Below are 57,671 nucleotides of genomic sequence, written 5' to 3'. Positions count from 1 at the left end.
ACAAGTGTTCATAGCCGAAATTGGCGTGCTGGAAATATGCTTGGAAAAGGACACTCTTTAGAAGAAGTGTTAGAAAGCATGGGTATGGTTGTGGAAGGTGTAAGAACAACGAAAGCTGCTCATGAATTGGCAGAGAAAATGGAAGTTGAAATGCCGATTACAGCTGCTTTATATGACGTGCTGTTCAATGGGAATAACGTAAAAGATGCAGTAGGCTCATTGATGGGACGTGTTCGAAAACATGAAGTGGAAGCTATACCTGATTTACTGTAAAGAAAAGCGACAGAAGTACATTTGTACTTCTGTCGCTTTTTTATTTTTTGGGTATTTTCACCATTTTTTCATTTTTGCATAGGATGAAGAGTAACTTGAGGAGAGGGTGAAAAGAATGGATAATAATATTTTTAATAATATTGAGAAGGAAGCGAAAGTAAATAAAGAGGATATTTTTAAATTAGCATCATCCGTGCAAAATGCGAATTTACGTGATGAAACTGTACTTCGTCAATTAATTCATCAAGTGGCTCTTATGGCGGGACGTGAAGTGCCGAAAGAGCAAGAGGATCAAATTGTAAAAGCGATTATTAATAATAATATGCCAACAGATTTTGGCTCGTTAAGCAAAATGTTTAAAAAATAAATTATGAGAAACAAAGAGTTTGGAGATTGCATATGATAGCCATGAAAGAATGGGAATAGAGCTGTTTTTGGGCATATTTGGTCAACCGAAGCGAGAGATACAATCGCTTCGGTTTTATTTTTGCCTAGATTGGTGAGAAATGCTGGAAAACCTATTGATTAAAGTTACATACTCGCGATTTGTAGTAAAATGTTCTTTTTGTATTTGTTTAAAGATTTTAATTTGTTAAAATAGTATAAAAATAGATTAATAAAAAGGGGTGTGTATATGTCAGAAGGGCTTATGAAAATGTGGTTGGCTTTAGGGGCAATTGGATTTATGTTTTTTGCAGTAAGTTTTATTTTATTAAGTAGACATAGAATAAAGAATAAATTTTTGAAAGGGATTACAGCGTTAGTAGCGTACACCCTCATGATTGTGTCAGGAATTGTTATTTTTCTTGTTGTATTTAGTGGACCTGTACAGCAGTAAATGGAATGGTCTCGAAAATACTACATACGGAGCAAATTAGATTAGTATGAAAAGGTGATGGTAGTGAAAAAATTCCATATTATTTTAATATTTTGTTGTATGAGCCTTTTAACGGGGTGTCTGTATCCGAAAGAAAATATGAAGCAAAATGCGGTTCCTTATGAAGATCAGCTACAGGTTGTTCAAAAAGCTGTTGTGACATTTAAGGAGCAAAATGATGGGATATTGCCAATTAAGACGAGGGATATGAGTACACCTATTTATCAAAAGTATCCAATCGATTTTCAACAGATTGCCCCGCGTTACATACAAGAAGCGCCAGGGAATGCGTATGAAAGTGGAGGAGTATATCAATACGTATTAATAGACGTTGAAACAAATCCGACAGTAAAGTTAATTGATGTTAGGATGGCTGAACAAATTCAGGAACTATCTTTAAAGCTTAGGATGTATCGTGATGAACATCAATATCCACCTTTTAAAAAAGTAATTTCAGATGGTGTATATGAATTGGATTTCAAAAAACTAGGATATAAAGACGTGCCACAAGTGACAAGTCCATATTCTGGTAAAGGGCTTCCTTTTGTAATTAATGAAAAAGGAGAAGTTTTTGTTGATTATAGAATCGACTTATATGACGCTTTGAAAAAAAATGAAGGGCAGTTTACAGAGGGAGAAGATATTCGAAATATACTTTCGAAAGGTTCCCCGTTTGTACCAGCTTATTCTTTACCATACACAGTAAAGGACGGAGAACCAATTTTTTTAAAATGATAAGTCATGAACCTTTCTTTTAGTGAATAAGTTCTAGAAGAAAGGTTTTTTATGTTATACAACTTACGATGCAAACAAAAGATATTTTTTAATAGTCATATGAAATTGGACAAAATTATATGATATATTGTCCGAACTTCTAGAATACCATTATATTATATCAGATATTATAGGCAACGTTAGAGAAGGTATTAGTTGACTATAAACGCGGAATTATTCCCAAAAATTTTGAGGGAGGGAATCACTTGGAAAAGGTAGATATTTTTAAAGATATTGCAGAACGAACAGGCGGTGATATTTATTTTGGAGTTGTAGGAGCTGTTCGAACAGGGAAATCAACATTCATTAAAAAATTTATGGAACTTGTAGTTATTCCAAATATTGAGAATGAGTCTGACCGTCAAAGAGCGCAGGATGAATTGCCTCAAAGTGCTGCTGGTCGTACAATTATGACGACGGAACCGAAGTTTGTTCCAAACCAAGCGGTTTCTATCGAAGTAGATGAAGGACTTGAAGTGAATATTCGATTAGTAGATTGTGTTGGATATACGGTTCCTGGAGCGAAGGGCTATGAAGATGAGAATGGCCCGCGTATGATTAATACCCCTTGGTATGAAGAACCTATTCCATTCCATGAAGCTGCAGAAATCGGCACGCGTAAAGTAATTCAAGAACATTCAACAATTGGTGTTGTAATTACAACAGATGGAACAATTGGTGAAATTCCAAGAAGAGATTATATAGAGGCAGAAGAACGCGTTGTAAATGAGTTGAAAGAAGTAGGAAAACCTTTCATTATGATAATTAATACGGTACAGCCGTATCATCCAGATACAGAGCAATTACGCCAAAGTTTATCAGAAGAATATGATATCCCGGTTATTGCAATGAGTGTGGAGAGTTTAAGAGAAACAGATGTATATAATGTACTTCGTGAAGCGCTATTTGAATTCCCTGTATTAGAAGTGAATGTGAACCTTCCGAGTTGGGTAATGGTGCTAAATGAAGGGCATTGGTTGCGTCAAAGTTATCAAGAAGCAGTTCAAGAAACTGTGAAGGATATAAAACGTCTTCGTGATGTGGATCGCGTTGTTTGGCAGTTTAGTCAATATGAATTTATTGATCGAGCGAGCCTAGCTGGCATTGATATGGGGCAAGGTGTGGCGGAGATTGATTTATATGCGCCAGATGAATTATATGATCAGATTTTAAAAGAAGTAGTAGGAGTAGAAATTCGAGGGAAAGATCATTTATTAAAGCTTATGCTCGATTTATCTCATGCAAAAATAGAGTACGATCAAGTGGCGGATGCACTGCGTATGGTTAAGCAAACAGGATATGGTGTAGCAGCACCTGCATTAGCGGATATGAGCTTAGATGAGCCAGAAATTATTCGTCACGGTTCAAGGTTTGGTGTGAAGTTAAAAGCGGTAGCGCCATCTATTCATATGATTAAAGTAGATGTAGAGTCAACGTTTGAGCCGATTATTGGTACTGAAAAGCAAAGTGAAGAATTGGTTCGTTATTTAATGCAAGATTTTGAAGATGACCCGTTATCAATTTGGAATTCTGATATATTTGGACGTTCACTTAGCTCGATTGTTCGAGAAGGAATTCAGGCGAAATTATCTTTAATGCCAGAAAATGCTAGATATAAATTAAAAGAAACGCTAGAAAGAATTATTAATGAAGGATCTGGCGGATTAATTGCGATTATACTATAAGAAAAAATCCCTCTCATTGTAGAGGGATTTTTTGTTTTTTTTGATTATAAAATAGAAAAATAAACAGTCATTATCTAATACATTGTTGTAAATTGTCAAGTTTCATCAGATTTTCACATTTTAAGAGTAACAATTTCCTTAAAAATATTGAATTATAAAGGAGAATCGTATAATATAGGCGTTGATAATGATTTATCTACATCTTTGTAGTATAGAATTTGCAAAAATTGCCTACAAATGAAAGTAAGACTCATTTTATGATCATTATACAGTCTTATCTTTGGGAGGAGGTGAATGGCATGAACAAGACAGATTTAATCAATGCTGTTGCAGAAGCAAGTTCCCTTTCTAAAAAGGACGCAACAAAAGCAGTAGACGCTGTTTTTGATTCTATCTTAGAAGCTTTAAAACAAGGTGATAAAGTACAACTGATCGGATTCGGTAACTTCGAAGTTCGTGAGCGTGCGGCTCGTAAAGGTCGTAACCCACAAACAGGTGAGGAGATTGAAATCGCTGCAAGTAAAGTACCTGCATTCAAACCTGGTAAAGCGTTAAAAGATGCGGTTAAATAATCCTTACATATTAACAGGGAAGAAGAGTTTCCTTTTTGGGAACTCTTCTTTTTGCTTTTAAAAACATAAATATGCTAGAATGTGTTCGTATCACTTTTAGGTTTTCGGGAGGGCTAGCGGATGGCAAAAGTTAATTTAGAACAAATTGAACATGCAGTACGCCTTATTTTAGAGGCGATTGGGGATGACCCAAATCGTGAGGGAGTACTTGATACACCAAAGCGTGTTGCAAAAATGTACGCAGAAGTGTTCTCAGGTATGCATGAAGATCCGAAAGAGCATTTGCATAAAGTATTCGGAGAAGATCACGAAGAGCTTGTACTAGTAAAAGATATACCATTTTATTCGATGTGTGAGCATCATTTAGTACCATTCTATGGAGTTGCTCACGTTGCATATATTCCGCAAGGTGGAAAGGTAACAGGGTTAAGTAAATTAGCTCGTACCGTAGATACAATTGCACGTCGCCCACAACTGCAAGAACGTATTACATCAACAGTAGCGAACTCTATTATGGAAGTACTAGAGCCTCATGGTGTAATGGTAGTAGTAGAAGCAGAACATATGTGTATGACGATGCGTGGTGTGAAAAAACCAGGTGCGAAAACAGTAACGACAGCAGTGCGTGGTGTGCTTGAAAATGATGCTGCAGCGCGCAGTGAAATTTTATCGTTTATTAAAACGAAGTAAAGAAAAGCGGGAAACTGCTTTTCTTTTTTTTTTTAGTAAATAAATGATATAGTTTTAACTAGACAGAGTGAGATTAGAAAGATTGCTTACATGAATGGTAGGTGTAGCCAAGTTTTGGTTATAGAAAATAGAGTGTATGTGTTATAATAAGTTTTATGAATTAGAAAACAAGGGTGATTTTTTGTGTGTGACATCTACGGAGGGTATGCGGGTATAAAAGAAAAATTGATGGAGAAATTACGCCATCCTTATTTTATAAACTATATTGAAGAACCATTTATTGATGAAGAAAAGATAGCATTGTTATATGGTGCTTTAAAGAGTGCAAACTTACATATAGAACAAATTGAGCATTACGTAGTAACAATTATGCTTGTACAAATTGCGCTTGATACGCATGAAAGGGTATCAAATAAAGCAGGCGAGGAAGAGATTGAATTCCATAAATGTCGTCAATTAACAGTACTTGCAGGCGATTACTATAGTGGACTATATTATTATTTATTGTCTATGAATCGTGATATTGTTTTAATTCGTGCACTTGCTGAAGGAATTAAAGAGATAAATGAACACAAAATTATGTTATACCAAAAAGCGCATGAAACGACGGATGACATAATGAAAAGCATAGTAACGATTGAGTCTGCGCTCCTTCAAAAAACATGTGATCATTTTCAGTTATCACATTGGAAGCCATTTATCACATACGTATTAGGTGGAAATCGCCTTCAAAAAGAAATTCAATTGTATGCTGATAAGCAACATGCACCTGTTTTTCAAGCTATGCAAGATGCTTTAGGGGATAAAGCAGAAGTAGTGATTAATGGTTGGATGAAGGAATTGAGAAAGAAAGAAAAACAATTTTTAGAAAATCACACAGACATAAATGAAATAAATTCTGTGTTAAGGAATAAATAGAAGACATAAGCAATTTTACATTGGAAGAAGGTACGAGCATGCAACAATCAAAAGAAGAAAGAGTACATGACGTATTTGAAAAGATTTCTGATAAATACGATGTGATGAATTCTGTAATTAGTTTTCAAAGACATAAAGCGTGGCGGAAAGAAACGATGCGAATTATGGATGTACAACCAGGCAGTCAAGCGCTTGATGTATGCTGTGGAACCGCAGATTGGACAATTGCGCTAGCTGGAGCCGTAGGTGAGCAAGGAAAGGTTGTTGGCTTAGACTTCAGTGAAAATATGTTATCTGTCGGTAAGCAAAAGGTAGAGGCGTTACAATTAAAACAAGTAGAACTTCTACATGGGAATGCAATGGAACTTCCGTTTGAAGATAATACGTTTGATTATGTGACGATTGGGTTTGGTTTACGTAACGTACCGGATTATATGCACGTATTAAAAGAAATGACGCGTGTAGTAAAACCAGGTGGAAAAGTAATCTGTTTAGAAACATCTCAACCAACAATGATTGGTTTTCGACAAGGGTATATTTTATACTTTAAATATATCATGCCGTTATTTGGAAAGATGTTTGCGAAAAGTTATAAAGAATATTCATGGCTTCAAGAATCTGCTAGTACGTTCCCAGGGATGAAAGAATTGGCTCAAATGTTTGAGCAAGCTGGACTTGAACGTGTGCAAGTGAAACCATTTACTTTTGGGGTAGCAGCAATGCATTTAGGAATTAAACCAGAATCAAAATAGAAAAAAGAAGTTTTAGGTTAAGGTGAACAATATGAAGTTACAACTTATGTACTCTTTTTTACGATCGGATATTAATGTGATAGAAAAAGAATTAAAAAAGACAGTCGCTTCTGAACAGCCATTAGTAGAAGAGGCAGCATTACAGCTTATTGAAGCTGGTGGGAAACGAATTCGTCCTGTATTTGTGTTGCTTGCAGGGAAATTTGGAGATTATAAGTTAGATGCGATTAAGCATGTTGCTGTTGCGTTAGAACTTATTCATATGGCTTCTCTTGTTCACGATGATGTTATTGATGCTGCATTTTTACGACGCGGCAGTGCGACTGTGAATGCGAAATGGGGAGATCGTATTGCGATGTATACAGGGGACTATCTGTTCGCTAAGTCTCTTGAATGTATAACCAATATCGAAATTCCAGAGGCACATCAAGCGTTATCACATACTATTTTAGAAGTCTGTAAAGGTGAAATTGAACAAATTAAAGATAAATACAATTATGACCAAAATTTAAGAACGTATTTAAGAAGAATAAAGCGAAAAACAGCATTATTAATTGCCGCGAGTTGTCAATTGGGAGCGATTGCTGCTGGTGCTAATCGTGATACGGTAAATCGTCTATTTTGGTATGGGTATTTTGTAGGAATGTCTTATCAAATTATTGATGACATTTTAGACTTCGTTTCTACAGAAGAGAAACTTGGAAAACCTGCTGGTGGAGATTTACTACAAGGGAATATTACACTTCCTGCTTTATATGCGATGGAAGATCCCGTACTTCGTCAGAAAATCACATCTGTACATGAAAATTCAACAGCAAGTGAAATGCAAGAAATTATTGATGCTGTAAAAAATAGTACAGCAATTGATCAAGCATTTGCGTTTAGTGAACGTTATTTACATAAAGCTTTAGAAATAATAAAACCACTCCCACGTGGAAAAGCAAAGTACGCATTACAAAATGTTGCAAAGTATATTGGAAAACGAAAATTTTAAGGTTTATTCTAAAAAATAAAATAATCTCTCTATTTCAAAACTATTGCACAATTGTGATAAGGGTGATAATATGTGTGTGGGGATATACAATTACATACATAATTCAGAAGTGGAGAGATTTTTTATGGAAAAAACATTTCTAATGGTAAAACCAGACGGTGTACAACGTGCCTTCATTGGGGAAATTGTAGCTCGTTTTGAGAAAAAAGGCTTTCAATTAGTTGGTGCAAAATTAATGCAAGTCACTCCAGAAATTGCTGGACAACACTACGCTGAGCATAAGGAAAAACCTTTCTTTGGTGAGTTAGTAGACTTTATTACATCTGGACCTGTATTCGCAATGGTATGGCAAGGTGAAGGTGTAGTAGATACAGCTCGTAACATGATGGGGAAAACAAGACCACATGAAGCAGCTCCTGGAACAATTCGTGGAGATTTCGGTGTAACTGTTGCGAAAAACATTATCCATGGTTCTGATTCTTTAGAAAGCGCAGAGCGCGAGATTGCTATTTTCTTTAAAGAAGAAGAATTAGTTGACTACTCAAAATTAATGAATGAATGGATTTACTAATTATTTTGAAATAATTTGTAAACGCTTTAATCACTGTGATAATAGTAAAAAGTGCAAGGAGAATAGGGGTATTCTTCTTGCACTTTTTTTATTTTCAGTTAGTTACGAAGTTTGAACTGTTATGATATGTTGATATTTAAATTAGGACTATCGGAAATATAGAATAAGAAAATGGTCGATTTATGATATAATTTCTTTAATATTTTTAGAATGATAAAAGTTAATATAGTGAGATAAATACATATACGAAAAGAGGAATAACGTATGCGATATATTACAGCTGGTGAATCTCATGGTCCACAACTTACAACGATTATAGAAGGTGTTCCGGCAGGATTGTCTTTAGTAGCAGATGATATAAACGAAGAGTTAGCTAGAAGGCAAAAGGGATATGGGCGTGGTAGACGCATGCAAATCGAAACGGATCAAGTGCAAATTTTAAGTGGTGTTAGACATGGAGAAACATTAGGTTCCCCTATTGCACTTGTTGTTGAAAATCGTGATTTTGCACACTGGACAAAAATTATGGGGGCGGAGCCTTTAACTGAGCAAGAAGAAAAAGAGATGAAAAGGAAAGTGACAAAACCAAGGCCTGGGCATGCTGATTTAAATGGTGCGATTAAATATGGTCATAGAGATATGAGGAATGTACTGGAACGTTCGTCAGCGCGCGAAACGACGGTGCGTGTTGCTGCTGGTGCGGTTGCTAAAAAGGTGTTAGCAGAACTTGGTATTAAAGTAGCGGGCCATGTAATTGAAATTGGCGGTGTACAAGCTAAGGAGATTACGTATAGTTCAATTGAAGAATTAAAGAGTATTACCGAAGCATCTCCTGTACGTTGCTTAGATGACGAAGCTGGTAACCAAATGATGAAAGCGATTGATGATGCGAAAGCAAATGGTGATTCAATTGGTGGAATCGTTGAAGTAATTGTGGAAGGGATGCCAATTGGAGTAGGTAGCTACGTGCATTATGATCGAAAACTGGATGCGAAATTAGCAGCTGCAATTATGAGTATTAATGCTTTTAAAGGTGTCGAGATTGGAATTGGTTTTGAAGCAGCGCATAGACCAGGAAGTGAAGTTCATGATGAAATTCTGTGGAATGAGGAGCATGGATATACACGAAGAACAAATAATGCAGGGGGATTAGAAGGCGGTATGACGACTGGAATGCCAATTGTTGTGCGTGGTGTGATGAAACCGATACCTACACTTTATAAACCTCTTCAAAGTGTAGATATTGATACGAAAGAGCCTTTTACAGCGAGCATTGAACGTTCAGATAGTTGTGCAGTGCCAGCAGCTAGTGTCGTTGCAGAAGCGGTTGTGGCTTGGGAATTAGCGACAGCTTTAATAGAACAATTCGGATTAGACCGTATGGAACTAATTCGTGAAAATATTGAGAAACATAATGAATATGCGAGGGGATTTTAATGGGAAACATACATATTCAAACGAAATCAAAAGAATATGATGTACATGTTGGTAAAGAAGTGTTGTCAAACTTAACAACGATCGTTCAAAATATGCAGCCAGCGGTATCTAACGTAATGATCATTTCAGATGAAGCTGTTGCATCACTACATTTACAGACAGTTATCGATGCATTACAAGTAGAGCAGCACGTGTTTTCGTTTGTTGTACCAAGTGGCGAAAAAGAGAAGTCTTTCGAAAATTTCTATGCGGCTCATACGTCAGCTCTTGAAAATAAATTAGATAGAAATTCTTTAATTCTTGCACTTGGAGGCGGAATGATTGGAGATTTAGCTGGTTTTGTTGCTGCATCGTTTATGCGTGGTATTCGCTTTGTGCAGGTTCCGACAACTTTATTAGCGCACGATAGCGCAGTGGGTGGGAAAGTAGCGATTAACCATCCGTTAGGTAAAAATATGATTGGTGCATTCCATCAGCCAGAAGCAGTTGTATATCATACACCGTTTTTACAGTCTCTCCCTGAAAAAGAGTGGCGTTCAGGTTATGCAGAGGTGATAAAGCATGCTCTTATCGGTGATGTGGAGCTATACCATTGGTTAAAAGAAGAAGTGCAAACATTAGCGGATCTTCACGATGAGAAGTTAATCCATATATTAACGAAGGCGATTCCTGTAAAGGCAAATGTTGTGTCACAAGATGAAACAGAGAAGGGTGTACGTGCTCATTTGAATTTTGGACATACGTTAGGACATGCTCTTGAAAAAGAGCTAGGGTATGGAAATATTACTCACGGTGACGGTGTAGCGGTTGGAATGTTATTCGCCATATTTTTAAGTGAGCAAGTGTACAAGGTTGATCTTGCTTATGAAGATATGAAGCAGTGGTTCTTGAAATACGGCTATCCAAAAATGCCAAGAGATTTGAATGTAGAGCGCCTCGTTCAATTGATGAAACAAGATAAGAAAGCAAATGCAGGAGCAATTCATATGGTGCTTATGCAGGAATATGGGGTAGTGAATGTCGTATCTATTTCAGATGAGACTGTTCATATTGCGTTAGAGGCATTTCAAAAAGATATGGTTTAAAATGATAGCGAAGTGCTGTGAAGTGCTCATTTAGAGGTATTCTCGTAATAGTGACGGTTATGACAAAAGATTACAGTAAGGGGCTATAACCGTATTGTAATCAAATGAATGAAATGACTGGGGGAAGAAAAATGAGAGTGAAAGAGCAATTGTTAACTTTGAGAGCGTATGTGCCTGGGAAAAACATTGAAGAAGTAAAAAGAGAATATGGTTTATCAAAAATTGTGAAATTAGCATCCAACGAAAATCCATTCGGTTGCTCAGCACGTGTGACAGAAGCATTAACTTCTTTAGCGAGCCAATATGCCCTTTATCCAGATGGATATGCCTTTGAACTTCGGACAAAAGTAGCGGAACATTTAGGTGTAAAAGCAGAACAACTACTATTTGGTAGTGGATTAGATGAAGTCATTCAAATGATTAGCCGAGCGTTACTACATGAAGGAACAAACGTTGTAATGGCGAATCCTACGTTTTCACAATATCATCACCATGCTGTTATTGAAGGAGCAGAAGTTCGTGAAGTATCACTTAAAGATGGTATTCACGATTTAGATGCAATGCTAGAGCAAGTAGATGAGAAAACGAAAATTGTATGGATTTGTAATCCGAATAATCCAACAGGTACATATGTTGAGAAACAAAAATTACTTTCATTTTTAGAATCAGTTCCTAAGTCGGCTCTCGTTATTATGGACGAAGCATATTATGAATACGCGGAAGCAGAAGACTATCCGCAAATATTACCACTTCTTGAAAAGTATGAAAATCTTATGGTTTTACGCACGTTTTCAAAAGCATATGGTTTAGCTGCTTTTCGTATCGGATATGCGATTGGGGATGCGAAGTTAATCGGACAGCTAGAAGTAGCTAGGTTACCATTCAATACATCAACTGTAGCCCAATCTGTAGCACTCGCTGCATTAGAAGATCAAGCCTTTTTACAAGATTGTGTGCAAAAGAATGCTGAAGGTTTAAATCAGTATTATGCATTTTGTAAAGAATATAACGTATTCTATTATCCATCTCAAACAAATTTCATTTTCTTAAAACTCGGTATACCAGGTAATGAAGCTTTCGAACGATTAATGAAAAAAGGATATATCGTTCGTTCTGGTGCTGCATTTGGTATCGATGATGGTATTCGTATTACTGTCGGTTTGAAGGAAGAAAATGATGAAATTATAGAGTTACTGAAAGAGCTTGTAAATGAGCAAGTACAGAAAGAAGAAACATATTCTTAAGAGATTGTGAAGGCTCCTATTATAGGAGCCTTTTTTATCGCATTCAAAATAAAGGTTGAAGACTGCTAATTAAGTTATTCTGTAAACCATGGTTTGTATGGCTTGATAATTAGTGAGAGAAGTTATTTGCACGGTCATAAAAGAAAGCGGTACAATAGAAGATGATGATAAGGTATCGGTGTCATATCCGAACCTTTTGAACAGTTAAATACTCTGTAAGAAGAAGTATAAGAAGAAGCATGCTCATTCTAAAGGTTGCGTTCTAACAGTGAGTTGCTTATGATAAATGAACAGAAGAGAATATTTTTTAGAATTAAAGGAGACGTTTATGCAAAAGTTTGAACAAGCTGTTTCATATATTGAAAATGGTGAAGCGGAAAAAGGATTACAATTATTAAAAGAACAATTAAAAATTGCGAATGATGAAGAGAAGTATGATATCGCTCGTTACTATCATACACTTGGATTTACAGATGAGGCATTAGCAATTACTGAAGACTTACGTTTACTGTATCCAGAAGAAAGTGAATTCACTGTATTTTTAGCAGAATTATATATTGATCTAGATAAAGAAGATGAAGCAATTGAAGTGCTTCATGATATTCCAGAAAATGACGATTTATATGTTCAATCGTTATTACTTGTTGCAGATTTATTCCAAATGCAAGGTTTTGATGATGTAGCAGAGCAAAAACTATTAAAGGCGAAAGAAATGATGCCTGATGAACCTGTTATTACGTTTGGGTTAGCAGAATTATATAGTAGTAAAGGTGAAGAACAAAAGGCAATTACTTATTATGAATCGCTATTAGCGGAACATAAAGTAATGGGGGGTGTTGTGATCGCACTTCGCCTCGCAGAAACGTTAAGCGCGATCGGAAACTGGGAAGAAGCGATTTCTTATTATGAAGCAGGCCTAGAGGAACAAAAAGATATTCACTCATTATTTGGATATGCCTTCACATTATACCAAGGTGAAGAATATCAGAGAGCAATTGGTGCTTGGCAAGAACTAAAAGAATTAGACCCTGAGTACGCATCACTGTACATGTATTTAGCGAAAAGCTATGAAAAAGAAGGAATGCTTCAAGAAAGCTATGAAACGCTTCATGAAGGAATTAAAGTAGATGAGCTTTCAGTTCCATTTTATGTAGAGTTAGCGAACATTGCGGCGAAATTAGGAAAAATAGTAGAAGCAGAGGAAGTTCTTCAAAAAGCGCTTGAGTTAGATCCAGGGCATTTAGGTGCAACATTAAAATATGCATATATCTTAAAAGAACAAGAAAAGTATGAAGAGTTAATTGCAATTGTAGAGCGTGCTATTGATAGTGGAGAACCAGATACACAACTACTTTGGGATCTTGCGTATGCAAAAAAACAATTAGAAATGTATTCGGATGCATTAAAACACTATGAAAGTGCATATACTTCTTTTAAGAATCATCCAGACTTCTTAGAAGAGTACGGTTATTTCTTATTGGAAGAAGGAAAACGAAAAGAGGCGAAAGAAGTATTTACCCAGTTATTACAACTAGACCCGACACAAATTCATATTGAAGAGTTGTTATATAATTTAGAGGATTTTTCATAAGTTGGAAGGAAACTGAATGCCGCTTCTTGAATCTAAAAAGAAAAGAGAAAGACAGAGGAGGGACTTAATTGCTATGAATACCCCTGTTTCTGTAAACGAGAAGAAGGATTTTGTAAAATGGTTTTTGAATAATTACCAACTGAAACAGCGTGAATGTGTATGGATTCTGAATTATTTAATGAGTCACGACCAATTGATGCATAAAGTCCACTTCGTAGAGCATGCAAAATATTGTCCGCGTGGCTTAGTGATGTCAGCGAATTGTGTGAAAGACACACCGTTTCACTTTTTTAAACAAAATGTTATGACAACAGATGCTGAAAAATCGTTTCATGATATTCGTTTAAATCGAGATGAGGATATTTATATTCAACTCAACTTTAAATCATCGTTTCAAAATGCGAATTATGTAGCTGTATTAGAAGAAAACCCATATCTACCAAAGCATATTGAAGTAAATGAAAAAGATCGTTTACTTGCAGAAAGGTTTTTAGAAGAAAGTGTATTTTCGTTTAGGAGAGAACGCCTTTTGAAACAAATTGATGAAGCGTTAGATAAGCAAGATAAGGAAGCGTTTCATAGATTAACGGCAGAGTTAAAAACTTTATAGAATTTATTTGGATTAATAAATTTTTACAAATTTCAGACTTTCATCAAGAAAAACTACCTATATTGGGTAGTTTTTCTTTTTTTACCTCTTTTAGTATGGTTTAATATATATAAAGTGAAAGTTCTGTCATTTGTAAGTGAAGGAGGGAAGGAATTTGAAGTGGATTGTAAAAGATGTGGAACAGTTTGAGCAAGCAAGAGAGTATGTTGATACAGGAGTAATACCGCTGTTATCAATTTCGGCAGCAAAAGAAATGAAAATGGTTGTAGAACAAGGTGAATTTATCGAATTGTTGAGCACGGAATTGGAAAGAGAGTATAAAGGAAGAGTGCTTTTACTGCCTGCATTTACGTATTTGGTAGAAAGTCAAAAGAATGAAAAAGGTCGTTTGCAAGAATGGACAAATCATTTACGAAGTGAAGGTTTTAAGCATATTGCTTATGTTACAAGTGATTTTTCATGGAAAGAGGATATGCAAGAGTTACAGGGAGATTTGTTTTGGTTTCCTTCATTAGCATTAGAACAATTTAGTGATCAAGCAAAAAGAGAAGTTATTCATGCACATATAAAAAATATAATGGTGATGCTGGAAGAGAAATGGGGAAACTCATAATAAACAGAAAGTTCCTATTATTATGAGTAGTATGATATTGACCTGTGCATGAGCGTATTATATCATGATAGTGTCCTAGTTTTTATTTTTTATATAATTTATCACGAGGGGACAATTTCTGATAGAGGGGGGAAATTTTCGTGAGCGAGAAAGAACATCGCGTGTCAAGAAGACAATTTTTAAATTACACACTCACAGGGGTAGGAGGCTTTATGGCTGCCGGTATTTTAATGCCGATGACGCGATTTGCGCTTGATCCGGTGTTAAGAAAAGAAGCGGGAACAGATATGGTTGCTGTTGCGCAAGTAAAGGATATTACAACAGAGCCGAAGCGTTTCGATTTTAAAGTGAAGCAGGTTGATGGTTGGTACAAGTCTGAAGAACCAAAATCAGCTTGGGTTCATAAAGATGAAAGCGGAGACATTGTTGCGTTCTCTCCAGTATGTAAACATTTAGGATGTACAGTTAACTGGAATTCGGACAAAGCACATCCGAATCAATTCTTTTGCCCATGTCACGGGGGTCGTTATACAAAAGATGGGATTAACATTAAAGGTACGCCACCCCTTGCTCCGCTTGATGTGTACGAGTCTAAAGTGAAAGATGGAACGCTGTATCTAGGAAAAGCGAAGCCAAGAGGGGGTGCAAAGTAGATGTTAAATAAAATTTATGATTGGGTGGATGAAAGATTAGATATTACACCAATATGGCGTGATATCGCTGATCATGAAGTACCTGAACATGTAAACCCGGCACATCACTTTTCTGCATTCGTCTATTGCTTTGGAGGACTTACCTTTTTCGTTACTGTAATTCAAATTTTATCTGGAATGTTTTTGACGATGTATTATGTGCCTGATATTAAAAATGCTTGGGAATCAGTTTACTATTTACAAAATGAAGTTGCTTATGGGCAAATTGTTCGTGGTATGCACCACTGGGGTGCTAGTCTCGTAATTGTAATGATGTTTTTACATACACTCAGAGTTTTCTTCCAAGGTGCGTATAAAAAGCCCCGTGAGTTAAACTGGATTGTTGGTGTTCTTATTTTCTTTGTTATGTTAGGTCTTGGTTTTACCGGATATTTATTACCGTGGGATATGAAAGCTTTATTTGCTACAAAAGTAGGGATTCAAATTGCAGAGCAAACACCGCTCATTGGTCCTTATATTAAAACATTACTCGCTGGTCATTCCGAAATTGTTGGCGCTCAAACATTAACTCGCTTCTTTGCTATTCACGTCTTCTTCTTACCAGCAGCACTTCTAGGTTTAATGGCCTTCCACTTCATCATGATTCGCAAACAAGGTATTTCCGGTCCACTATAAGAGATTGCTAAATTAAAGGGGAAAGAACTAAAGGAGGGAGATTATGCATCGCGGCAAAGGGATGAAGTTTGTAGGAGATTCTCGGGTACCAGTAGCTCGGAAACCAAATATTCCAAAAGACTATTCTGAATACCCAGGGAAAACAGAAGCATTTTGGCCGAACTTCTTGTTAAAAGAATGGATGGTTGGTGCAGTTTTTTTAATCGGTTATTTATGTTTAACAGTGGCGCATCCGTCGCCGCTTGAGAGAATGGCGGACCCAACAGATGCTGGATATATACCACTTCCAGATTGGTATTTCTTATTCTTGTATCAGTTATTAAAGTATTCGTATGCTTCCGGTTCATTTACTGTAATTGGAGCATTTATTATGCCAGGGATTGCGTTTGGAGCATTACTGTTAGCTCCATTTCTTGATCGAGGTCCAGAAAGACGTCCATTGAAGCGTCCTGTGGCAACTGGATTTATGCTTTTAGCAATTGCATCGATTATCTTTTTAACTTGGGAATCTGTAGCACACCACGACTGGGAAGCTGCAAAAAAACAAGGAGCAATTGTAAAAACAGCGCCAGTTGATAAAAATGATGATGGCTATAAATTAATGCAAAAAAATACTTGTTTAACATGTCATGGTGACAATTTACAAGGCGGGGCAGCAGCACCGGCACTGCAAAACTTAACTTTAAAGCCAGAAGAAATTGCTAAAATTGCGAAAGAGGGAAAAGGTTCAATGCCTAAAGGTGTATTTAAAGGTACGGATGAGGAACTGAAGAAGCTTTCGGAATTCGTTGCAAAGTATAATAAAAAATAATAGAAAAGCTGACTACAAAATTTGTAGTCAGCTTTTCTATTTAGTTGGATGAAGTTTGTTATAATAGAGTAGGATTTAGTGAATGAATTACTTTGCTTGAAAGGTGTTGGACATACGGATTGGTGTACTTGTATGCAATGTTAAGACAACGCTCGGTATTATTATTTTTATTAATTGTTAACTTATTAGGTACAATTTATGGATTTATATGGTACGGAAATCAATTGAAAGAAACGTCACCTATATTTTGGCCGTTTGTACCAGATAGTCCTATGGCGACTCTCTTTTTTGTCTTTGTTTTAATTGCTTTTTTGGCAAAGAGAAACTGGGGATTAATAGAAGCGTTAGCGATTGTAACTTTAATAAAATATGGTATTTGGGCTGTTGTTGTAAACGCGATTATGATTTACGTAAAAGGGCCCATAGGCCTTATGGGCTACATGTTAATGCTTTCGCACTTCGCGATGGCAATACAAGGATTTTTATATGCTCCATTCTATCGTATAAAAAAATGGCATTTTATAGTAGCAGCTGTGTGGACGTTGCATAACGATGCAATTGATTATTTATTTTGGCAAATGCCGCGATATGGAATTATGCATTTGTTTGTAGAGGAAATTGGTTATTTTACGTTTTGGTTAAGTATTGCTGTACTATGTATTACATATTATTGTTGCTTACGTGAGCAAAGAAAACAATTTTCTTTATGATGGTTAGAACATTTAGGGGGAGAACATGGAGAAAAATAAGAGTGGTACAAAAATATTGGATCGATTGATTACTTTAGTTGTTTCATATAGCATAGCATTTTCTATTTTTGCACTCGCAACAACGGCAGTTGTGTATGGAAAATGGTTGTATTATTTTGAAATTGATTTTTTAAATATTCCTGATTTAGCGGATATGACGAAGGATGAAATTAAAAGAAATTACGATGTGCTTATTACATATTTATCCCCGTTTTATGACGGAGCATTACATTTGCCCACATTAGATATGTCCACAAATGGCCGTATTCATTTTGTAGATGTTAAAAATATTTTAGTAAAGATTCAATATGTGATGTATGCGACAATTATGATTGCAGTGATAGGCGGAATTTATTTATTAAAAAAGAAAAATGAAAAGTTTTTACTGCACGGATCGATTTTAACAATCATTTTTCCGATAGCGCTTATGTTACCAATTGCTATTAATTTTGAAAAGAGTTTTGTATTATTCCATAAACTTTTATTTAGTAATGATTATTGGGTTTTTGATCCTGAAAAGGATCCAATTATATTAATGTTACCAGAAGAGTTCTTTATGCATGCTGCGTGTGCTATTTTATTATTCATTTTAGGTGGGAGTATACTTTGTTACAGCTTATATAGATATTTCGTAAAAAAGAAAAGGATGTCACAGAAAAAATTCTCTGCTTAAAGAGAATTTTTTCTTTGTAAAACGATAATATATTTTTCGGTCTAGTTCTGTTCTATTCTTGTCCAAATTAACATATTTTGTACTAGTAGTTATAGGGGGGACCGGGATGAAGAGAACATTAATTGGATTGATAGCATTTCTAATTATAATGTTTCCGTTACGTATATATGCTGAAGAGTGGAATGAGCTAACAGGGTTGTTAGACGACTCGTTACAGTTAGTGAAGCGTAATGAAGATGAAAAAGCGGTACAAGTATTACAACATTTCTCGGAGCAGTTTTTAATAAAGGGGAATGAAAAGAAGCAGGAAGTAACACCAGATCAAGTTAGAGTTATTTCTTTAGCTTACGATAAGGCGCAACAATCGCTCTCTGAAGAAGGTTTAGGTAAGCAAGCTAAAATTGATAATGTGCTGGCATTACAACTTGCTGTTGATGCACAAGTATCGAAATATCAACCACTTTGGATGGAAAGAGAAAGAAAAGTAATGGATGCCTTTTCTCAAATGGAAAAAGCGATGGAAAAAGAAGATGCTGGGCAGTTTCAACAAACGTTAAATACGTTTTTAAATGAATTCAATATTATTTATCCAAGCTTAATGATTGCTTTGCCAGAAAACGAGGTCCAGCGTGTAAATGTTCATTTATCTTATTTAGATGAATTTCGTAACGTTATGTTAAAAACGAAAGGCGGCCAAATGCAATTAGGGATTATTAAAGGGGATTTGCAAAAGATATTTCACACAGTAAAAAAAGATGAAATTGCACCCTCTCTCATTTGGTTTATGACAATTACTGGGGGACTTATTTTATTCACATTAACTTATGTTGGATGGAGAAAGTATAAAGGAGAGAGAGAAAAAAGAAAAAGTAATGTACATTCTAAAAATAGATAATGCAATAAATAAAGATATGGATTGTAAGGTTTATTCATTGACAATAGTGGCAGAAGAAAATAGAATGAGAAGTACTATAATTAAAACTTCAATGGAGGTTCATGATGTTTTATTTAATTTACTTCGCGATCATAATGATCATACCGTTGTATGCACAGTCAAGAGTACGTAGTGCCTATAGCAAGTATTCACAAGTTTATTCAACATCAGGTATGACAGGAGCGGAAGTGGCTCGAAAAATTTTAGATGAAAATGGATTATACAACGTAGCTGTAGAAGAAACACCAGGTCATTTATCAGACCATTATGATCCAACCGCTAAGACGGTTCGATTATCAACAGATAACTATTATGGACATTCAGTTGCTGGTACAGCAGTTGCAGCACACGAAGTAGGACACGCAATTCAAGATGCACAAGATTATAACTTTATGCGTATTCGTCATTCGTTAGTTCCTGTGGCTAATTTTGGATCGAATATATCATGGGTATTTATTATGATTGGTATATTTGCGACAATGTCAAAACTATTGTTATTAGGTATCATTTTAATGGCAGCAGGTGTTGTGTTCCAGCTCGTTACATTGCCAGTTGAGTTTGATGCGTCAAAGCGCGCAATGCAACAAATTGAAGCGTTAGGTATTGTATCAACAGATGAATATGGGCAAGCTCGTAAAGTATTAAATGCGGCAGCATTAACATATGTAGCAGCTGCAGCTGTAGCGGTATTTGAATTATTACGTCTCGTATTAATGTATACTGGTATGCAGCGTAGCGACGACTAAAGACTATCAATTTTGATAGTCTTTTTTTGTTGTATGGATTGAATTATATAATGTATTGCAAATAGAAATAATAGAAGTAATGCGGAAAGGCGGTGGGGGGAAATGAAATATCCAGACCATTTAGTAAAACAAGTGCAAGAGCGCAGTGCTCCTTATCAACTAGAAGGTTTTTTAAGTGGACAAGGTCCTGAAAATCCCAAATTTATGTTGTTAGGAGAAGCGCCTGGTGAAACAGAAATTCATAATGGGATTCCGTTTAGCGGGAGAGCGGGAAAACAATTAATGGATTTTTTAGAGCGTATTGATGTTACAAGGGAAGAAGTATATATTACGAGCGCTGTTCGAAGTAGACCTTATAAATGGCGAGAGAAAAAAGAACGAAATGGTGAAATCATACAAAAAAAGTATAATAGAACGCCAAATCAGGGAGAAATAGTTGCCCATGCGCCTTTGTTAGATTATGAATTAGAGAAAATACATCCGAAGCTTATCGTCACGCTTGGAAATATCGGTCTTCAACGTTTAACAGGAAAAAATAAAAAAATCACAGATGTACACGGGCAATTATTAAAACAGCCCATTCAAAAATTAAAGGATATGCAAAGTGCAGAGTTTACATGGTCAGAGAAAGAATATCATGTTTTTCCGACTTTTCATCCAGCTTCCATTTTTTATAATCGGAGTTTATTGGAGCTTATTCATGAGGATTTTGAGAAGCTTAAAAGACTTGTAATAAAAAACTAGAAAAGCTAAGGCGCTTTTCTAGTTACATTTAATTATGTAAAGGGTTTTTATTTTCATCTAACGTAAATCCTTCACCAACTACATCATGTACATCACTTACAGCGACAAAAGCATGAGGATCTACAGAAGTAATGATATTCTTTAATTTCACGATTTCATTTTTAGCAACAACGCAATACAATACGTTACGTTCCACTTTTGTATACGATCCAACAGCTTTTAAAAAGGTTGCTCCGCGCTCCATTTCAGATAAAATTTTGGCAGCAATTTCATCGTTTTTCTCTGAGATAATAGTCGCTCCTTTGGCAGCATAAGCTCCTTCTTGCATAAAATCAATGACTTTAGCACCGATAAAAACAGCAACTAGCGTATACATGCCCTCGCGGTATGATAAATAGGTAAGAATAGAAACTACGATAACGACAGCATCAAACATAAACATTGTTTTCCCCATACTCCAGCCAACATATTTGTGAGCTAGTCGTGCGATAATATCTACACCGCCAGTAGTCCCGCCATATTTGAATATTATTCCAAGGCCGATACCGATAAATGCCCCGGCGAATAAAGCTGCGAGTGTCATATCATTTTGCAAGTTTAAATGTAAGTTGAGTACTTCGTAACGCTGGAAAATCCATAGAAATAAAGATACGCTAAAGGTGCCAATTAATGTATATAAAAATGTCGTTCTGCCAAGTAACCTCCAACCAATAAAAAATATAGGGATATTTAAAATTAAGTTTGAGTAGGAAGGATCAAACTTAAATAAAAAATACAATAATAGTGTAATACCAGTAAACCCACCCTCTGCAAGGTGGTTTTCAATATTGATATTGACAATACCGAAAGAAAATATAGCGGAACCGATTAAAATAAAAATAATATTTCGCATCTTCAATTTTGATGTCATATAGAAATCCCCCTAATTATGTAATGATTGCATTGCTCCGCTGAAACAGTAAAACATAATAATAAGTAATTTCTAGTTGCTAGTGAAAATAGTAAGAACCTGATTGATGCGGGCTGATTTTTTGTGAAAATCGCAAAAGAAAGTTTCACTTTATTATAGTCTATCCAAAAATGGGTCGCAAATAGGTGTTTGGCGGGGAATAATATTTGTCAAATCGCGATGAATTGGCTAACATGAAAGAGGAAGGATTAGAGGTGAATAGTATGGAAGCAAAAACGATGAAAGATATGCAGAAAGAAGTAGATGCATATATTGGTCAGTTTAAAGAAGGTTATTTCAGTCCGCTTGCAATGATGGCTCGTTTAACGGAAGAAATGGGAGAGCTTGCAAGAGAGGTAAATCATTATTATGGTGAGAAACCGAAGAAAACAACTGAAAAAGAAAGAAGTATTGAAGAAGAGCTTGGAGATGTATTATTTGTTATGATTTGTATGGCAAATAGTTTAAATATTGATTTAGAGACAGCACATAACATTGTAATGAATAAATTTAATACACGTGATAAAGATCGCTGGACACGTATTGATGAGGGAGAGAAAGAATAATGAAAGAAATTAAAGTAATTATCGCCGGACCAAGAGGACGTATGGGACATGAAGCAGTCCTTCTTATGGAAAGAACGGAACATTTTAATTTAGTAGCAGCAGTGGATTATAAGCATGGTGGTGAGAAGATTTCTGATTTACCTGGCATGCCAGCATTACATGCGCCGATTTACGCTGATTTACATACTTGTTTAGATGAAGTAGAAGCAGATGTGTTGTTAGATTTAACAACACCAGAAGTGGGGAAACAACACGTTACACTTGCAGTTGAGCGTGGACTTCGTTCGGTTATTGGTACAACTGGATTTACAGAAGAAGAATTGACACGTTTAACAGAGAATGCAAAAGAAAAAGCAGTAGGAACAATTATTGCTCCAAACTTTGCAATTGGTGCAGTTCTTATGATGAAATTCTCACAAATGGCAGCGAAATATTTCCAAGATGTTGAGGTAATTGAATTACATCATGATCAAAAATTAGACGCACCATCTGGTACAGCTGTAAAAACGGTAGAGTTAATTCGTCAAAATCGTGAATCAAAGCAGCAAGGTCATCCAAATGAAGTAGAGCAACTAGCAGGTGCACGAGGTGCAAATGTAGACGGTATTCACATTCATAGTGTACGTTTGCCAGGGCTTATTGCACACCAAGAAGTAATGTTTGGTGGAGATGGACAAATGTTAACAGTTCGTCATGATTCATTCAATCGTGCATCATTTATGTCAGGTGTAAAACTATCAATTGAGACAGTAATGAACCTTGATCATCTTGTGTACGGTTTAGAAAATATTATCGACTAAAGGGGAGACAACGGATGAAAATTGCCTTAATCTCACATGACAAAAAGAAAAATGATATGGTTTCGTTTGCATACGCATATAAACCAATTTTTGAACAACATGAATTATTTGCAACAGGAACGACAGGGCTTCGTATTATGGAAGCGACTGGATTAGTTGTAACAAGATATCAATCTGGCCCTCTTGGTGGAGATCAAGAAATTGGTGCAATGATTGCAAAGAACGATTTAGATATGGTGATTTTCTTCCGCGATCCATTAACAGCACAGCCGCATGAACCGGATGTGAATGCATTACTTCGTTTATGTGATGTATATGCGATTCCACTTGCAACGAATATGGCAAGTGCTGAAATGTTAATGCACGCATTAGAGCGAGGAGATTTAGATTATCGTAAGTTAAGAAAATGAGGGGAACAATTATGAGTGGATTACATATATTAGCGTTTGGTGCTCATGCCGATGATGTTGAAATCGGCATGGCTGGTACCATCGCTAAATATACAAAGCAAGGGTATGAAGTAGGTATTTGTGATTTAACAGAAGCTGATCTTTCTTCAAATGGAACGATAGAGTTGAGAAAAGAAGAAGCGAAGGTCGCAGCTCGTATAATGGGAGTAAAAACGAGGCTGAATTTAGCGATGCCAGACCGTGGTTTGTATATGAAAGAAGAGTATATACGTGAAATTGTCAAGGTGATCCGTACATATAAACCAAAACTAGTTTTTGCGCCGTACTATGAAGATCGCCATCCAGATCATGCAAATTGTGCAAAGCTTGTGGAAGAGGCTATTTTTTCAGCAGGAATCCGTAAATATATGCCGGAACTTTCACCACATCGTGTGGAGTCTTTTTATAATTATATGATTAATGGTTTTCATAAACCGAATTTTTGTATAGATATAAGTGAGTACCTCTCTATAAAGGTGGAAGCATTAGAAGCGTATGAAAGTCAGTTTTCAACAGGGAGTGATGGTGTTAAGACACCGTTAACAGAAGGTTACGTTGAAACTGTGATCGCTCGTGAGAAGATGTTTGGAAAAGAAGTTGGAGTCTTGTATGCCGAGGGATTTATGAGTAAGAAACCGGTTTTATTACATGCTGATTTATTAGGGGGATGTAAATGAAATTAAAAATAGGTATTACATGTTATCCTTCTGTAGGTGGTTCTGGAGTTGTTGGAACAGAATTAGGAAAGCAATTGGCGGAACGTGGGCATGAAATTCACTTTATTACATCGGGTTTACCATTCCGGTTAAATAAAGTATATCCAAACATTTATTTTCATGAAGTGACGGTAAATCAATACTCTGTATTTCAATATCCACCATATGATTTAGCGTTAGCAAGTAAAATGGCCGAGGTTGCACAAAGAGAAAACTTAGACATTTTACATGTGCATTACGCAATACCACATGCAATTTGTGCATATTTAGCAAAACAAATGATCGGAGAGCGTATTAAAATTGTTACAACCTTACATGGAACAGATATTACTGTGTTAGGTTCCGACCCTTCGTTAAATAATTTAATTCGTTTTGGTATTGAGCAATCGGATGTTGTTACTGCTGTCTCGCATTCATTAATTAACGAAACACATGAGCTTGTAAAACCAAGTAAAGAAATTCAAACGGTATATAACTTTATAGACGAACGTGTATATTTCAAGCGTAATATGTCTCAATTAAAGAAAGAATATGGTATAAGTGAGAGTGAAAAAGTACTTATTCATATTTCGAATTTCCGTAAAGTGAAACGTGTGCAGGATGTTGTTCAGGCATTTGCTAAAATTGTTAAAGAAGTAGATGCGAAGTTGCTTCTTGTTGGAGACGGACCAGAATTCTGTACGATTTTACAGATAGTGAAGAATTTACATATTGAAGATCGCGTTTTATTCCTAGGGAAGCAAGATAATGTTGCAGAACTACTTGCGATGAGTGATTTAATGTTGCTTCTATCAGAGAAGGAAAGTTTTGGTCTTGTTTTATTAGAAGCAATGGCGTGTGGTGTACCTTGTATCGGAACGCGGGTTGGAGGTATTCCAGAGGTTATTCAACACGGGGAAACAGGATATTTATGTGAAGTTGGCGATACAACAGGAGTGGCAAATCAAGCTATTCAGCTATTAAAGGACGAGGAACTTCACCGTAATATGGGAGAACGAGCAAGAGAAAGTGTTTATGAGCAATTTCGCTCAGAAAAGATTGTTTCACAATATGAAACGATTTACTATGACGTACTAAGGGATGACAAAAATGGAAAGATTTAAAAAAGCTAGTTCTATTATTGAGACATTAAAGCAACAAGGACATGAGGCTTACTTTGTTGGTGGGAGCGTACGAGATCTTATTATCGATAGGCCGATTGGAGATATTGATATTGCGACATCTGCTCTACCAGAAGAAGTGATGGCTATATTCCCAAGAAATGTTCCTGTTGGTCTTGAGCATGGAACTGTAATTGTTGTAGAAAATGGTGAGCCCTATGAGGTAACTACTTTTCGAACAGAAAGCGAATATGAAGATTTTCGAAGACCTAGTAGTGTTCAATTTGTTCGTTCATTAGAAGAGGATTTAAAACGTCGTGATTTCACGATGAATGCAATTGCTATGACAGAAGAAGGCAAAATGGTCGATTTATTTGCTGGACAGGAAGCCATTCAACAGAGAGAAATTGTGACAGTTGGAAATGCTGCGGATCGTTTTCAAGAAGATGCCCTGCGAATGATGCGTGGTATTCGGTTTGTAAGCACGTTAGGTTTTTCATTAGAAATGAAAACGAAGCAAGCGATTGAAACGTATGGGCATTTGCTAGAACATATAGCAATTGAGCGTATTACAGTAGAGTTTGAGAAACTGTTAACTGGTACATATTGTGTGAAAGGTCTCAAAGAATTAGTAGAGACGAAGCTATTTTCTCATTTGCCATATTTACAAATGTCAGAAGAGAGACTGTTAAAAGCTACGCAGTATAAATGGGATTCTTTCGAAACGGATATTGAGGCGTGGGCATTTTTCTTATATTGTATCGGAGAAGAACATCCATCTGTCTTTTTACGTCAATGGAAGTTTTCGAATAAAAAAATAAAAGATATTGTTGCAGTTTTATTGACAATCCGTACTAGAAAGGAGAAGGATTGGGATACAGTCCTTCTTTATAAAACGGGAATTCATATCGCTGAAATGGCAGAGAGAGTATATGAAGCGATGATTGAACGCTATGACCCTACATCTGTTGAACGAGTACAATCAATGTTTCATGCATTGCCAATCCAGGAGCGTCAAGAAATGAATGTGACTGGTAATGATTTATTAAACTGGGCAAACAAAAAGCCTGGTCCGTGGGTTGCTGAGATGCTTCAGAAAATCGAAGAAGCAATCGTACAAGGAAACGTAGTTAATGAGAAAGAGCGTATAAGGGAGTGGCTACAAGGATGCAATCTACTATAAGAAAGCAGTTATTGCAAGTTTTTTCTGAAGCGGATGGCGAGTTTGTATCCGGCCAAACAATTAGTGATAAACTTGGTTGTTCAAGAACTGCCGTGTGGAAACATATGGAGGATCTGCGGAGTGAGGGATATGAACTTGAAGCTGTGCGTCGATTAGGTTACCGAATTGCAAGTAAGCCAGACAAAGTGACCGCTAATGAAATTCAGTTAGGGCTACAAACGAAGCGGATTGGTAGAACAGTGTATTTTGAAGAAACTGTTGAATCAACGCAGCACATTGCAGCAAAACTTGCTTATGAAGGTGCAGAAGAAGGAACTGTCGTTGTAGCAGAAGAACAAACAGCGGGAAGAGGTCGTTTAAGCAGAAAATGGCATTCACCAAAAGGAACAGGGATTTGGATGAGTATTATTTTACGCCCATCAATCCCAGTTCATCATGCACCGCAACTTACTTTGTTAGCGGCTGTTAGTGTTGCACAGGCAATTGAAAAATGTACAGGTGTAAACGTAGGAATAAAATGGCCAAATGATATTTTAATTCAAGGTAAAAAGGCTGTAGGTATATTAACAGAAATGCAAGCGGATCCTGATAAAATTAATGCTGTCATTATGGGCATCGGTATTAATGCGAATCAAAAGCAAGAACATTTTGATGAAGAAATTCAGCACATCGCTACTTCATTAGCGATTGAATCAGGTAAGCCGATTGTTCGTGCAGAACTTATGCAACAAATCTATTTACAACTAGAAAAATTATATGAAGAATATTTACAAAATGGTTTCTCTGTCATTAAAATTCTTTGGGAAAGTTACGCTGTGAGCATCGGGAAAGAAATTACCGCTCGAACGATGAGAGAGACAATTACGGGGTTAGCAAAAGGAATCACAGAGGATGGTGTATTACTTCTGGAGGATCATGAGGGGAAAGTACATCATATTCATTCTGCAGATATTGAAATTAAGTAAAAGAAGTTCCTCTTTTGGAACTTCTTTTTATTTCAATAGTTTTGATTTGAATTTGTAACATGATAATAAATTTTTTTCATATTTAAAGTTCATTTCAAAATATCTTCCGTCGAGTTGACAGGGCATGTTATTTGACGATTACTTTGCCTGCCATTCCTTTAAGAAGATGGTATCGACATATTAATTCATATGTACCAGTATTTTTAGGTTTCACGGTAATATTCTTTTCTTTTCCTGACTCGATTACGACGTCAATGCCGAGTTTTTTCACTGTAAAGGTGTGCTCGTTTTTACCTTTATTTTTCAATAGTAATGTTGTTGATCCTTCAAGCGGAATCGTGATAACATTTGGATTAAAGTAATCATCATTTAGTTCAACCTCAATCACTTTCGTTAAATCGGTGGGGGGTGTTACGACAGTAACTGTGGCAAATACATGGGAGGATCCTAAAGACATCCACCATACAATCATTACAAGCAAACTGCTGAATCGAAATAACCACCTGTTCATAGACATCTGCAATTCTCCTTTGTTAAGTACTTTCCTCAATTAACCTGCATCATTAGTTTAAGAGTTATACTATACAGTTAAATGGATTACAGAAAAAATTAACTTGGACTTTTTTAGCATGCGTTGAAAAAACATGTATCTTTTCAGGATTGAATTCTCCATAAAAACTGTATAGCATATATACTCTCGTGTTAAATTTCATATACCGTAATAAGAATAAAAAATTATTTTTTCAAAAAAATGTAGTAATTCCTTTTTGTAGTTTGCTATAATTAGTTCGAATGTGGGCAGTATCAGAGCGAACTGCACCATGATTCGAAGTCATACGAAAAATAATAACTTGGATTCTGCCTTGATCCAATAACGGACTGGGACAGAGGGATGAATAATGCCGACTAACACACAACCCTTCTGCCCTTTTATGGCCAGAGGGGTTTTTTATATGATTTCGGCCATCTCCTCTCTCCTGCATAAAGGAGGAGTAGTTTTTGAAAACAAAAACAGATTTTTTGAAGATGAAAGAGCAAGGTGAGCCGATTACAATGCTAACGGCGTATGATTATCCATCTGCTAAATTAGCAGAAGAAGCTGAAGTTGATATGATTCTAGTTGGAGATTCTCTTGGAATGGTTGTACTCGGATACGATTCAACAGTACCTGTAACAGTAGAGGATATGATTCATCATACGAAAGCTGTACGCCGTGGAGCGAAAGAGACGTTTATTGTAACTGATATGCCATTTATGTCGTATCACGTATCATTACAAGAAACGATGGTGAATGCACGTCGCATCGTTCAAGAGAGCGGGGCACACGCACTGAAGGTAGAAGGTGCTGGAGAAGTTATATCGACGATTCAATATTTGACGAACGCAGGAATTCCTGTTGTAGCGCATTTAGGTTTAACCCCTCAATCTGTAGGAGTGTTGGGTGGATATAAAGTGCAAGGAAAAGATGCGGAGAGTGCAAAAAAATTAATAGAAGATGCAAAGAAATGTGAAGAAGCTGGTGCAATAGCGCTTGTGTTAGAATGTGTACCAATGCAGTTAGCAGAACTTATTTCAGAGCAACTAACAATACCAACAATTGGGATTGGTGCAGGACAAAAAGTAGATGGGCAAGTACTTGTTTATCATGATCTTATCTCATACGGCGTAAATCGTGTTCCGAAATTTGTGAAGCAATATACGTCTGTTCAAGAGGAGATTGTGCGTGGGATTTCACAATATGTTACTGAAGTAAAGACAAGGCAATTTCCTGAAGAAAAACATTCGTTCACAATGAAAGAGGAAGAATGCTTAGCGTTATACGGAGGAAAACAATAATGAAAATCGTAACTACAGTGCAAGAGATGCAGCAAATTACAAGCGAACTTCGTGCAAGTGGAAAGAGTATTGGTTTTGTTCCAACAATGGGTTATTTACATGAAGGCCATGCTACTTTATTACGTAAGGCAAGAGAAGAAAATGAAATTGTAGTTTTAAGTGTATTTGTAAACCCACTACAATTCGGCCCAAATGAAGATTTAGATCGATATCCTCGTGATATTGATAGAGATGAAAATGTAGCAAAAGAAAACGGTGTAGATTATTTATTTTATCCGAGTGTAGAAGAAATGTATCCAGCAGAACAAACAACAACAGTAGAAGTTGTGAAGCGCACGGACGTATTATGCGGTCAACAAAGACCTGGTCATTTCGCTGGTGTTGCAACTGTACTGATGAAACTATTTAATATTACGGTGCCAACGCGTGCTTATTTCGGTATGAAAGATGCTCAACAAGTTGCAGTAATTGAAGGGTTTGTAACTGATTTCAATATTCCAGTTACAATCGTACCAGTTGATATTGTAAGGGAAGAAGATGGTTTAGCGAAAAGTTCTCGTAACGTGTACCTATCACAAGATGAACGTGAAGAAGCTCTTCATTTATACCGCAGCCTATGTATAGCGAAAGAAAGAATTGAGGCAGGTGAACGTAATCCGGAAATCATTAAAAATCTTGTGAAAGATTATATTGAGACGCATACGAAAGGCACTGTAGATTATGCGGATTTATATGCATATCCGTCATTAACAATGGTAGAGAAAGTCGAAGGAAGAATCATTTTAGCTATTGCAGTTAAGTTTGAAAATGTAAGATTAATTGACAATATAACATTAACGGTTAAATAAGGGGGAGCATCTATGTTTCGCACAATGATGAGAGCAAAGTTACATCGTGCAACTGTAACGGAGGCAAATTTAAATTATGTAGGTAGTATTACAATTGATGAAGACTTAATGGATGCAGTAAATATTGTAGAAAACGAAAAAGTCCAAATTGTAAATAATAATAATGGTGCTCGCTTAGAGACATACGTTATTAAAGGGGAACGCGGTAGTGGTGTTGTTTGTTTAAACGGTGCTGCGGCAAGACTTGTACAACCAGGGGACAAAGTAATTATTATTTGTTATGGGCTAGTTACGGAAGAAGAGATTCATACACAAGAACCAAAAATTGCAGTACTAGACGATAATAATCAAATTATTGAAATGTTAGGTGCTGAAAAAGCGGGTACGATATTATAAGTAGAAAAGCTATCTCCATTGCGGAGATAGCTTTTTTGTGCATCTTTTCATTAAGATGAGATAAAACGTGGTATAGTAACATTATATAAATTATTGTTGTTTGAAAGGTAAGAAATTGAGGTGTTACATATATGAGTAAGCGTTATGTCGTTGTTGATTTAGAGACGACAGGGAACTCCTGGAAAGATGGGAAGGATAAAATTACCCAAATTGCAGCTGTTGTAGTAGAAGATGGAGAGATATTGGAGATTTTTTCGTCTTTTGTTAACCCAAAGAGAGAGATCCCACCATTTATTACAGAATTAACAGGGATTGATGAAAGTCTTGTAAAACAAGCCCCGTTATTTCAAGATGTAGCCCCGATGATTGTTGAGCTATTACAAGGTGCGGCTTTCGTTGCGCATAATGTTCACTTTGATTGGAATTTTTTAAATGAAGAATTAAGGCAAGCTGGATATACAGAAATACATTGTCCGAAAATCGACACGGTTGAATTGGCTCAAATTCTTTTGCCGACAGCCGATAGTTATAAATTACGTGATTTAGCTAAGAAGCATGAACTAGAGCACGATCAACCACATCGTGCGGATAGTGATGCTCTTGCAACAGCGGAATTATTTTTACAATTTTTAAATGAAATTGAAAAGTTACCACTTGTCACGTTGCAATCGCTTTATGAATTAAGTGATGTGTTCCAAAGCGATATAGCTGATGTGCTTTCTGAAAATATTTTAAAGAAAGTAATGCACGGTAAAGAAGATATAGCGCAGTATGAAATACATCGAAATATTGCGCTGAAAAAGCGGAACTATTCCTTAAACCTTGGAGAAACGTGTTCATCAAAGTTTGATGCTTTCTTGAATAAAACGATGGATAAATTGGAATCACATATGCCAAAGTTTGAAAGAAGAGAAAGTCAACAACTGATGATGAAAGAGATATATACGGCGTTAAGAGATTCTCGTTTTTCACTAATTGAAGCCGGTACAGGAACAGGAAAGACTCTCGCTTATTTGCTTCCTAGTCTTTATTTTGCAAAGAGAAAAGAAGAACCTGTCATTATAAGTACACAAACGGTACAACTCCAACAACAAATATTAGAAAAAGAAATTCCGTTATTACAAAAAATAATGCCATTTTCATTTGAGGCAGCTCTTCTAAAAGGAAGAAAGCATTATTTATGCTTACATAAATTTGAGTATGCTTTGCAAGAGGAAGAAAAAAATTATGATATGGCACTTACAAAGGCGAAGATTTTAGTTTGGCTATTGCAAACTGAAACAGGTGATCGAGACGAATTAAATATTCCTGAGGGCGGAAAGTTACTTTGGAATCGTATTTGTAGCGATGCGTATAGTCCAGGCGGTATGCAAAGTAATTGGTTTAGTCGTTGTTTTTACCAGCGAGCGAAGAATAAAGCTTTATTTGCAGATATCGTTATTACAAATCATGCGTTATTATTTCAAGATTTTTCAAGTGAAGAACCGTTGTTCGCTTCATGCGAACATATTATTTTTGATGAAGCTCACCATATTGAAGAAGCCGCGAGTAGAACATTGGGTGAACAGTTCTCTTGTATGTATTTTCAATTGGTTATATCTCGTCTTGGGACACTAGAAACAGAAGATGTACTCTCCAAAGTATATAAAATGATGAAAAAATCAGAGCAAGCATCTCGTTCAACTTTCCGTATGATAAGTTATAGTTTGAAGGAACTTAAGTTTGATGCGGATGAACTCTTCCAAATGTTACGTACTTTTATATTTAAACAAACAAAGCAAGAGCAAGGAACGAATAATATGCCGCTCATCTATAGGTATAACGCAGAACTAGAAAAAGGTAAGTTGTGGGATAGTATCGTCGAATTAACAAATCGTTTTATATATGAATTAAGAAGGGTAGTAACTGCTCTTGAGAAGCAAGTGGATATATTGCAAAGTAAGTTAGAATGGGAGATGCATGTTGTAACAGGTGAATTTATGCATTTAATTGAGTTGCTGAGAAAGATGGCAGAATCATTACAGTTACTCGTATTAGAAAAGAATTCGTATGTAACTTGGATGGAGACTGAAACGAAAGGGACGATTCATTCAACAGTTCTATACGCACAGCCTGTCCATATTGGTGAAAGATTTGCTGATGAATTTTTAACAGAAAAAAAGAGTGTTATTTTTACATCCGCAACACTAACAGTTAACGATACGTTTGATTATATAAAAGAGGAACTTGGTTTACATGATTTCGCTCCAAATACTTTAAAGGTTCCGTCACCATTTCGTTATGATGAACAGATGAAATTAATGGTTTCAACGGATGTACCTTTTATTAAGCAAGTAAGTAATGAGCGATATATTGAATCTGTATCGGAACATATTGCAAAGATAGCAAAAGCCACAAAAGGCAGAATGCTCGTTTTATTCACTTCGTATGAAATGTTAAAAGAAGCGTATGCGAATTTAAAAAATAATGATGAATTAGAGGGTTATTTATTACTCACCCAAAGTGTGAATAATAGAAGTCGAAGCCGCTTAATTCGAAAGTTTCAAGAGTTCGACAAATCAATTTTATTAGGGACGAGCAGTTTCTGGGAAGGGATAGATATTCCTGGAGATGCCTTAAGTTGTCTAGTTATAGTCCGTCTACCATTTACACCTCCTCATCAGCCGATGATGGAAGCGAAAGGTGAGTGGCTAAAAAATCAAGGTGAAGATGTATTCGCTAAATTAGCGCTCCCACAAGCAATATTACGTTTCAAACAAGGATTCGGCCGTTTAATTCGAACGAATACAGATACAGGTACGGTAGTAGTGTTAGATCGTCGTTTGACGAGTTCTTCCTATGGAAAACGATTTCTACAATCGATTCCTAACGTACCTCTTTATGAAGGGCCATTAAAAGAATTGTTAGTACAATTAGAAGAACCATCAAATGAATAAAAATGGAAGAAAAATACGCCTGAAGTACTTATAAACTTCAGGCGTAAAAAATGTGGGTAGGAGGAATTTTATTTTTCTTACTTCTTGTATACAAAATGTGTTGGTTTTCGACTTGAAACCTTTTTTTGCTGTACATGTCCTGCTATAATAGATGGGTGATGAAGCAGGGGTTGTAAAGAATGTACTCTTATTGTAACCGCATTGCGTTCTTCTATAATTAGAAATTTTTGTGTAACGGAGGAGTTTTTTCATGGATAAGAAAATCGAAGTACTATCAACGACGCGTATTAAATATTCGTCGGATTTGTATAAAATTGTTGATAGTTTAAATCGTACGTTAAAAGAGCAGGACCTCATGTTCGGACTAGCATTAGACGAAAAAGATAAAGAAACAGCTGTATTTACGATTTACAGAACGTAGTGATACAATGAAAAAGTGGATCTTTGCAATCATTATTGTTATCGTTGCTAGCGGAATATATGGGGCGTATGTTTATAATAAAGCGATGGGAAAGAAAATTCCAAAAGAGTCGAAATTTGTAGAAATTGCTAAAGAAAAAGCAAAGCTTACAAAGGTGAAATCTGTTGATTATTACAACGGAAAATCTGCATATATAGTCGTGCAAGGTACAGATGAAAAGGGAGAACAACTTATCGTTTGGGTGCCTGAGAAAAAAGGGGATACTGTAGTAAGGAAAAAGAGCGAAGGTATTTCTGAAAAAGAGGCTATACAAAGAACAATAGAGCAAGTCGGCAATGAAAGTAAGGAATCAAAAAGTAAGCCGAAAGAGATTATGAAAGTGAAATTAGGCTTTGAAAATGATGTACCACTATGGGAAGTTACATATATTGATGATGACAATCGTTATAGTTATTACTATCTTGAATTTAAAGATGGAAAATTTTTAAGACGATATAGCATTGAAAAATAGATGTAGGGGGAACTACAAATGAAATTAGCAAAGCGAGTAGCTGCTTTAACACCGTCTTCAACTTTAGAAATTACAGCAAAGGCACAAGCATTAAAAGCAGAGGGTCATGATGTAATTGGATTAGGGGCAGGGGAACCTGACTTTAATACACCAGAGCATATTATGGATGCTGCACATAAAGCGATGTTAGAAGGGCATACGAAGTATACACCAACAGGTGGATTACAATCGTTAAAACAAGAAATTGTGAAGAAATTTACTCGTGATCAAGGTATTGCGTATGATCCATCTGAAATTATTGTATGTAATGGTGCAAAGCATGCATTATATACATTATTCCAAGTATTACTTGATGAGGGAGATGAAGTTATCATCCCAACTCCTTACTGGGTAAGCTATCCAGAGCAAGTAAAGCTTGCTGGCGGTAAGCCGGTTTATGTAGAAGGTTTAGAAGACAATGAGTACAAAATTACAGCAAAGCAGCTGCGTGAGGCAATTACAGAGAAAACGAAAGCAGTTATTATTAATTCACCGAGCAATCCAACAGGAATGATTTATAGCAAAGAAGAATTACAACAGCTTGGAGAAGTATGTTTAGAACATGATATTTTAATCGTTTCTGATGAGATTTATGAAAAATTAATTTATGGTGGCGTAGAATATACTTCAATTGCCCAGCTTTCTAATGCATTAAAAGAACAAACACTTATTATTAATGGTGTATCTAAATCTCATTCTATGACAGGATGGCGTATTGGATATGCTGCAGGAAATAAGCAGCTTATTAAAGCGATGACGAACTTAGCCAGTCATAGTACGTCAAACCCTACTTCAATCGCTCAATACGGCGCAATTGCGGCATATGCAGGCTCACAAGAACCTGTGGAAACAATGCGTCAAGCCTTTGAAGAGAGATTAAACATCATTTATGATAAATTAATTCAAATCCCTGGCTTTACTTGCATTAAACCGCAAGGTGCATTTTACTTATTCCCTAACGTAAAAGAAGCTGTAGCTTTATCAGGATATGCAACAGTTGATGATTGGGCAAAAGCTCTATTAGAAGAGGAAAAAGTGGCTCTTGTACCAGGTACAGGATTTGGTGCTCCAAATAATGTTCGCTTATCATATGCGACATCTCTTGAACAAGTAGAGAAAGCATTAGAGCGTATCCATACATTTATGAAAAGTAAAGTGCAAGCTTAATTTTATATTTCATTCATGTAATATAAAAAACCTCCCCATTAATAGGGAGGTTTTTTTGACGAATTGTGGCAAAAAGAAATAGCTAAAGGTGTGTTATACTAGAGAGCGAGGTGTTTGGTGATGAAAAAGAAAATGATGTTACAGTGGTTTGAGCAGGGAAGCATTGCAATTCCAAAATTACTTATGATGCATTATAAAAAATTAGGATTAAATGAGACGGAATTTATGGTCGTACTTCATGTACACACATTTTTAGAATCAGGTAATTCGTTTCCGACTCCATCAGAGATTTCTGAACGGATGACGATAACGGAAATGAAATGTATGGAAGTAATTCAAGCATTGATTCAAAAAGGTTTTTTATCACTAGAAGGTGGACAAAGATCAGAAGCGATGATGTGCGAAAGTTATTCTTTACAACCGTTATGGGAGAAAATATTACATTTCTTAATGGATGAATCAATAGAGGAAGAGCAAAAAGAAAAAAAACAGCTGCAAGTAAATTTATATACAGTATTTGAAAAAGAATTTGGAAGACCACTTTCGCCGTTCGAATGTGAAACGTTAGGAATGTGGGAGGACCAAGATCAACATCATCCAAATTTAATTCAAGCGGCTCTTAGAGAAGCTGTAATGAGTGGAAAACTAAATTTCCGATATATTGATCGTATTTTATTTGAGTGGAAAAAGAATGGAATTAAAACGGTAGATCAGGCTCAAAATCAAGGTCAAAAATTTAGAGCGAATCAACAAAGAGCACAACAAATGACAAAACAAGAGACGAAATTTACTGGAAAAGTGCCTTTTTATAATTGGTTGGAGCAGTAATATAGGAGGAAGTATATGTTAAATAAAACGCAAATTCGCTATTGTTTAGACACAATGGCGGATATGTATCCAGAAGCACATTGTGAATTAATTCATGAGAATCCTTTTGAATTAGTAATCGCGGTGGCACTATCTGCACAATGTACAGATGCACTTGTAAATAAAGTGACGAAAAATTTATTTCAAAAATATAAAACACCAGAAGATTATTTAAGTGTATCTTTGGAAGAGTTACAACAAGATATACGTTCTATTGGGTTGTATAGAAATAAAGCAAAAAACATTCAAAAATTGTGTCAGATGTTGCTGGATGATTATAATGGAAAAGTTCCAGAAGACCGTGACGAGTTGACGAAATTACCAGGAGTAGGGAGAAAAACAGCAAATGTAGTTGTTTCGGTAGCGTATGGCATCCCGGCAATTGCTGTTGATACGCATGTAGAAAGAGTGAGCAAACGGTTAGCGATTTGTAGATGGAAAGATTCGGTGTTAGAAGTAGAAAAAACATTAATGAAGAAAGTACCGATGGATGAGTGGGGAGTTACACATCATCGTATGATTTTCTTTGGACGTTATCACTGTAAAGCACAACGACCACAATGTGAGGAGTGCAGACTGTTAGAAGTATGTCGTGAAGGAAAGAAGCGAATGAAGGTGAAATAAAGGATGGAGCGAGTTATAGAAATACCGAAAGAATTTCACTGTTTACCATTTTTTAAAGAAAGTGTAAATTTAGTTAAGTATCATACAGACAATTCTTTTGAAGAGATAATACAAAATACTTACTTTATATTTGATATTGAAAGACAGTATGAGCCATGGAAGGAAATTGAAAACAGCATTCCAGCGATGTTGAATGTATGGAAAAATAAGCATGAAGACATTGCTATACTGTTTCGAAATAGAAATAAGCAAGAGGCTGAGGGACCAATGATTCTTTTTGCAGCTCACTTGTTATCGGTTGTCTATTGGCTAAATGAACAACCTGTTCATAGTTTGAATGAAATGCAAATAAATACGAATAAATTAAAAGTGCAACCTGTTAATTTTATGGAAAGATATTCATTCATTATAAAGAAACCGAGTAATTATCATTCTTATATTCAATTAGCGCAGTTGTATATCGAAATAGAAAAGCTGTATGTAAAGAAAATGATAACAAAAAAGAAGTCCGCTTCTCGTTAAGAGAAACGGACTTCTTTTTTGTATATTAGGACTCTGTTGTAACAACAGCACCGTCTGCGTGAGGTGTATCTCCTCCGGTATTTTGGTGTTGCTGTTCTTGTTGTTTCTTAGCCTCTTCTTCAGCTTTTTTCTTGGCCTCTTCTTCAGCTTTCTTCTTAGCTTCTTCTTCAGCTTTTTTCTTAGCTTCTTCATCAGCTTTTCTTCTAGCTTCCTCATCAGCTTTCTTTTGAGCTTCTTCTTGCTGTTTACGTTGTTGTTCTTGCTGTTGTTCTTGTTGTTTCTTAGCCTCTTCTTCAGCCTTTTTCTTAGCTTCGTCTTGTTTTACTTTATCTTCATTAGCCTTTTTCTGGGCTTCTTCATCAGCTTTTTTCTTAGCTTCTTCATCGGCCTTTTTCTTAGCCTCTTCTTCAGCTTTTTTCGCATCTGGAGTTCCGCCAGGCGCAGTGAAGGATGCACCAACTGCTGGGCTTGTTCCAGTGCCTTTTTTCGCTACTACAGAGAAGCTGTAAGTAACACCTGGTTTAATACCACCAAGAGTAGCTGTCGTACCACTTATTGATAGGCTACCACTTGAACCATCAGTTGCTTTATAGCTGGCTGCATATGCATCGACTTCTGCTGGTCCAGACCAGTTTAGTGTAACTGTGCTAGCGCCATCAAAAGTGACATTCAGACCACTAGGGGCATCTACTTTAATTTGTTTAATTGCATCTTTTTTCGCGCCTTTTACGTATAATTCTCCGTTTATTTCTTGTACAGAAGAAGGACGTTCAAAGCGTGATTTATCTGTAGCGAATTTGCTCATCATTACTTGGAACATTTGCTGTGCAATTTTAGTATAACGATCACTAATGTAGTTTTCTGGACCATTCTTTACGTAACCCGTCCATACAGCCATCGTATATTGTGGTGTATATCCAGCGAACCAGCTATCCCTGTTTGCATCAGCTGGAATGCCGTATTTCTTTAAATCTTTTGCATCAAAGTTTTGCGTTCCAGTTTTACCCGCTACGTCAACACCTGAAACATATGCTGTTGGTCCTGTACCACCAGAACCAGGTTTTACTACGTCACGAAGAACGTCAGTTACCATGTAAGCTGTATAGTCTTGCATAGCGCGTTGTTCTTTCGGTTTAAAGCTTTTCTTTTTCCCGTCCGGGAAGGTTACTTCTTTTACGAAATGTGGTTTATTATAGTTACCACCATTACCAAAGGTTGCATATGCACCTGCTACTGCTAATGGAGAACTATCGTTACTACCAATTGCAGTAGATTCATGTACTCCATTTTCAAATGTCATACCTAAACCTTCAGCAAACTCTTTTGATTTATTAAGTCCAACTGTTTGAGCTGTCTTTAAAGCCGGGATGTTTAATGACTTCTTCAATGCTTCACGAAGTGAAACGTCACCTTTAAAACTCCCTGTAGCATTTTTAATCTTTGTGCCATCCGAATAAGTATATTCAGAGTCATTTAATTGATGGTAAGTAGACCATTGAAGATTCTCAATCGCTGGACCGTAGTCGAAAATTGGTTTCATTGTTGAACCAACTTGGCGTTTTAAATCAGTTGCCATATTATGACCTTTGAAAGTGGACTTATTTTCTTTACGTCCAGCACCAATTGCTCGAACTTCTCCAGATTGTGTATCCATAAATACGAATGATCCTTGGAATTGATCGTTTGGATACTTAATAAGATTACCATCCATAATTTTTTCAGCGTAATCTTGAGCATCTTGATCAAGTGTTGTATGAATTGTTAAACCATCTGAACCGATATTTACATCAGGATATTCTTTTTCAACTTCTTTTACAACCGCATCTAAAAATGCTTGATACTTCATCTCAGTTACTTCTGAAGACGGTTGAAGGCCCTCAGTTACTGGGATCTTAACGGCGTTATTCATTTCTTCTTTTGTTATATAACCATGTCGATTCATTAATGATAATACGACATTACGACGATTTGTTGCTCGTTCAACATTTTCCTTTTTTGTTGGATCATAAATGTTTGGACCTTGGGGTAAACCAGCGAGCATAGCAGCTTCATGTAATTGCAAGTCTTTTAAATCTTTACCATAATATTTTTGCGCTGCTGTCGCAATACCGTATGAACGGTTACCTAAATTAATCTTATTTAAGTACATTTCTAAAATCTCATGTTTAGAGTATTGTTGCTCTAATTTGTAAGATAAGTACCATTCTTGTACTTTTCTTTTAGCAGTTTTGTCCATCGTTAGAAAGTAGTTTTTAACGACTTGCTGTGTAATCGTACTACCACCTTGGGAACCGAAACCACCAGTGACATTTTCCATAACTGCTTTTGTAGTTCGTTTAAAATCAATTCCATTATGATCATAGAAACGCGAATCCTCAGTTGCAAGGAATGCATTTTCAACTACTTTTGGAATTTGATCATAAGTAACGTGTGTTCGTTTTTCAGCACCGTATTCATAGAAAAAATTCCCGTTTTTATCAAGAAACTTTGTTGATAAAGGATTAACAAGTTTGGCTTTGTCTAATTTTGGAGCATCCTTTACCATAACAAAGAAAGCGGAAACGCCGGCTACAAGACCAACGATACCAAGAAGTAGACAACCTATAAGAAATTTCTTGAAAAAGGAGCCTTTTTTCTTTGGTTTTTCTTCTTTATGTGTTTTTTTCTCTTGATTTTTCACATGATTTCGTTCTGTACGAGAACGATAATTATCTGACATTATACTTTCTCCTACCTTTCATTCTCTCCCCCAAAAGTCGAAAAAAGAGCCTTAGTGATGACTCTATCACGAAAAATAAACCATGTCTAGTACACGGATATAGTCAATCCGAGGGTGATAACCGCATGATAATAAGGATCCATGCTCTTCTATTTCTTCTTTCGTAATCGACTTGCGTCCACCAGTATTTTGACGATTCCAAAATGCAATAATATGTTTTGCATCTAGTAAATAAAATTCATCAAAAAGTGTAAATTTAATAATAACAAATGCAATTCCATTATGAGCAACTACTTGCTTCATATGTTCAATTTGATGAAGGTGGAAGTTTTGAAGTGGGAAACTAGTTTTATTTTTTGTTTCCTTTGCTTCAAAATCGATGTATTTCCCTTTGTATACACCGTTGTAATCTGTTGTAGAAGGTTGTTTAAAATACGCTTCTTTTACCACTGCAGCACTTCGAGCGGGGTAATCTACTTTTACAATTTGAAGAGGTGTAGGCTTTTTATGTACACATGCAATATTATGGGTTAAGTAATATTGATTTGTTTCATTCAATTCCTCTTCAAGGGACATACCTCTATTACTATAAGTATGTGTTTTTATAGGTGTTTTTTGAGGTTGTGAAGCTTGATTATACCTTTTTCCATTTGGGTAACGAATGGTCATAGTGTGTCCACCCCCAACTTGCTAAGAATTACTTACAAAGGTGATTATATCAAAAAATGAAAAAAGATGTGACCTTTTTGATGAAAGGTATGATGACTTATTTATGTTTACATGGAATGATTATATGAAAATGAAACAAAATCGAGAAAAAAATTTTTGTACAGAGGAAGAAAAAGCAATCATTCACAATATTAAAAAGAAAACAGAAATAGCTAATGTGGACAATATTTCTCGGACACAATCTTATCAAGAATATTATTTAAGAAATAGTGAAATCAGGTGGGCCTTTTTAGCGAGTATGGTTTCGAGAAATGCGGGCTGGAATATGACTGATTTAGAAGGGAGATATTATGCTACTGTTTTACCTAGAACGGTAAAAAAACATTTATTTATTCTGTACGAACAGGCTAATTGGATTATTTTTTTAGATGCATTTCCTCAGCTATTATTGTATGAGGAAAGTAAGAAGAGACGTGCACCTCTCTTTCATTTGTTGCAATATTTCAACGTATCAATTTTTATGGAAAAAGAATGGTTACTTTTCTGGGAAAGAAGAGATATGAATAGGCTTATGACAGCGCTTATTATAAATGAACAAAATAAAATTCAAAAACCAGTCATTGAGAACACATATTTTAAAAAACATGTATTCCATACTGCACTTTTTAAAGTACAAGAAAGACTTCATATTAGTGCAGTTATCTTCCCAACAATTGAAGGGAGAATGTATGGATTTTCGGTTTATCAATTTGAAACGTTACAACAGCGTATAGAACTAGGAAAAAAATTAGCATGGTTATTGTTTCATCCAATTTATAATGGTTCGTTTTATAAGTTTGCATTGCAAACTACACATACTGGGTCTAGAGAAGATTATGAAGTTTACGCAAAGGAAACTCGAAAGTCTTATACGCCAAAACTTAGAGATATTTATCCTGTTATTTTACATGAAGAAATAAAAATGAGAGATTGGTTTTGTGCAAATATGAAAATGAATGTGCTATTTGTACCTGAAGAACCTAAAGGGGAAGTTAATATAACAGAATGGTATAGAAGAAAGAGAGAACAAATCTATAGGCTATCTATCGCAAATCGTTTTGCTAAAAGGATGGATGAGTTCATGATATAATAACAAAGAAGTCCCGTCTTCCATTTTGAAGACGGGACTTCTTAATTTGAAACAATCCTGCTATGTGTGCTACAACTTTAATCTCAAAACGTAATGCTAGTAGGAGATTAAGGGTGACTTGAAATTTAACTGTTCGTAATAAAGTCTCGCTTTATGTAGCAGGGAAGTTTGGACCATCTAGCTTTGGATTGCCAGTCTCGGGTTTATTTTGTTGTTTGTTTTGGTTTTTCTTTTTTTCATTTTTGTTCTTTGCCATTGTAATACACCTCCTTTTTGTATTGTTACCATTTCTATAAATGACATACGAAATGATTTCTTTGACGAATAACAACTAGTTTTGTCATGTGGGCAGGAGTGGTGAATCATTCGGCGAAATTACATGACAAAGGAAAAGCAAAGAAGGAGGCGTTTTGTATATGGCGATGGTTCAGAAGGAAGATGTAATGAAAAAAATGGATCAAATGTTAAGTTCTCTCGATTTGCTGGAAATGAATATAGGGATTAGAATGAATCATGCATTAAAGGATGCGAGTGAAAAAATATGCAATAAGATAGAAATAACAGAAATGCATATTGAACATATGGAAAATAAATTAGTGCATCACGAAGAGAAAGGGAATTGGGTAAAGACATTTCAAAACGTCGTAGTGAGTGCATAATAAGGTGGGAAAGAAATGAAGAATGAAGCATTAATACAGTCTTCAGAAAAACTCATGCAGTATAATAATGAAGCGAATGTAAAAAAGAGAGAACTAACCGAATACGACTTTTATAAGGATATGAAACCGTTTGTAGATATGGTAGATGAGGAATTAAAGAAGTGGAAAGAATTAGCTTATAAGTGGATTAAAGAAGAAAAGCCAAAATATATACATGTACAGCAAATTGATCAAGTATATGATAATTTACAAACGAATGTGTTGCAATGCTTTGTAAATAAAGGTAAAGGTAAACGATTCTTTGAAACACACCAAGCCATTTCGTATACTTTGCAAAATATAGTTGAGCAATGTAAATAACAAGAGGGAGGGCCCTCTTGTTATTTTTATGCTTCTGTCATTGTTGTAGGTTTTGTTGCGCCGTTTATTTCTAATTCTTTTATTAATGTTCGATAATCTGATATGCATATTTTTCCTTCGAGATACCAATGTCTCGCAAAGTCTAATAATTCATTTGCATTCTCTGTGCAATACCCCTTTTTTTGAGAAAACGCTTGTTTTAAATCCCCTAATACCATGTTGATTCCTCCCCCATGAGAATCTTCTTCTTCATTATCATAGCATGGAAGGGTTTTCTTTTTTAATTTTTTAAAAATTTAAACTTCCGACAAAAATAGACAGATACTCCATCACACATATTATTTTATAGGTACATATTATATATGTAGAAACTTATGTGAAGGAGGAGAGAATGCATGTTTCAACAACCTAACTTATATCAGCAAACGAATCCATATGCACAGCAAAATATGTACCAATATAATACGGATACATATTTACGGTATAATATGTATCCTTTCGAGCCTTATTATGGAAATCAAAATTATTATCAACCGTTTGAAGTGTCCTTTATGAATCAAGCTCAACAACCACAACAGCAGCAACCTTATGTGAATCAAGCTCAACAACCACAACAGCAGCAACCTTATGTGAATCAAGCTCAACAACCACAACAGCAGCAACCTTATGTGAATCAAGCTCAACAATCACAAGCTCAGCAACCATACATGAATCAACCACAGCAGCAGCCTTATATGAATTCGCAATATTATATGCCACCACCATCGCCGTATGCTAATCAACAAGCGATGTTTTATCCACCAAAACAACCGTACCCGACGCAGGGTAAGCAAAAGCAACAACAGCCAAGTCAGTTTTCTAGTTTTGTTTCTCAATTTAAAACATCAGATGGTAACTATGATGTAAATAAAATGATGAATACAGCTGGACAAATGATGAATGCGATGAATCAAGTGACAGGTATTGTAAAGCAAGTTGGAGGCTTTTTTGGTAAGTGATGTTGAAGGATTGTCTATAAAAACAATGTAAATGAAATAAAGGACTAGACAAATTTCCTTGTAATAAATGGGTATATATAACAAACGGCTTTCTCTCTTTTCTCATACTGTAAAGTGTAATCAGATTTTTTTAACGAGAGAGGAGAGAAAAAACTATGCATCATTGTCATCCTTGCTTTGGAGGGCATAAGCCTACAGGACCTATTTGTACGACTGCTCCTGTCATTCATCCGACGAAACAATGCGTAACACACTCTTTTTCAACAACGGTGGTGCCACACATTTTCCCAACACATACAACACATGTACATCATCAACAAATTAAAAATCAAAACTTCTTCCCGCAAACAAATTCAAATGTAAATGTTGTGGACCCAATCGACCCAGGATTCGGTGGCGGATGTGGACCGTGTGGCCATGGTCATCATCATCATCACCACGGTCATCAAATATCTCCATTTGGGCCAGGACCGAATGTATCACCGTTTGGACCAGGACCAAATGTATCACCGTTTTTACCAAACAATGTATCACCAGTAGGTCCAAATATCGGACCAAACGTTGGTGGAATATTTAAAAAGTAAATGATATGTTAGAACTAGCGAAATGCTAGTTCTTTTTTTGTAATTGGAGTGTTGATATGAAAGTTATTGCAGTAACAGGATATAAGCCATTTGAACTTGGAATATTTAAAAATGATCATCCAGGAGTGGAGTGTATAAAGAAAGCATTACACCGTAAATTACTCACTTTTGTAGAAGATGGTTTAGAATGGGTTATAATAAGCGGCCAATTAGGTGTAGAATTATGGGCTGCTGAAGTTGTTTTTGAAATGCAAGTAGAATATCCTGATTTAAAATTAGCGGTATTCACTCCGTTTTTAGAACAAGAAGAAAATTGGAAAGAAGATAATCGTGAATATTACGAATTTATTCTTTCTCAAGCAGACCATGTTGATAGTATCACGAAACGGAAGTATGAAAGCCCAGAGCAATTTAAATTAAAAAATCAATTTTTTATTGAAAAAAGTGATGCGCTTTTAGCGGTATACGATGAAGAAAAACCAGGAAGTCCCAAATATATTGTAGAATTAGCAAAGAAAAAAGGGGAAATAGAAAATTATCACAGTTATTTCATTCTTTTTTCTGATTTACAAGATATAATAGAAGAGGAACAGTGGAATAATGCAGAGTAATATGTAATATAGTACTCGTATATATGATTGACAAAAAGCATTGTTTCTGAAAAAATTTAGTTAATGAAAGTTTTGGTAAAAATTTGAGGTGAAGAAAATGATTTCGGATAAAATTAAATTAACAGCGAAAGATATTTTAGAAAAAGAATTTAAAACAGGTATGAGAGGTTATCAGCAAGAAGAAGTAGACAAGTTTCTTGATATGATCATTAAAGACTATGAAGCTTTCCACAAAGAGTTTGAGCAATTAAAGCAACAAAATGCTCGTTTAAAGCGTGAATTAGAGGAACAAAAACTAGCAGTAACGCAAGTTCCACAACAACCTGTACAAACACCAGTTGCACAACCGGTTTATAACAACACGAATACGGATATTTTAAAACGCTTATCTAACTTAGAAAAAGCTGTATTTGGAAGTAAGTTATACGAATGATGTAAGGTGGGAAAAGGTTTAAGCATTTTACATAGAAAAAAACGTTGCAAAATCTTTTTGTTTCCACTATACTAATGGATGTCATAACGTTTGGGTAATCGCTGCAACGCCAACGTTGTAGAGGAAAGTCCATGCTCGCACGGCCTGAGATGGCTGTAGTGTTCGTGCCTAGCCAATTCATAAGCTAGGGTATTCTGGCTGTAAGGCTGGTTTAACGGCAGGGAAAAAACCTAAGTCCTTTCGGATATGGTTTGACTACCTTTAAAGTGCCACAGTGACGAAGTCCTTGAAGAAATGATAGGAGTGGAACGAGGTAAACCCCACGAGCGAGAAACCCAAATAATGGTAGGGGAATCTTTTCCAAGGAAATGAACGACGGGAAAGGACAGGTTTTATAACCTGTAGATAGATGATTGCCACCGGAGTACGAGGCGTGGGCCGTTTGTAGTACAAAGGAACAGAACATGGCTTACAGAACGTTATGAACCAACTATGAAATAACTCAGCTCTCCTTTGTTAGAGGAGGGCTTTTTATTTGTATGAAGTTATAAAGTATGAGTTAAAATGGTTAATGAGAAAATTTTTCGTAAAATGTAATAATTAATAGGACCAATTGCTATTAATTATTGTTTGAATATACATAAGAGGTGAATGCAAATGGGAAAAGTTACTTTAATTGCAACAGCGGCAATGGGTATTGAAGCGTTAGTTGCCCGAGAAGTTCGCGATCTTGGTTATGAATGTCAAGTAGAAAACAGCAAAGTAACATTTGAAGCAGATGAAAAGGCGATTTGTCGTACGAACTTATGGTTACGTACTGCGGACCGTGTAAAAATTAAAGTTGGCGAATTTAAAGCAACGACATTTGATGAGCTATTTGAAAAAACAAAAGCATTAAACTGGGGAGATTATATTCCAGAGAATGGTGAATTCCCTGTTATCGGTAAATCTTTGAAATCTGAATTATTCAGTGTTTCGGATTGCCAACGTATCGTTAAAAAAGCTATCGTTGAAAAATTAAAAACAACATATAAACGTACAACTTGGTTTGAAGAAGATGGTCCGTTATTCCGTATCGAGATTGCAATGCTCAAGGATATTGCAACATTAACAATTGATGCGAGTGGTGTTGGACTTCATAAACGTGGATACCGTATGGATCAAGGGGAAGCTCCGTTAAAAGAAACATTAGCTGCATCTTTAATTAAATTAACAAACTGGAAGCCAGATCGTCCATTTGTTGATCCATTCTGTGGATCAGGTACAATTCCAATTGAAGCAGCATTAATTGGACAAAACATTGCACCAGGATTTAACCGTGGTTTCGCATCTGACGAGTGGGGCTGGGTAGGTAAACAAAACTGGCGTGAAGCTCGTCAAGAAGCTGAAGATTTAGCGAACTATGATCAACGATTACAAATCATTGGATCAGATATTGATCATCGTATGATTCGAGTTGCTCAAGATAACGCAGAAGAAGTGGGCTTAGGCGATTTAATTACATTTAAACAAATGCAAGTAAAAGATTTCACAACAAAAGAGGATTATGGCTACGTTGTAACGAATCCTCCATACGGAGAACGTTTAAGTGAAAAAGCACTTGTTGAACAACTGTATAAAGAAATGGGACAAGTATTCCGCCCATTAGATACATGGTCAGCGTATGTATTAACAAGCTACGAAGCATTTGAGAAGTGTTATGGAAAAGATGCGTCGAAGAAGCGTAAACTGTTTAACGGATTTATCCGTACAGATTACTACCAATACTTCGGAAAACGTCCACCGCGTAATTCATAGTATAAAACTCCTCCAGCGCGCATATACTGGCTATTATGTAATGCGTAAAGGAGGAAGTCATATGGATAATTTTCAATTATCGATGATTCAAAAAGCTATTCACCGTACGTATGATGAGCTCGGAAAAGAAGTGGATAGTCAAGGTGCGATTGTAGATGAAATACAAAAAGCACAAGAAGAATATTTGTCAGCTCTTTCACATGAAACAGCGATTGATAAACGGTATTTAAAGTCATTAATATAGAAGAAAATTTTCCTTTTTCGAAAGGAAAATTTTTTTTCGTGAATTTCTATGTATTGCAACAGGGGAAAGCAAATGCATACATATGCGTAGCAGTTGCTATTATCTTTTTATAGAAAAACTTTTTGGTTGGAGGCTAAGGATGTTTACTGAGAAGAGATTACCATTTGAAGTAGGAAAACAAGATAATTTTTATGATAAGTTGAATGAGTGGATTGGAGATGTGTTTTACGACATCCTTCCGGAAAAAGGCTTTGAAGAGCGTGATGAACAAATTTTTATGGCGTTTCAGTTAGAACGCGCTTTCCAAGAAAAGAAAGTTATGTTCGCAGAAGCTGGTGTAGGAACAGGGAAAACAATTGTATATCTTCTATATGCAATTTGTTACGCGCGTTATACTGGGAAACCAGCTATTATTGCTTGTGCAGATGAAACGTTAATTGAGCAGCTTGTGAAAGAAGAAGGGGACATCGCTAAGTTATCTGAAGCATTAGGGCTATCTGTTGATGTAAGGCTTGCAAAATCAATGGATAATTATTTATGCTTACGTAAACTTGAAGATGTTATGAGTGGACGAGCTCCAGAAGTAATTGAAGACGTATATTATGAGTTACCACAGTTTGTATTCGATCATGGTACGATGCAAAACTTTACTCACTATGGTGACAGAAAAGAATTTCCACTTTTAAATGACGAAGAATGGTCAAAAGTAAATTGGGATTACTTCCAAGATTGCTTTACTTGTGATTCTCGTCATCGTTGTGGACAAACTCTTTCTCGTGAACATTATCGTAAGGCAGCAGATTTAATTATTTGTTCTCAAGATTTCTATATGGATCATATTTGGACGTACGATGCTCGTAAGCGTGAAGGGCAAATTCCGTTATTACCAGAAAGTAGCTGCGTTGTATTCGATGAAGGACATCTTGTAGAATATGCAGCTCAAAAAGCTTTAACATACCGTTTAAAGCAAACGATGATGGAGCAACTTTTAACGAGATTGCTACAAAACGATATTCGTGAGGAGTTTGCACATTTAGTAGAAGAAACAATTTGGCAAACAGAGCGATTCTTTGATGTGTTACAAGAAAACAAAAAAGAAATTGCCGGTTCTGATCGTTTAGAAATTACTGTGACAGAAAAAGTAACAGCTGAAGCGAAACGACTTTATGCAAAAATCGGTGAAGTTGGAGATGCATTAGTATTCGAAAGTGAAATGCATACAGTAAACACGTATGATTTAAATATTGTTGATGAGCATTTAGATGTATTAGAACATTCACTTCGTCTGTTCATGCACGAGAAAAATGTAATTACTTGGGGTGAAGAAGGTGATGGTGCCTTCACATTAGTGATTATGCCGCGTGCAGTTGAAGAAGTATTACAAGAGAAAGTGTTCTCGAAGAAAATACCGTATATTTTCTCTTCTGCGACATTATCGAACAATGATTCATTCGCGTTTACAGCTAATAGCCTCGGGGTAAAAGATTACTTATCATTCTCAGTTGCTTCACCGTTTGATTACGAAGAGCAAATGGCAGTAAACTTACTATCGCATACGAAAGAAAATGAATGGGAAAGAAAGTGTCAATATACACTTGAAAATATACAAAAAACAAATGGACGTACGCTTGTATTATTCCGTACAACGCAAGAGCTTGCAGCGTTCAAAGAGTATGTAAGTAAGGAGCAAATGTCGGTTCCGTTCTTATATGAAGGAGATCAGGAAATTAGCCAGCTCGTTTCTCGTTTCCAAAATGAAGAAGAGACTGTACTTTGTGCGGTTCATTTATGGGAAGGTTTAGATATTCCTGGTTCATCATTATCGCACGTTATTATTTGGTCTTTACCATTCCCTCCAAACGATCCTGTGTTTGAAGCGAAACGTAAGCACGTAAATGATCCATTCTGGGATGTAGATGTACCATATATGATTTTACGACTTCGTCAAGGAATTGGGCGTTTAATTCGTACAAGTGAAGATAAAGGTGCTATATCAATCTTCTTATCTGATACAGAAGATGAGAAAGTGATAGAAGCGGTGAAAAACGTACTACCAGTAGAAGGTAAAGAATTATAAGGAGAAAGCTTGGCGCTTGCCAAGCTTTTTTTCTATTATAAAAGGAAATTAGATTTTCATGTCGAATTAAGTTTGAGGTAGAAAAAGGAGGTTTTTATACAATGACAGTAGCTACATATGAAGTAGAAAAACAATTTTTAACATACGTGAAGAAGATACAAAATTACGGAGAAGCATTAAGCTTAATGTTTTGGGACTTGAGAACAGGGGCGCCTAAAAAAGGTGTAGACCAGCGTTCAGAAGTAATTGGCATGCTTTCATCAGAAGTATTTGCCATGTCGACTTCAGATGAGATGGGGAACTATTTAACAGAGCTTGAAGCTTTAATACGTGAAGATAAACTTTCTGAAACGACGAAGAAAATGGTTGAAGAGTGTCGGAAAGAATATGATAGAAATAAGAAAATTCCACAAGCGGAATACGAAGCGTATGTGAAATTAGAAGCGAAAGCAGAGAGTGTGTGGGAAGAAGCTCGCGAAAAATCTGATTTCGAAATGTTCCGCCCGTACTTAGAAAAAATTGTTGAATTTAAAAAGAAATTTATTACATATTGGGGTTACGAAACATATAAATACAATACATTATTAGACATGTATGAGCCAGGTATTACAGTAGAAGTTTTAGATCACGTATTTGGTCAACTTCGTGAGCGCATCGTGCCGCTTGTAAAAGAAATCTCTGAGTCTAAAAAAGGATTAAAAACAAGTGCTTTATCGGAAAAATTTTCAAAAGAAAAACAAAAGAACTTTACATTAGAACTATTAAAGCAATTGAATTATGACTTTGAAGCAGGTCGTCTTGATGAAACAGTACATCCATTCGAGATTACATTAAATAGAGGGGATGTTCGTATTACGACACGCTATGACGAAAAAGATTTCCGCATGGCTGTGTTTGGAACAATTCATGAATGTGGTCATGCAGTATATGAACAAAATATTGCAGAGAAATTTGAAGGTACACCGTTATGTAGTGGAACATCTATGGGTATTCATGAGTCACAATCGTTATTCTTTGAGAACTTTATCGGCCGTAATAAATCATTCTGGAAGAAAAATTATGATTTATTAAAAGAGTATAGCAATGGTCAATTTGATGATATGTCAGTCGATGAATTTTATGATGCAATTAACGAATCGAAGCCGTCATTCATTCGTATAGAAGCAGATGAGCTTACATACCCGCTTCATGTTATGGTGCGTTATGAGTTAGAGAAAGAATTATTTGATGGTACATTACAAGTGAAGGACTTACCAGCAGCTTGGAATGATAAGATGGAAGCATATTTAGGAATTCGTCCGGAAAATGATGCGCAAGGTGTATTACAAGATGTTCACTGGGCTGGTGGCTCATTTGGATACTTCCCATCTTATGCGCTTGGTTACATGTATGCAGCGCAATTTAAGCAAAGAATGTTAAAAGACATTCCGAACTTTGATGCATTATTAGAAGAAGGAAACGTAACACCAATTCGTGAATGGTTAACAGAACATATTCACCAATATGGTAAAACGAAAAAGCCACTTGAAATTTTAGAAGATGTAACAGGCGAAGGGTTAAATGCAAATTACTTAGCCGATTATTTAGAAGCGAAGTATAGAGAGATTTATGAGTTATAAAAAAGGGCTGCTTACTTGCAGCTCTTTTTTTTAGGGGGATAGAAAAATGAACTATACATATACAGTAATGATGCAAGAAGAAGCAGAAGAAATTGCGTATAACTGGCATTATGAAGGGGAATATTCCTTTTATGATATAGAGGCAGATGAAGAAGATTTAGCTGAATTTTTACATGATGAGAGTAGGGGGGATCATACCTTTTCCGTGAAGGAAAATGGCACTCTCATTGGATATTTTACTGTTTGTAAAATAAATGATGGGACGGTTGATATAGGTCTTGGAATGAGTCCTAATATAACTGGAAACGGATTTGGTTTACAGTTCATAAACGCTATACTAGCTGTTAGTAAAGAAAAATATGGATGCAAGTATATAACACTATCAGTAGCTACATTTAATAAGAGAGCAATTAAAGTGTATAAAAGGGCAGGGTTTGAAGCAGTTGGGACGTTTATACAGAAAACAAATGGTAGTTATTTTGAGTTTTTGAAAATGAATTATATATGTAAAAATGATTAAAAACAGAAGAATATCCTTCCGTTTTTTTGATGTAGAAATAAATCATACTTTTTGTAATTGGAAGTTTTGAAATTTTGGAAGAGGATGTGTATGATTGAAGTTTAATAGTAAATAGCAAGTTTAGTAAGGAGAGACAGCATGAGTATAATTAAAACGAAAAATGAAATAGATGTAATGCATGAATCTGGAAAGTTACTTGCTTCATGTCATAGAGAAATTGCGAAAATAATGAAACCAGGTATTACAACAAAAGAAATTAATACGTTTGTGGAAGCATATTTAGAACGGCATGGTGCCACATCTGAACAGAAAGGGTACAACGGATATCCATATGCGATATGTGCATCTGTAAATGATGAAATGTGTCATGCGTTTCCGGCCGATGTTCCTTTAACTGAGGGTGATATTGTAACAATTGACATGGTAGTAAACTTAAATGGTGGTCTTTCAGATTCTGCTTGGACGTATAGAGTTGGAAAAGTTTCTGATGAAGCAGAAAAGTTATTACTAGTAGCTGAGAATGCTTTGTATAAAGGCATCGATCAGGCGATAATCGGTAATCATGTAGGAGATATTGGTTATGCGATTGAAAGTTATGTAGCAAGTGAAGGTTTTTCTGTCGCAAGAGACTTTACGGGACATGGAATCGGTAAAGAGATTCATGAAGAACCAGCAATTTTTCATTTTGGGAAGCAAGGACAAGGGCCTGAGTTACAAGAGGGAATGGTAATTACGATTGAGCCAATTGTCAATGTAGGTATGCGATATTCGAAAGTAGATTTAAATGGATGGACTGCGAGAACGATGGATGGGAAATTATCAGCTCAATATGAGCATACAATTGCGATTACAAAAGATGGGCCAATCATTTTAACGAAGTTGTAATTGGGAATGAAAGAGTTTGCAAAACTCGAACAAAAATAGTGGTTTTTAAAAATTTGTACGTGTTTTTTTGATAAATGCTTTTCAAAGCATAAAAAGTACGTTATAATCCTTCTATAAAATAAATAGTTAGCTACACTCATATAATCGCGGGGATATGGCCTGCAAGTTTCTACCGAAGTACCGTAAATACTTTGACTATGAGTGAGGACGAATATAATTGCTTGTTTAGCATTCTTTTTTTGCGAAACTCCAAAAGCGCGTCTCTCACTTGTAACGAGTGGTGGCGGCTTTTGGAGTTTTTTTATTGCATAAGAGGGGGAACAAACATGAAAGTATTACAAGAAAAGATTTTGAACGAAGGAAAGGTTTTATCTGGTGACGTATTAAAGGTAGATGCTTTTTTAAATCATCAAATTGATCCAGTACTTATGCAAGAAATCGGAAAAGAATTTGCTAAACGTTTTAAAGAAGAGAACATTACAAAAATCGTGACGATTGAATCTTCAGGCATTGCACCAGCAGTTATGGCTGCATTAGAGCTTGGTGTAAAAGTAATTTTTGCACGAAAACGTAAATCGTTAACGTTACAAGATAATATGTACGTTGCAAACGTATATTCATTTACAAAACAAGAAACAAATGAAATTTCATTATCTCGAAATCATATCGATGAAAATGATCGTGTATTAATCATCGATGACTTTTTAGCAAACGGTCAGGCTGCTTTAGGTTTAATGAGTTTAGTAGAGCAAGCTGGAGCGAGTATTGCAGGAATTGGAATTGTTATTGAAAAAGCATTTCAAGATGGAGGAAAGAAGCTTCGTGAACAAGGCGTTCGTGTTGAATCACTAGCAGAAATTGCATCACTTGATAACGGCACAGTTACATTTGTACAGCAAGAAACTGCGGAGGTGAAATAAACGATGAAGCAGCATCCATTTAAAATTGCATCGCTTGGTATGCAGCATATGCTTGCAATGTATGCTGGAGCAATTATCGTTCCGCTTATTGTGGGCGGTGGACTTGGTTTAAATCAAAAAGAGTTAACATATTTAGTCTCAATTGATTTATTAATGTGCGGCGTTGCGACAATTTTACAAGCATTATCAAATCGCTTTTTCGGTATAGGACTTCCCGTTGTACTTGGTTGTACATTTACAGCCGTTGGACCGATGATTGCGATTGGAAAACAATACGGTGTGTCTTCAATTTATGGAGCAATTATTGCTGCTGGGTTATTCGTTGTTATTTTTGCGAAATTATTTGGAAAACTTGTAAAACTGTTTCCACCTGTTGTAACAGGATCTGTTGTTACTGTAATTGGAGTTACACTTGTTCCAGCAGCAATTAATGATATGGCTGGAGGAGTAGGAAGTAAGGATTTCGGTAGTCTTGAAAATTTAGCATTAGCATTTGGTGTGTTATTATTTATCATCATTATGTATCGTTTCTTTGATGGATTTATTCGTTCAATCTCTATTTTACTAGGTCTATTGTTCGGTACTATCGTTGCAGCGTTTATGGGGAAAGTAAGTTTGCAAGCGGTTGGAGAGGCGGATTGGTTCCACGGTATTCAACCATTTTACTTTGGTACACCAACATTTGAATTAACACCAATTATTACGATGATTCTCGTTGCTTGTGTAGGGATTGTAGAAGCAACGGGTGTATACTTTGCATTATCTGATATTTGCAATAAAAAAATCGGTGAAAAAGAATTAACAAAAGGCTATCGCGCAGAAGGATTAGCGATGGTGTTAGGTGGCATTTTCAACGCGTTCCCATATACAACATACTCTCAAAACGTAGGACTTGTTCAATTAACTGGAGTAAGAAATCGCGTTATTATTTATACTTGCGGTGGTATGTTAATCGTACTTGGTTTCATTCCTAAAATCGCAGCTATTACAACAATTATTCCGAAATCAGTACTTGGCGGTGCTATGCTCGCAATGTTCGGTATGGTAATGGCATATGGTATTAAAATGTTAAGTAGCGTTGATTTTGGCAAACAAGAAAACTTATTAATTGTTGCATGTTCTGTCGGAATTGGGCTTGGGGTTACAGTTGTTCCTACATTATTCTCACAACTTCCTGAAAACATTCGTATTTTAACAGATAACGGAATTGTACTTGGAAGTGCGTCAGCAGTACTTTTAAATATCGTATTTAATATGGTGCCGCAGCGTAAAGTGAAAGTAAAAGAAGAGCCGGTGTCTATGCAAAGTGCAGTAAGAGAAGCGTAAAAAAGCAAGGTCTCGTTATGAGACCTTGCTTTTCTTTTTAAGTGGCATCATTTTCCCGTAAGTACCAAGACGCCAAATGTACTCAAGTGGCCCGTATTGGTAACGTGACAGCCACCAGCGGCTAATAAAGACTTGCAGCGTGTAGAAACCGATGCAAAATAGTGGTCCTACCCATAATGGAGCAAGATAATCATTTTTGAACAATAGTCCGAATACAAGTAATGTAACAATTGTATGCGAGATGTAATTTGTTAATGCCATTCGTCCAACGTATTGGAATGGACGTAATAACGTTTGCCATTTTTCTTTTTGTAATAAACGCATTAGAGTGAAAATGTAGAATATGAATAACGTTTTTCCGCTAAACATTGTAAAGACCTGCATATAAATTGGTTCATAAAATGGTTTTGATAAGAAGTAACGGACCATGAAGAACCACATTGGTAATGTTAAAAGGAACATAATAATTTGCCATTTTTTAAGTTTTGGATCTAACTCTTTCGTGCGGCGGAAAATATCCTTTTTGCCGGCGTATAAACCAAGTAAAAATAGCCCAACTGTTTCTGGAAGCATAAGTAAATTTAATCCAATTCCATCAGCGTAAAATGCATGGAAACGATTTTGTATTTGTGACAGCCAGTCTTCTAATGGCATGATAGGTAAGGAAAAACCTAGCTCTTCCTTTGGTACCAATGCAACCGTAATACCAGCCATTAGCATAATGAATTGAAAAATACTCAATAAAACGATAGCCCATATTAAAATAGTACGAGGTTCTCTCTTATAAAATAAAAATAAGAAAAATCCAGCAATCGCATAAGTATGTAAAATGTCTCCGTCCCATAAAAGAACGTAATGTAAGAAACCGAATAATAATAAAATAAATAAGCGGCGAACAAATAAAATTTTTGGATGATCTGTTTTCGCTTCAGCACGACTCATAAAAATATAAAAACCTAATCCGAATAAAAACGAAAAAATTGTATAAAATTTCGTTTGAATAAACATATCGTAAAATAGGCGAATGTAGCTGTCTATCCCTTCGTAAATTCCTGAAAGATCACGTGAGTCAACCCCGGCGATAACAGGCCAATTCACAAGAAAAATACCTAGTACAGCTATTCCTCTAATAACATCAATGGAGTGTATCCTCTCGCCTTGTGTGAGATTTTGTGTCATTTTTTTCCTCCTTGTTAAGTAATTCCCTTTTATTATACAAAATGTAAGGTGGGGGGGATAGGGGATATTTCCATTTTTTTAAACTGTTAAGTTATGTAGGATGAGATATAATAAGAGTGCACAACAAGTTTTAACCTTTTTCAAAACAGGCAGTAAAGCTCCTTCTTATAAGGAGCTTTCTTTATGAAAAGTGTTGATAATGATTCTCTTTAATGATAAACTGTATTCAAAAGTGATAATCATTATCAAAAAAGGTTGGTGCATCAGTATGGTATATGCATTAGTAGCAGGTACGGTAGCTGTATATGCAGTTATTGCAAAGTATGTTTTAAATGGAGTAGGAACAGCAAAATGAGTGATATGACATAAAATCCCTTTCATTTGTAAAAAGAATGAAAGGGATTTTTTATTTTTAATGAGAATATGCTGAAAATTTAGTATGATAGTAAAGTGAAACTGTAATCAATGGGTAGGTGTAACTCTCACTGGTTATGAGCTCGCAAATAGCGGGGAAAAGTATATACATCTTGGATAAAGGGGAACAAGGGGATGACAAACATAGTACAGACAAACGGTATGAAAAAACTTGTTTGTTTTTATGAAGAGTGGCAAAAACACGGCGATGCAGAGAATAGTTTAAAGTTGTTTGAGGTGATTCAAAAATATAAACAAGAACAGCTTATGATAGCGTTCTGTGGTCACTTCTCTGCAGGGAAATCAACGATGATGAATCATCTATATAAAGCGCAGTTGTTACCAACAAGTCCAATTCCGACAAGCGCTAACGTTGTCAAGATTGAAAAAGGAATGGATCGTGTTGTTGTAACGGTTAAATCTGGAGAACAGTACGAGTATGACGGTGCATATTCAGCTGAAGAATTAAAACAAATTTGTAAAGATGGTGATGAGGTAATTGGTGTTCACATTTATCGGAATGATGCGCCAATTCCTGAAGGTGTTATGTTAGTAGATACACCAGGGATTGACTCAACAGATGATGCCCATCAATTAGCGACAGAATCAACGCTACATCTAGCAGACGTAATTTTTTATATGATGGATTATAATCACGTCCAATCGGAAGTGAATTTGCAATTTGTTAAAGAATTGAAACAACGTAATAAAACGGTTTATCTCGTTGTCAATCAAATAGATAAACATAAAGAAAATGAATTGTCGTTTGAGAATTATAAAGATAGTGTAAAGCAATCGTTCTCTAACTGGGATATTGAAGTAGATGGAGTATATTATACGTCATTACGAATGATGAACCATCCACATAATGAAATTGGAAGCTTAGAAACGTTAATTACTTCTATTATGAAAGAAAAAGAGCAGTATGTAAGGACTGGAATGGAGCGAGAAACAGAATATTT

Annotated in this window: 66 protein-coding genes, 1 other RNA gene and 1 riboswitch (2 of these 68 only partly in view); of the genes, 60 read left to right on the top strand and 7 right to left on the bottom strand. The window is 35.9% G+C overall.

The genetic code is table 11. The features are described 5' to 3' along the window. The 25 genes from MKY38_RS14445 to MKY38_RS14325 form a co-directional block, all read left to right on the top strand. Positions 1-273, top strand: partial view of an NAD(P)H-dependent glycerol-3-phosphate dehydrogenase gene (locus MKY38_RS14445; protein ID WP_000161763.1) — the 3' portion only. It extends 750 nt beyond the left edge of the window; only the last 273 of its 1,023 coding nucleotides appear in the window; the start codon falls outside the window, past its left edge; its stop codon occupies positions 271-273. Positions 274-388: 115 nt separating this feature from the next. After that, entirely contained in the window at positions 389-640 is a 252-nt protein-coding gene (locus MKY38_RS14440; protein ID WP_000369754.1) for a stage VI sporulation protein F, read from the top strand. 267 nt (positions 641-907) lie between these two features. After that, a complete protein-coding gene (locus tag MKY38_RS14435; protein WP_001289008.1) occupies positions 908-1,111 on the top strand; it encodes a DUF2768 domain-containing protein in 204 nt (67 codons plus the stop codon). Between the two features lie 63 nt (positions 1,112-1,174). Further along, the gene (locus MKY38_RS14430; RefSeq protein WP_000713407.1) at positions 1,175-1,885 is read left to right on the top strand and encodes a hypothetical protein; all 711 of its coding nucleotides are present in this window, start codon (positions 1,175-1,177) and stop codon (positions 1,883-1,885) included. Positions 1,886-2,130: 245 nt separating this feature from the next. Then, the gene (gene spoIVA, locus MKY38_RS14425; RefSeq protein WP_000416519.1) at positions 2,131-3,609 is read left to right on the top strand and encodes a stage IV sporulation protein A; all 1,479 of its coding nucleotides are present in this window, start codon (positions 2,131-2,133) and stop codon (positions 3,607-3,609) included. Between the two features lie 299 nt (positions 3,610-3,908). Then, positions 3,909-4,181, top strand: a complete 273-nt coding sequence (locus tag MKY38_RS14420; protein ID WP_001043860.1) for an HU family DNA-binding protein — start codon at positions 3,909-3,911, stop codon at positions 4,179-4,181. Between the two features lie 120 nt (positions 4,182-4,301). After that, positions 4,302-4,871 carry a GTP cyclohydrolase I FolE gene (gene folE / locus MKY38_RS14415; protein WP_001151482.1) on the top strand — a complete coding sequence of 190 codons (570 nt, stop codon included), beginning with the start codon at positions 4,302-4,304 and terminating at the stop codon, positions 4,869-4,871. Positions 4,872-5,054: 183 nt separating this feature from the next. Then, positions 5,055-5,789, top strand: coding sequence for a heptaprenyl diphosphate synthase component 1 (locus tag MKY38_RS14410; protein ID WP_065223974.1), 735 nt, complete (start codon positions 5,055-5,057; stop codon positions 5,787-5,789). 38 nt (positions 5,790-5,827) lie between these two features. Beyond that, positions 5,828-6,541: a 2-heptaprenyl-1,4-naphthoquinone methyltransferase gene (menG, locus tag MKY38_RS14405; protein ID WP_001187674.1), complete on the top strand. Its 714-nt coding sequence runs from the start codon at positions 5,828-5,830 to the stop codon at positions 6,539-6,541. Between the two features lie 31 nt (positions 6,542-6,572). Continuing rightward, positions 6,573-7,535 carry a heptaprenyl diphosphate synthase component II gene (gene hepT, locus MKY38_RS14400; protein ID WP_000776077.1) on the top strand — a complete coding sequence of 321 codons (963 nt, stop codon included), beginning with the start codon at positions 6,573-6,575 and terminating at the stop codon, positions 7,533-7,535. 124 nt (positions 7,536-7,659) lie between these two features. Further along, positions 7,660-8,106: a nucleoside-diphosphate kinase gene (gene ndk / locus MKY38_RS14395; protein WP_000415883.1), complete on the top strand. Its 447-nt coding sequence runs from the start codon at positions 7,660-7,662 to the stop codon at positions 8,104-8,106. Between the two features lie 264 nt (positions 8,107-8,370). After that, on the top strand, positions 8,371-9,543 hold the full coding sequence (aroC, locus tag MKY38_RS14390) for a chorismate synthase (RefSeq protein ID WP_001269384.1): 1,173 nt from the start codon (positions 8,371-8,373) through the stop codon (positions 9,541-9,543). Next, positions 9,543-10,628, top strand: coding sequence for a 3-dehydroquinate synthase (gene aroB, locus MKY38_RS14385; protein ID WP_000526820.1), 1,086 nt, complete (start codon positions 9,543-9,545; stop codon positions 10,626-10,628). Before aroC ends, aroB begins: the two co-directional genes overlap by 1 nt. Positions 10,629-10,759: 131 nt before the next feature. Next, a complete protein-coding gene (gene hisC / locus MKY38_RS14380; RefSeq protein ID WP_065223975.1) occupies positions 10,760-11,872 on the top strand; it encodes a histidinol-phosphate transaminase in 1,113 nt (370 codons plus the stop codon). Between the two features lie 328 nt (positions 11,873-12,200). After that, positions 12,201-13,463, top strand: coding sequence for a tetratricopeptide repeat protein (locus tag MKY38_RS14375; RefSeq protein ID WP_001168671.1), 1,263 nt, complete (start codon positions 12,201-12,203; stop codon positions 13,461-13,463). A 73-nt stretch (positions 13,464-13,536) separates the two neighbouring features. Then, positions 13,537-14,073: a ReoY family proteolytic degradation factor gene (locus MKY38_RS14370; RefSeq protein ID WP_001095925.1), complete on the top strand. Its 537-nt coding sequence runs from the start codon at positions 13,537-13,539 to the stop codon at positions 14,071-14,073. 154 nt (positions 14,074-14,227) lie between these two features. After that, on the top strand, positions 14,228-14,686 hold the full coding sequence (locus MKY38_RS14365) for a YpiF family protein (protein WP_000871313.1): 459 nt from the start codon (positions 14,228-14,230) through the stop codon (positions 14,684-14,686). Positions 14,687-14,826: 140 nt separating this feature from the next. Beyond that, the gene (qcrA, locus tag MKY38_RS14360) at positions 14,827-15,339 is read left to right on the top strand and encodes a menaquinol-cytochrome c reductase iron-sulfur subunit (RefSeq protein WP_001290418.1); all 513 of its coding nucleotides are present in this window, start codon (positions 14,827-14,829) and stop codon (positions 15,337-15,339) included. Continuing rightward, the gene (gene qcrB / locus MKY38_RS14355; protein WP_000932700.1) at positions 15,340-16,014 is read left to right on the top strand and encodes a menaquinol-cytochrome c reductase cytochrome b subunit; all 675 of its coding nucleotides are present in this window, start codon (positions 15,340-15,342) and stop codon (positions 16,012-16,014) included. It abuts the gene before it with no gap. A gap of 43 nt (positions 16,015-16,057) precedes the next feature. Beyond that, entirely contained in the window at positions 16,058-16,825 is a 768-nt protein-coding gene (gene qcrC / locus MKY38_RS14350; protein WP_000554603.1) for a menaquinol-cytochrome c reductase cytochrome b/c subunit, read from the top strand. Positions 16,826-16,944: 119 nt separating this feature from the next. After that, positions 16,945-17,535 carry a DUF1405 domain-containing protein gene (locus MKY38_RS14345; RefSeq protein WP_025709269.1) on the top strand — a complete coding sequence of 197 codons (591 nt, stop codon included), beginning with the start codon at positions 16,945-16,947 and terminating at the stop codon, positions 17,533-17,535. 25 nt (positions 17,536-17,560) lie between these two features. Then, positions 17,561-18,247: a lipoprotein intramolecular transacylase Lit gene (gene lit / locus MKY38_RS14340; protein ID WP_000414377.1), complete on the top strand. Its 687-nt coding sequence runs from the start codon at positions 17,561-17,563 to the stop codon at positions 18,245-18,247. A 106-nt stretch (positions 18,248-18,353) separates the two neighbouring features. Next, positions 18,354-19,142, top strand: coding sequence for a sporulation protein YpjB (gene ypjB / locus MKY38_RS14335; protein WP_000831584.1), 789 nt, complete (start codon positions 18,354-18,356; stop codon positions 19,140-19,142). A gap of 101 nt (positions 19,143-19,243) precedes the next feature. Next, positions 19,244-19,927, top strand: a complete 684-nt coding sequence (locus MKY38_RS14330; protein ID WP_011109966.1) for a zinc metallopeptidase — start codon at positions 19,244-19,246, stop codon at positions 19,925-19,927. 102 nt (positions 19,928-20,029) lie between these two features. Next, entirely contained in the window at positions 20,030-20,671 is a 642-nt protein-coding gene (locus tag MKY38_RS14325; RefSeq protein WP_000876871.1) for a uracil-DNA glycosylase, read from the top strand. A 28-nt stretch (positions 20,672-20,699) separates the two neighbouring features. Here the strand turns inward: MKY38_RS14325 and MKY38_RS14320 are convergent, their stop codons facing one another. After that, a complete protein-coding gene (locus MKY38_RS14320; RefSeq protein WP_000202121.1) occupies positions 20,700-21,581 on the bottom strand; it encodes a YitT family protein in 882 nt (293 codons plus the stop codon). 263 nt (positions 21,582-21,844) lie between these two features. Here MKY38_RS14320 and MKY38_RS14315 point away from each other — a divergent pair, with 263 nt between their 5' ends. Genes MKY38_RS14315 through MKY38_RS14285 form a run of 7 tightly spaced genes read left to right on the top strand, consistent with a single transcriptional unit; the run spans position 21,845 to position 27,399 of the window. Beyond that, positions 21,845-22,186, top strand: coding sequence for a nucleotide pyrophosphohydrolase (locus MKY38_RS14315; RefSeq protein WP_002108639.1), 342 nt, complete (start codon positions 21,845-21,847; stop codon positions 22,184-22,186). After that, positions 22,186-22,986: a dihydrodipicolinate reductase gene (gene dapB, locus MKY38_RS14310; protein ID WP_000658813.1), complete on the top strand. Its 801-nt coding sequence runs from the start codon at positions 22,186-22,188 to the stop codon at positions 22,984-22,986. Before MKY38_RS14315 ends, dapB begins: the two co-directional genes overlap by 1 nt. Before the next feature lie 14 nt (positions 22,987-23,000). After that, positions 23,001-23,396 carry a methylglyoxal synthase gene (gene mgsA, locus MKY38_RS14305; protein WP_065223976.1) on the top strand — a complete coding sequence of 132 codons (396 nt, stop codon included), beginning with the start codon at positions 23,001-23,003 and terminating at the stop codon, positions 23,394-23,396. Between the two features lie 11 nt (positions 23,397-23,407). Then, complete coding sequence (gene bshB1 / locus MKY38_RS14300) at positions 23,408-24,112, top strand: bacillithiol biosynthesis deacetylase BshB1 (protein ID WP_000015673.1); 705 nt, start codon at positions 23,408-23,410, stop codon at positions 24,110-24,112. Further along, on the top strand, positions 24,109-25,254 hold the full coding sequence (gene bshA / locus MKY38_RS14295; protein WP_000768305.1) for an N-acetyl-alpha-D-glucosaminyl L-malate synthase BshA: 1,146 nt from the start codon (positions 24,109-24,111) through the stop codon (positions 25,252-25,254). Before bshB1 ends, bshA begins: the two co-directional genes overlap by 4 nt. Beyond that, positions 25,241-26,434 carry a CCA tRNA nucleotidyltransferase gene (locus MKY38_RS14290; RefSeq protein ID WP_000439321.1) on the top strand — a complete coding sequence of 398 codons (1,194 nt, stop codon included), beginning with the start codon at positions 25,241-25,243 and terminating at the stop codon, positions 26,432-26,434. The genes bshA and MKY38_RS14290 overlap by 14 nt, the downstream gene beginning before the upstream one ends. Continuing rightward, positions 26,419-27,399, top strand: a complete 981-nt coding sequence (locus MKY38_RS14285) for a biotin--[acetyl-CoA-carboxylase] ligase (RefSeq protein WP_001192063.1) — start codon at positions 26,419-26,421, stop codon at positions 27,397-27,399. The genes MKY38_RS14290 and MKY38_RS14285 overlap by 16 nt, the downstream gene beginning before the upstream one ends. 127 nt (positions 27,400-27,526) lie before the next feature. Here the strand turns inward: MKY38_RS14285 and MKY38_RS14280 are convergent, their stop codons facing one another. Then, complete coding sequence (locus tag MKY38_RS14280; protein ID WP_046392517.1) at positions 27,527-27,916, bottom strand: cupredoxin domain-containing protein; 390 nt, start codon at positions 27,914-27,916, stop codon at positions 27,527-27,529. Positions 27,917-28,398: 482 nt separating this feature from the next. Here MKY38_RS14280 and panB point away from each other — a divergent pair, with 482 nt between their 5' ends. The 10 genes from panB to MKY38_RS14230 all read left to right on the top strand — a co-directional run bounded on the left by panB (position 28,399) and on the right by MKY38_RS14230 (position 37,566). Continuing rightward, on the top strand, positions 28,399-29,235 hold the full coding sequence (gene panB, locus MKY38_RS14275; RefSeq protein WP_000851108.1) for a 3-methyl-2-oxobutanoate hydroxymethyltransferase: 837 nt from the start codon (positions 28,399-28,401) through the stop codon (positions 29,233-29,235). Next, positions 29,235-30,083, top strand: coding sequence for a pantoate--beta-alanine ligase (panC, locus tag MKY38_RS14270; RefSeq protein ID WP_065223977.1), 849 nt, complete (start codon positions 29,235-29,237; stop codon positions 30,081-30,083). Before panB ends, panC begins: the two co-directional genes overlap by 1 nt. Positions 30,084-30,095: 12 nt before the next feature. Then, entirely contained in the window at positions 30,096-30,479 is a 384-nt protein-coding gene (gene panD, locus MKY38_RS14265) for an aspartate 1-decarboxylase (protein ID WP_000490184.1), read from the top strand. Between the two features lie 131 nt (positions 30,480-30,610). Then, positions 30,611-33,415, top strand: coding sequence for an ATP-dependent DNA helicase DinG (gene dinG / locus MKY38_RS14260; protein WP_065223978.1), 2,805 nt, complete (start codon positions 30,611-30,613; stop codon positions 33,413-33,415). 250 nt (positions 33,416-33,665) lie between these two features. Continuing rightward, the gene (locus MKY38_RS14255; RefSeq protein WP_000358352.1) at positions 33,666-33,836 is read left to right on the top strand and encodes a YpmA family protein; all 171 of its coding nucleotides are present in this window, start codon (positions 33,666-33,668) and stop codon (positions 33,834-33,836) included. Positions 33,837-33,843: 7 nt separating this feature from the next. Then, positions 33,844-34,347 carry a cell wall elongation regulator TseB-like domain-containing protein gene (locus tag MKY38_RS14250; protein ID WP_000758739.1) on the top strand — a complete coding sequence of 168 codons (504 nt, stop codon included), beginning with the start codon at positions 33,844-33,846 and terminating at the stop codon, positions 34,345-34,347. Positions 34,348-34,365: 18 nt separating this feature from the next. After that, entirely contained in the window at positions 34,366-35,553 is a 1,188-nt protein-coding gene (aspB, locus tag MKY38_RS14245; protein ID WP_000761571.1) for an aspartate transaminase AspB, read from the top strand. A gap of 120 nt (positions 35,554-35,673) precedes the next feature. After that, positions 35,674-36,381 carry a DNA replication protein DnaD gene (gene dnaD, locus MKY38_RS14240; protein ID WP_000728542.1) on the top strand — a complete coding sequence of 236 codons (708 nt, stop codon included), beginning with the start codon at positions 35,674-35,676 and terminating at the stop codon, positions 36,379-36,381. 15 nt (positions 36,382-36,396) lie between these two features. Then, positions 36,397-37,044, top strand: coding sequence for an endonuclease III (gene nth, locus MKY38_RS14235; RefSeq protein ID WP_000933030.1), 648 nt, complete (start codon positions 36,397-36,399; stop codon positions 37,042-37,044). A 3-nt stretch (positions 37,045-37,047) separates the two neighbouring features. Further along, complete coding sequence (locus tag MKY38_RS14230; protein WP_016122187.1) at positions 37,048-37,566, top strand: YpoC family protein; 519 nt, start codon at positions 37,048-37,050, stop codon at positions 37,564-37,566. Between the two features lie 25 nt (positions 37,567-37,591). Here the strand turns inward: MKY38_RS14230 and MKY38_RS14225 are convergent, their stop codons facing one another. Together MKY38_RS14225 and recU are read right to left on the bottom strand one after the other, a co-directional pair. Continuing rightward, the gene (locus MKY38_RS14225; protein ID WP_065223979.1) at positions 37,592-40,285 is read right to left on the bottom strand and encodes a PBP1A family penicillin-binding protein; all 2,694 of its coding nucleotides are present in this window, start codon (positions 40,283-40,285) and stop codon (positions 37,592-37,594) included. A 66-nt stretch (positions 40,286-40,351) separates the two neighbouring features. Further along, positions 40,352-40,954, bottom strand: a complete 603-nt coding sequence (gene recU, locus MKY38_RS14220; protein ID WP_000155598.1) for a Holliday junction resolvase RecU — start codon at positions 40,952-40,954, stop codon at positions 40,352-40,354. Positions 40,955-41,057: 103 nt separating this feature from the next. Here recU and MKY38_RS14215 point away from each other — a divergent pair, with 103 nt between their 5' ends. Then, positions 41,058-42,083: a DUF2515 domain-containing protein gene (locus MKY38_RS14215; protein ID WP_044307518.1), complete on the top strand. Its 1,026-nt coding sequence runs from the start codon at positions 41,058-41,060 to the stop codon at positions 42,081-42,083. 151 nt (positions 42,084-42,234) lie between these two features. Here the strand turns inward: MKY38_RS14215 and MKY38_RS14210 are convergent, their stop codons facing one another. Beyond that, positions 42,235-42,414, bottom strand: a complete 180-nt coding sequence (locus tag MKY38_RS14210) for a hypothetical protein (RefSeq protein ID WP_001987054.1) — start codon at positions 42,412-42,414, stop codon at positions 42,235-42,237. A gap of 85 nt (positions 42,415-42,499) precedes the next feature. Between MKY38_RS14210 and MKY38_RS14205 the strand changes: the two genes are divergently transcribed. After that, positions 42,500-42,742: a hypothetical protein gene (locus MKY38_RS14205; protein ID WP_001252036.1), complete on the top strand. Its 243-nt coding sequence runs from the start codon at positions 42,500-42,502 to the stop codon at positions 42,740-42,742. 15 nt (positions 42,743-42,757) lie between these two features. Continuing rightward, the gene (locus MKY38_RS14200; protein ID WP_000786939.1) at positions 42,758-43,102 is read left to right on the top strand and encodes a YppE family protein; all 345 of its coding nucleotides are present in this window, start codon (positions 42,758-42,760) and stop codon (positions 43,100-43,102) included. 26 nt (positions 43,103-43,128) lie between these two features. Here MKY38_RS14200 and MKY38_RS14195 read toward each other — a convergent pair whose 3' ends face one another. Then, positions 43,129-43,320, bottom strand: a complete 192-nt coding sequence (locus MKY38_RS14195; protein WP_000242652.1) for a YppF family protein — start codon at positions 43,318-43,320, stop codon at positions 43,129-43,131. 177 nt (positions 43,321-43,497) lie between these two features. On the opposite strand from MKY38_RS14195, the gene MKY38_RS14190 reads away from it, so the two are divergent. The 13 genes from MKY38_RS14190 to pbuX all read left to right on the top strand — a co-directional run bounded on the left by MKY38_RS14190 (position 43,498) and on the right by pbuX (position 55,116). After that, on the top strand, positions 43,498-44,100 hold the full coding sequence (locus MKY38_RS14190) for a YppG family protein (RefSeq protein WP_061113531.1): 603 nt from the start codon (positions 43,498-43,500) through the stop codon (positions 44,098-44,100). Between the two features lie 155 nt (positions 44,101-44,255). Beyond that, positions 44,256-44,684, top strand: coding sequence for a CotD family spore coat protein (locus MKY38_RS14185; protein WP_000546270.1), 429 nt, complete (start codon positions 44,256-44,258; stop codon positions 44,682-44,684). 56 nt (positions 44,685-44,740) lie between these two features. Beyond that, on the top strand, positions 44,741-45,295 hold the full coding sequence (locus tag MKY38_RS14180) for a DUF1273 domain-containing protein (protein WP_065223980.1): 555 nt from the start codon (positions 44,741-44,743) through the stop codon (positions 45,293-45,295). Positions 45,296-45,392: 97 nt separating this feature from the next. Next, positions 45,393-45,728 (top strand): cell division regulator GpsB, encoded by a 336-nt coding sequence (gene gpsB / locus MKY38_RS14175; RefSeq protein WP_000622431.1) that lies wholly within the window; start codon positions 45,393-45,395, stop codon positions 45,726-45,728. A gap of 86 nt (positions 45,729-45,814) precedes the next feature. Then, positions 45,815-46,205: RNase P RNA component class B (rnpB, locus tag MKY38_RS14170), an RNA gene on the top strand. Positions 46,206-46,385: 180 nt separating this feature from the next. Then, positions 46,386-47,525: a THUMP domain-containing class I SAM-dependent RNA methyltransferase gene (locus MKY38_RS14165; RefSeq protein WP_065223981.1), complete on the top strand. Its 1,140-nt coding sequence runs from the start codon at positions 46,386-46,388 to the stop codon at positions 47,523-47,525. A 61-nt stretch (positions 47,526-47,586) separates the two neighbouring features. Continuing rightward, positions 47,587-47,769, top strand: coding sequence for a DUF3921 domain-containing protein (locus MKY38_RS14160; RefSeq protein WP_000368570.1), 183 nt, complete (start codon positions 47,587-47,589; stop codon positions 47,767-47,769). 139 nt (positions 47,770-47,908) lie between these two features. After that, a complete protein-coding gene (locus MKY38_RS14155; RefSeq protein ID WP_065223982.1) occupies positions 47,909-49,846 on the top strand; it encodes an ATP-dependent DNA helicase in 1,938 nt (645 codons plus the stop codon). Between the two features lie 101 nt (positions 49,847-49,947). Next, positions 49,948-51,465: a carboxypeptidase gene (gene ypwA, locus MKY38_RS14150; protein ID WP_065223983.1), complete on the top strand. Its 1,518-nt coding sequence runs from the start codon at positions 49,948-49,950 to the stop codon at positions 51,463-51,465. A gap of 46 nt (positions 51,466-51,511) precedes the next feature. After that, entirely contained in the window at positions 51,512-51,985 is a 474-nt protein-coding gene (locus MKY38_RS14145; protein WP_065223984.1) for a GNAT family N-acetyltransferase, read from the top strand. 138 nt (positions 51,986-52,123) lie between these two features. Then, positions 52,124-52,870, top strand: coding sequence for a type I methionyl aminopeptidase (locus MKY38_RS14140; RefSeq protein WP_065223985.1), 747 nt, complete (start codon positions 52,124-52,126; stop codon positions 52,868-52,870). Positions 52,871-52,986: 116 nt separating this feature from the next. Continuing rightward, positions 52,987-53,088, top strand: a riboswitch (purine riboswitch). A gap of 108 nt (positions 53,089-53,196) precedes the next feature. Further along, positions 53,197-53,790 (top strand): xanthine phosphoribosyltransferase, encoded by a 594-nt coding sequence (locus tag MKY38_RS14135; RefSeq protein ID WP_000866483.1) that lies wholly within the window; start codon positions 53,197-53,199, stop codon positions 53,788-53,790. Positions 53,791-53,793: 3 nt separating this feature from the next. Beyond that, a complete protein-coding gene (pbuX, locus tag MKY38_RS14130; RefSeq protein WP_000809222.1) occupies positions 53,794-55,116 on the top strand; it encodes a xanthine permease PbuX in 1,323 nt (440 codons plus the stop codon). A 15-nt stretch (positions 55,117-55,131) separates the two neighbouring features. Here the strand turns inward: pbuX and MKY38_RS14125 are convergent, their stop codons facing one another. Further along, the gene (locus MKY38_RS14125; RefSeq protein ID WP_341049140.1) at positions 55,132-56,295 is read right to left on the bottom strand and encodes a DUF418 domain-containing protein; all 1,164 of its coding nucleotides are present in this window, start codon (positions 56,293-56,295) and stop codon (positions 55,132-55,134) included. 190 nt (positions 56,296-56,485) lie between these two features. On the opposite strand from MKY38_RS14125, the gene MKY38_RS14120 reads away from it, so the two are divergent. Together MKY38_RS14120 and MKY38_RS14115 are read left to right on the top strand one after the other, a co-directional pair. Further along, positions 56,486-56,650: a hypothetical protein gene (locus MKY38_RS14120; protein WP_341050378.1), complete on the top strand. Its 165-nt coding sequence runs from the start codon at positions 56,486-56,488 to the stop codon at positions 56,648-56,650. A 194-nt stretch (positions 56,651-56,844) separates the two neighbouring features. After that, a protein-coding gene (locus tag MKY38_RS14115) for a dynamin family protein (protein ID WP_114555620.1) crosses the window boundary here: on the top strand, positions 56,845-57,671 show its 5' portion. The gene runs 2,833 nt beyond the window's last position; the window shows 827 of its 3,660 coding nt (coding positions 1-827); it begins with the start codon at positions 56,845-56,847; its stop codon lies beyond the right edge, outside the window.

It is taken from the genome of Bacillus sp. FSL R5-0585 (genome assembly GCF_038004545.1).
In the GTDB taxonomy this organism is placed as follows: domain Bacteria; phylum Bacillota; class Bacilli; order Bacillales; family Bacillaceae_G; genus Bacillus_A; species Bacillus_A cereus.
Note: the sequence above shows the minus strand (reverse complement) of the source record. Positions and strands in the feature narration are given on the sequence as shown.

Bases quoted from the DNA above. Each gene is read 5' to 3' on its own strand.
- MKY38_RS14145 (WP_065223984.1), top strand. From the start codon at position 51,512: ATGAACTATACATATACAGTAATGATGCAAGAAGAAGCAGAAGAAATT.
- MKY38_RS14250 (WP_000758739.1), top strand. From the start codon at position 33,844: ATGAAAAAGTGGATCTTTGCAATCATTATTGTTATCGTTGCTAGCGGA.
- MKY38_RS14325 (WP_000876871.1), top strand. From the start codon at position 20,030: ATGAAATATCCAGACCATTTAGTAAAACAAGTGCAAGAGCGCAGTGCT.
- menG (WP_001187674.1), top strand. From the start codon at position 5,828: ATGCAACAATCAAAAGAAGAAAGAGTACATGACGTATTTGAAAAGATT.
- MKY38_RS14215 (WP_044307518.1), top strand. From the start codon at position 41,058: ATGTTTACATGGAATGATTATATGAAAATGAAACAAAATCGAGAAAAA.
- dinG (WP_065223978.1), top strand. From the start codon at position 30,611: ATGAGTAAGCGTTATGTCGTTGTTGATTTAGAGACGACAGGGAACTCC.
- hisC (WP_065223975.1), top strand. From the start codon at position 10,760: ATGAGAGTGAAAGAGCAATTGTTAACTTTGAGAGCGTATGTGCCTGGG.
- lit (WP_000414377.1), top strand. From the start codon at position 17,561: ATGGAGAAAAATAAGAGTGGTACAAAAATATTGGATCGATTGATTACT.
- hepT (WP_000776077.1), top strand. From the start codon at position 6,573: ATGAAGTTACAACTTATGTACTCTTTTTTACGATCGGATATTAATGTG.
- pbuX (WP_000809222.1), top strand. From the start codon at position 53,794: ATGAAGCAGCATCCATTTAAAATTGCATCGCTTGGTATGCAGCATATG.
- gpsB (WP_000622431.1), top strand. From the start codon at position 45,393: ATGATTTCGGATAAAATTAAATTAACAGCGAAAGATATTTTAGAAAAA.
- MKY38_RS14280 (WP_046392517.1), bottom strand. From the start codon at position 27,916: ATGTCTATGAACAGGTGGTTATTTCGATTCAGCAGTTTGCTTGTAATG.
- MKY38_RS14285 (WP_001192063.1), top strand. From the start codon at position 26,419: ATGCAATCTACTATAAGAAAGCAGTTATTGCAAGTTTTTTCTGAAGCG.
- MKY38_RS14290 (WP_000439321.1), top strand. From the start codon at position 25,241: ATGGAAAGATTTAAAAAAGCTAGTTCTATTATTGAGACATTAAAGCAA.
- MKY38_RS14195 (WP_000242652.1), bottom strand. From the start codon at position 43,320: ATGGTATTAGGGGATTTAAAACAAGCGTTTTCTCAAAAAAAGGGGTAT.
- MKY38_RS14180 (WP_065223980.1), top strand. From the start codon at position 44,741: ATGAAAGTTATTGCAGTAACAGGATATAAGCCATTTGAACTTGGAATA.
- MKY38_RS14440 (WP_000369754.1), top strand. From the start codon at position 389: ATGGATAATAATATTTTTAATAATATTGAGAAGGAAGCGAAAGTAAAT.
- MKY38_RS14185 (WP_000546270.1), top strand. From the start codon at position 44,256: ATGCATCATTGTCATCCTTGCTTTGGAGGGCATAAGCCTACAGGACCT.
- nth (WP_000933030.1), top strand. From the start codon at position 36,397: ATGTTAAATAAAACGCAAATTCGCTATTGTTTAGACACAATGGCGGAT.
- MKY38_RS14135 (WP_000866483.1), top strand. From the start codon at position 53,197: ATGAAAGTATTACAAGAAAAGATTTTGAACGAAGGAAAGGTTTTATCT.
- recU (WP_000155598.1), bottom strand. From the start codon at position 40,954: ATGACCATTCGTTACCCAAATGGAAAAAGGTATAATCAAGCTTCACAA.
- aspB (WP_000761571.1), top strand. From the start codon at position 34,366: ATGAAATTAGCAAAGCGAGTAGCTGCTTTAACACCGTCTTCAACTTTA.
- MKY38_RS14315 (WP_002108639.1), top strand. From the start codon at position 21,845: ATGGAAGCAAAAACGATGAAAGATATGCAGAAAGAAGTAGATGCATAT.
- MKY38_RS14155 (WP_065223982.1), top strand. From the start codon at position 47,909: ATGTTTACTGAGAAGAGATTACCATTTGAAGTAGGAAAACAAGATAAT.
- MKY38_RS14230 (WP_016122187.1), top strand. From the start codon at position 37,048: ATGGAGCGAGTTATAGAAATACCGAAAGAATTTCACTGTTTACCATTT.
- qcrC (WP_000554603.1), top strand. From the start codon at position 16,058: ATGCATCGCGGCAAAGGGATGAAGTTTGTAGGAGATTCTCGGGTACCA.
- MKY38_RS14435 (WP_001289008.1), top strand. From the start codon at position 908: ATGTCAGAAGGGCTTATGAAAATGTGGTTGGCTTTAGGGGCAATTGGA.
- aroB (WP_000526820.1), top strand. From the start codon at position 9,543: ATGGGAAACATACATATTCAAACGAAATCAAAAGAATATGATGTACAT.
- mgsA (WP_065223976.1), top strand. From the start codon at position 23,001: ATGAAAATTGCCTTAATCTCACATGACAAAAAGAAAAATGATATGGTT.
- MKY38_RS14375 (WP_001168671.1), top strand. From the start codon at position 12,201: ATGCAAAAGTTTGAACAAGCTGTTTCATATATTGAAAATGGTGAAGCG.
- MKY38_RS14225 (WP_065223979.1), bottom strand. From the start codon at position 40,285: ATGTCAGATAATTATCGTTCTCGTACAGAACGAAATCATGTGAAAAAT.
- bshA (WP_000768305.1), top strand. From the start codon at position 24,109: ATGAAATTAAAAATAGGTATTACATGTTATCCTTCTGTAGGTGGTTCT.
- ypwA (WP_065223983.1), top strand. From the start codon at position 49,948: ATGACAGTAGCTACATATGAAGTAGAAAAACAATTTTTAACATACGTG.
- MKY38_RS14125 (WP_341049140.1), bottom strand. From the start codon at position 56,295: ATGACACAAAATCTCACACAAGGCGAGAGGATACACTCCATTGATGTT.
- MKY38_RS14140 (WP_065223985.1), top strand. From the start codon at position 52,124: ATGAGTATAATTAAAACGAAAAATGAAATAGATGTAATGCATGAATCT.
- aroC (WP_001269384.1), top strand. From the start codon at position 8,371: ATGCGATATATTACAGCTGGTGAATCTCATGGTCCACAACTTACAACG.
- dapB (WP_000658813.1), top strand. From the start codon at position 22,186: ATGAAAGAAATTAAAGTAATTATCGCCGGACCAAGAGGACGTATGGGA.
- MKY38_RS14370 (WP_001095925.1), top strand. From the start codon at position 13,537: ATGAATACCCCTGTTTCTGTAAACGAGAAGAAGGATTTTGTAAAATGG.
- panC (WP_065223977.1), top strand. From the start codon at position 29,235: ATGAAAATCGTAACTACAGTGCAAGAGATGCAGCAAATTACAAGCGAA.
- ndk (WP_000415883.1), top strand. From the start codon at position 7,660: ATGGAAAAAACATTTCTAATGGTAAAACCAGACGGTGTACAACGTGCC.
- dnaD (WP_000728542.1), top strand. From the start codon at position 35,674: ATGAAAAAGAAAATGATGTTACAGTGGTTTGAGCAGGGAAGCATTGCA.
- MKY38_RS14255 (WP_000358352.1), top strand. From the start codon at position 33,666: ATGGATAAGAAAATCGAAGTACTATCAACGACGCGTATTAAATATTCG.
- MKY38_RS14420 (WP_001043860.1), top strand. From the start codon at position 3,909: ATGAACAAGACAGATTTAATCAATGCTGTTGCAGAAGCAAGTTCCCTT.
- MKY38_RS14330 (WP_011109966.1), top strand. From the start codon at position 19,244: ATGATGTTTTATTTAATTTACTTCGCGATCATAATGATCATACCGTTG.
- MKY38_RS14320 (WP_000202121.1), bottom strand. From the start codon at position 21,581: ATGACATCAAAATTGAAGATGCGAAATATTATTTTTATTTTAATCGGT.
- MKY38_RS14200 (WP_000786939.1), top strand. From the start codon at position 42,758: ATGAAGAATGAAGCATTAATACAGTCTTCAGAAAAACTCATGCAGTAT.
- MKY38_RS14190 (WP_061113531.1), top strand. From the start codon at position 43,498: ATGTTTCAACAACCTAACTTATATCAGCAAACGAATCCATATGCACAG.
- bshB1 (WP_000015673.1), top strand. From the start codon at position 23,408: ATGAGTGGATTACATATATTAGCGTTTGGTGCTCATGCCGATGATGTT.
- ypjB (WP_000831584.1), top strand. From the start codon at position 18,354: ATGAAGAGAACATTAATTGGATTGATAGCATTTCTAATTATAATGTTT.
- MKY38_RS14160 (WP_000368570.1), top strand. From the start codon at position 47,587: ATGGATAATTTTCAATTATCGATGATTCAAAAAGCTATTCACCGTACG.
- MKY38_RS14205 (WP_001252036.1), top strand. From the start codon at position 42,500: ATGGCGATGGTTCAGAAGGAAGATGTAATGAAAAAAATGGATCAAATG.
- panD (WP_000490184.1), top strand. From the start codon at position 30,096: ATGTTTCGCACAATGATGAGAGCAAAGTTACATCGTGCAACTGTAACG.
- folE (WP_001151482.1), top strand. From the start codon at position 4,302: ATGGCAAAAGTTAATTTAGAACAAATTGAACATGCAGTACGCCTTATT.
- MKY38_RS14165 (WP_065223981.1), top strand. From the start codon at position 46,386: ATGGGAAAAGTTACTTTAATTGCAACAGCGGCAATGGGTATTGAAGCG.
- qcrB (WP_000932700.1), top strand. From the start codon at position 15,340: ATGTTAAATAAAATTTATGATTGGGTGGATGAAAGATTAGATATTACA.